The following is a 50,255-nucleotide window of genomic DNA, read 5'->3' as shown; positions in this document are numbered from 1 at the left end:
GTGGGGGCGGTGGGCGTCCAGTCCGTCCCGGGCACGAAGACCTCGCGCTCCAGCTCCGGCAGCGAGTCCGGCTCCGGCGCGGGCCCCGGTGCGGGCTCCAGGGGCTTCGTGCTGTGGGCGTAGACGGTGGCCCGGCGGTAGTCGGGGCGCGGCGGGAGTGCCTGGTTCGCCACCTTCTTCGCCGGGTCGTCACTGCCGAGCTTCCCCGCGTACAGGTGCTCCATCAGCCCGCCGACGAACGGCGTCGTGGGGAACGCGATGTCGAGCCCCTTCGGCACGAAGGACGCGTCGTCGACGTAGTAGCCCGGGAGCGTCGCCTCGCCCGGGAGCAGCGGGTCGAACTCGCCGCGCAGGAGGACGCGGTTGCCCGCGGGGGTGGTGATGGGAATGCCCGCCCCGACCAGCGCCTCCGTGAGCAGCGTCCCCACGGCCTGCGCGCGCCGCGCCGCCAGGGGCGTGTTGAAGCCATCCGAGCCGAGGTCGTTGGTCCGGCCCACGATGAGGAACCGCACGTTGGCGTCGTACGCATGCCAGGGCCGCGCGAAGTCGGCGAGCGCGCTCCGGAACGCAGTGGGCGAGCCCCGGGCGCCCCCCTCCAGGAACAGGGGCGCTTCGCCCCCATGCGCCATGAAGAGGCTGAAGGTGGCGTCCGTGGGGCGCTCGACCGGGGAGGTGGGGGGCGGCTCGCTCCCGGGCGCGGGCGCCGTGAGGCCCGTCTTCACGGTGACGAGCGCGACCGTGTCGGACCGTGCGTCCACGGTGCCGCCCACCCCGAGCTGCGCCACGCCTTCCGCCGGCTGGATGGCGTGCACCGAGTGCCAGCTGCTCAGCGAGTGCGCCGGTTCGACGGAGAGCGCCTTCAGCCGGGTGCCGTCGCGCAGGAAGACGCCGGCCTCGCAGCCGATGACGAGCTCGCCGCGCTCGAGCAGTTGGATGAGGACACGCCGCTGGTGGCCGTCCGTGCGGGCCCTGAGCAGGTGGGGGCCCAGGGTCGCCCGGGCGATGGGGCCGGGGAGCTGCCCGCTCGCGCCGAGGGTGAAGGTGGAGCCCGTGAAGGTGGCGCGCTCGCCCGACAAATCCCAGCGCCATTGCGTGCGGCTGTCGTCGCTGGCGCTGAACACCAGGCCCGCCAGCTGCGCCGCGGTGCCGCTCACGTGGAGGACGTTGAGCACGCGCCTCCCGGGGCCGAGGAGCAGGTCGATGCGGGGGCCCTGCTGGGGCCTGCTGTCGACGAAGACGAAGCGGGTCATGCCCAGGCCCAGCGGCTTGCCGTCCTCGTCGGGAAGCCGGGCATTGAGCCGCAGCTCCTGGCCGGGCAGCGCGACGAGGTCCGGCGAAGTCAGCCCCTGGGCGATGCTTCCATCGGGGAGGATCCAGCTCACCTCCAGGCCCTGGGGCGGCTGGGGCAGGTGGGCGCGCACGCGCGGCGGCGCGTCTCCGGGCACGGCGACGCTGAAGCGGCGCGTGTCGATTTTGGTGAGGGGCAGCGGGGTGGGGTTGCCCTCCACGAAGAGCTGGACCTTGCCGGCGAGCGGATCCGTGTGGGCGGCGAGGTCGCGGCCCAGCTCCGCGTTCACCTCGAGCTGGAGGCCGAAGGGGCTGCCGAGCAGGAGGTCCTTGATGCCCAGCGACGCGCGGCCGAGGACGGGCGTGTTGCCCGGGAAGTAGAACGTGGCCTCGTCGATGGCGATGCCCTGCCAGGAGGCGCTCTGGCCGCGGGCGAGCACGGCGTCGGGGGTGACGGCGCTGGAGCTGTCGATGGTGACCTTGCGGACCGTGACGCCGACGTTGCCCATGACGAAGTGGGGCGGCTCGAACCCGCATTGGAAGACGGCGCCCGCGGGCGCGTCCGGGTCGAAGGGGTCGGGGCTGTCCACGAACCCGGTGTCGAAGCCGCCGTCGGGGCGCAGCTCGAAGCGGTAGACGCCGCTGGCGACCAGCCGGACCTTGCGGCCGGTGATGTCCTTGACGAGGTGGGCGGGGTGGACGCCCTCCGCCGGCACCAACTGGGCGGCGGTGAAGGGCATGGGGACCGACACCCGGTTGAGCAGCAGGTCGAGCGTGAAGCCCGTGGGCGCGGGCTCCACGGTCTGCCCGGCGCCGAGCGTGGCGCGCCGGAAGGCGAGCTGGAACGGCACGCCGTAGCGAAGGTCGGACGTGTCGACCTCGCGTCCATTCGTGGGGGGCAGGGTGCCCAGCGGGGAGCGCAGGGTGCCCTGATGGATGAAGGCGCTCGGGCTCTCCAACGTCCGGAGGTCGAGCACCGCCAGCTGTTCCAGCACCCGGGCGACGTCGGCGGGCACCATGGCGAGCGAGTCCGGAGGCGCCCACCCGATGAGGTCGAGAATGCTGATACCCCTGCGCAGGTCCGCCATGCCCAACCCCCAGGGGCCGGCATGGTGGAGGCCTCAGGTACCCGCTGCCATGTGCCCCCGGTGAGGTGCCTGTGTTGAGGACCGTGCCTTTGCCCAGGGTGTGACTGCGCGTGCGAGAACACCGGAGTACATGACTGGACGCACCCCGCAGACCCCGGAGTCACCCATGCACAAGGTACGGACGCAGTGGAATGTCGGGCTGGCCGCGCTGCTCGCGGTGGCGGTCCTTGCTGTTCCAGGCGCGGTCATGGCGAAGGGCCCGCACGGCTCCATCGCCGAGGCGCGCCAGCAGCCGCAAGGCAGCACGGTGACGGTGGTGGGCGTGGCGACGTCGTTCACCGGGGGCTTCTTCCCCAATGACAACGGCTTCGCCATCCAGGAGAAGAAGGTCGGCATCTACATCCTCGACTCGCTCGACGCGGACATCCAGGTCGGCCAGGTGGTCCGGGTGACGGGCACGCTGACCCAGTCCTACGGAGGGGTGCTCAGCGTCGCTCCGACCTCCATCGAGGTGCTGGGCACGGCGAACGAGCCCCGGCCCCACCCGGTGAAGACGGGCGATGTGAGCGAGGAGACCGAGGGCCGCCTCGTCCGCATCAAGGGCACCATCGTCAGCGACATCGAGGACGACTTCCCCTATGGGTTCAAGTTCGAGGTGGATGACGGCACCGGCCACACCACCGTGTTCGTCAATGCCGGCACGGGCATCGACGTGAGCGGGCTGGAGCAGGGCCAGCGCGTCGTCATCCAGGGCTTCAGTGGAGAGTTCCTCGGGGAGTACGAAGTGGACCCCGTGTTCCCGGAGGACCTCCGCGTCCTCCCCTGAGGACGAGGGCTCCGCGAGACGACACGCAACCGCTCACCGTCCTCATCACCGACGGCCCCACGCGGGGCCGCCAGGGCGCCCGCGCCGCCAGTCAGGTGGTGCGCCTGCTGCGCGAGCCCCGCGCGGAAGCGTCCCCCGCGAACTTGAGCGCGAAGACCCCGAGAACCGCGACGGCCTGGCCCACGACGAGCGCGACGCCGACGCCCGACATCCGGGGTGCGTACGCCACGAGGAGCGCTCCGCTGCCGAGCACCCACGAACCGTCGACCGCGAGGTGTACCCGCGAAGCGCGCAAGGGGACTGCCGGCTGGGCGGACACCCACGCATTGAAACCGGCCCAGGGCACCAGGAACAGCCCCACGCCGAGCAGGAAGGCCGGGGGCAGCGGCCAGCCGGCGAGCGTGGTGAGCGGCGTGGCCCAGGCCAGCAACACGGCGCCCATGAAGAGGGCGGCAAAGGCATCCAGGCGGTAGACGAGGCGGTCATTCATGAGGGGCACTTCCGGTATGCGGGTGAGCCCCGAAGACTCCCTGTGCCCGGAGCGCCCCGCAATGACCTGTGAGGGAAGTGCGGCGTCGGTCATCATCGGTCACCACGAGGAGGAGCCCCCGATGCGTGACGTTGGTGACAAGGACGCCCGGCGCGCCACTGCGCGACGGAAGGTCGCAGCAGACGCCGTCAGCGAGCTGGGCGCGCTGTTGAAGCAATGGCGCGCGTTGCGGGGCAAGAGCCAGCTCACCCTGGCGCTCGACGCCGAGGTCTCTGCCCGCCACCTGGCATTCATCGAATCGGGCCGGACGGCGCCCAGCCAGGACATGGTGCTGCGGCTGGCGGACGCGCTGCTGCTCGGGTTGCGAGAGCGCAACGTCCTGCTCGTGGCGGCCGGCTACGCGCCGCAGTTCGGCGAAGGCGCCTGGGACAGCGAAGAGCTGAAGGAGCTTCGTCAGGCGGCGACGATGATTCTCGCAGCGCACGACCCTCACCCCGCCCTGGTGCTCAACGCGGCATCGACGGTGCTCGACGCGAACGTCGGTGCGCTCACGCTGATGGGGGAGGGGCGAGATGCGCTCGGGCGAATCAACCTGATGGACCTGGTCTTCTCGCCCGGACGGGTCCGTTCGGCCATCGGGAACTGGCAGGAGGTGGCGGGCTTCCTGCTCTACCGGCTGCGGGAGAACGCCCGGCTGCGCGGCCCCCACTCCGAGGTCGCGCGCGTGCTGGCGCGCGTGCTCGCCTTCCCCGACGCGCGTCACCTCCCGCCAATGCCCGGCGGCTCAGGCTCCGTGCTGGTGCCGTTGACCTTCACCGTCAACGGCGTCACCTCGCACTGGTTCACCACGGTCACCACCTTCGGGGCGCCTCTTCATGCGCTGGCCGAGGAGATCACCATCGAGCAGTTTCACCCGCGCTGATCCGCCTCGCCCTCGGGTCCATCCATGGCGGCCATGCCGGGCACGGTGCCGCTCAGGCTGATGCAGACCTGGGCCGCAGCTCAGTAGAACTGTTGCACGCCCTGCGGCACCACGAAGTGTGGGGCGCGCTGTATGGCGGCTCCTTGAGCGTTGTAGCCCCCGGGGTGCTTTTGAACCGCGAAGTGCCAGTGTTGGTTGCCGTCCCGCCACCCCGCGATGAACGCGATGCCTGGGTTGGGTACGAGCGCGGGGTTGTCTCCGTAGCAGTACCGACCATGAAGTGCGGGGAGCGGACCCCCATTAGGGAGGATGGGAGTGGCCGCAATCGGCGGCACGCCGGCGACACCGGTCAGCGGATCCGGGCGCAAGGCCACCGACCGCACGAAGGTGCCCGGGCCCATGCGCGCCGTGTAGAAGGCGCGCTCCGCGCTGAGCCTCCGAGCATCGAAGGTGCCGCCAGCGAGCGCACCGCCTCCCCAGGCGGGCGGTGCGGCGACTCCGGCATCCCAGGCGATGTGGGTCACCCAGACGTTGGCGGCACCTCCAGCCCCCGCGGGTGTGGCCACGCTGAACGTGCAACCGCTGAACATGGCAGTGAAGAAGAAGTTGACGTTCGGATCATTGAGATGGAGTTCACGCACTCCGCTATTGGTCCAGGGGAGCCAATAGGCGGTGTACTTGTTCGTCATCCATCCCACCGGATTCCCGACACGGGCGAGCCCGACCTTCATCACCTGAAGTGCTGCGTATTTGGTGAGCGGGTTGTTGAAGTCCAGGCCCGTCGGGACCGCCGGCCCCAGCGCTTGATCGAAAGACTGTCCGGCAGGGATGTTGCCGCCGAAGGCTCCCCCGATGAGGTCGAACGTGAGCACCATCGGATCCGGACGAGCATAGACGTTGTTACCGTCCCAACGCCCTTGCCCCAGGTCCATCACGCAATGGCAGGTCGGGCACGGTTGGCTCGGGAGCGTGACCAACAGCAGGCGCTTCAGGAATGCGACCGGGTCCGCGTTGAATTTCTTGTTGAGCCCATGCATGGAGGGAGAATAGTAGGAATTGCATTAAAATCAACAAAACCTGTATTCCTGGAGCCGGTGCTCGGAGCGGCAAGGGGCTCGTGGCAAATCCAGTTCAATTTGAACGCAGGCCGTGGCCTTCTGTCATGGCCCGGGGGCCCGGACGTACTTCCAGAACGTGTAGCCCGGGACGCGCAGCCACGGCTCGGGTTCACGGTGGAACTTCACCCCGTGCAGCTCGCGCTCCAGCGGCGCCGGTGGGCTCTCTCCCTCCGTGGGCTGGACCCAGACCAGGTCCCGCGCCGCCTTCATCGTGGGGATGAAGAAGGGCGTGCGCTGGTACTCCTCCGGCGAGGGAAGGGGCAGCAGCTGCGAGGCCAGCGGTTGCAATCCCGCCAGCTGGTAGACATCCCAGTAGCCCCCCATCATCAGCCGCCCCGGCGCCACCTGCGCCACCGCCAGCGCCGCGTCCCTCGCGCGCGCAGAGTCTGGCTTCACCTCCGACGGGCCCCGCCAGATCAACGCCGCCACGGCGAGCGCCGCCACGGCGAGCGCGCCCGCCGTCCGCAGCACGCCCTCCGACACGCGCGCCGCCAGCCACGCCAGCACCAGCACCCCCAACGCCACCAGGGCCAGCGCGTGCGCGGGCGCGAGGTAGCGCAATGAGTAGGCATTGAGCCGCACGTGCGACACGGCCACCAGCAAGGGCAGCTGCGCCAGCGCCGCCAGTCCACACCCGAGCGCCAGCCAGCCCGGCTCGGACAGGGACGCCCACGCGGACCACCCCCGCCGCCCGTGGCGCACGGCCCACGTCGCGGCGATGCCCAGCAGCACGAGCAGGACGCCCGCCAGCGGCACGGGGCCCGTCCACAGCAGCGCCGTCACCTGTCGCAGGTTCTCCCAGAGGTGCCCCCGGTCCAGCGCTACCGTCGTGCGGAAATCATGGCCGTGGTTCCGTTTCGCGAACCGGTGATACAGCCGCCGCAACTGCCGCTCGAACGTCCCGCCCACCACGAGAGGGATTGTCGCCGCCGCGAACCGGTGCCAGCCCGTGAGGCCCCGCGCCCGGGCCCGCAGCACCTCGACGCCCAGGAACACGACGAGCGAAGGCAGGCTCGAAGTCGATATCCAGACGGTCAGCGCGGCGGCCAGCGTCGTCGCCATGCCCCAACCCCAGACACCCGGGCGCGTGCGCGCCTCCATCAAGCCCCGCAGCCCCATCCAGGTCCACGCCAGCATCGCGAACTGCCAGCCGTAGGGCTGGGAGATGTCCAGCAGGTACGGGCGCACCTCCTCCGGAAGCGCCAGCACGAGCGGCACCAGCACGCACAGGCCCACCGCCACCACGCCCTGCCGCGAAAGCCACGCCAGCGGGAAGATGGACGTCCACGTCGCCGCGATGAGGACCGCCGCGAGCCCCTCGGCCGCCCAGTCCCGGCCACCTATCAGCCGCGCGAGCAGGAAGGGCCACGCGCCGAAGCGGTCCTGCCCCAGGTAGTACGCGAAGTAGAGGTCGACGCGGGGGGCGCGGGCCATCACCAGCGGGATGGCGCCGTCGGACGAGAAGGTCGGTCCCCACGGGCTGCCCGGCAGCAGCCACGTCACCGCGAGCCACAGCGACAGGGCCCAGCACCCGAGCCCCATGGCCCACGCGAAGCCCCGCTTCAGGCCACGTCCTCCCGAGGGCTCAGGGGGGCTCGGCGGGCTCTGGCGGTGCACGTCGGGGGAAGGGGGCGCGGGCATCGGAGGCATTCGCGCGGGAGGATGCGCCAGGAGCCCGCCCAGGGCCAGCACTCAAGCCCGCGCGCTCAGGACTTCAGCGCCCGGCCGAACAGCTCCTGGAGCCTGCGCCAGTGCGTCTCGGCGGCTTCCGCGTGGTACTGCGGCCAACGGTCCACCGCGTAGCCGTGGCTCGCGCCGGGGTAGAGCTCGGACACGTACCGGACGCCGGAGTCCTTCAGCGCCGTCTCCAGCGTCTCGATGGCATGGGCGGGCATCGAGCTGTCCTTGTCCGCGTGGCCGAAATACAGCTCGCCCTTCACGTGGCCCACCAGCCGGTGGGGGCTGTCGGGCGCGTCCGTGACCAGGTGCCCGCCATGGGACGAGGCCGCCGCGCCAATGCGGTCCGGGAAGTACGCGGCCATGCGCACCGCGAGGCCGCCGCTGAAGCAATACCCCGCCACGCCCATCCGGGTCCCCTTCACCGAGGGCTGCCGGGCGAGGAAGTCGAGCTCGGCGGCGGCGTCCAGCTTCTGCCGCTCGGGCGTCAGGCTTCCGATGAGGCCGTAGATGCGCTTGCGGAAGACCTCGTCCGCGAAGGTGCCCTTGAGGTCGAGCCGGGAGGCATGGCCCTCCCGGTAGAAGAGGTTGGGCAGCAGGACGACGTAGCCCGCCGTCGCGAGGCGCTGCGCCATGGACTCGAAGGCCGGCCGGACCCCAAAGGCATCCATCAGCATGATGACGGCGGGCCACGGGCCGGCGCCTTCAGGCTGGAACAGCTTCGCGTCCATCACTCCATCCGCGGTCTTGATGTCGACGTCTTGCATGGGGCACGTCTATAGCAGGGATGCCGCGCCTCCCCCCGGGGCGCGGCATCCCTGTCTCTACTACTCAACGCCCGTCAGGCGGGGCGCTCAGGGCAGGACGACGTTGACGCGGGAGGAGCCGAAGCCCTCCATCTTCCAGACGCCGTTGTCCAGGCCGCGCACGTACGGGGTCCCCTGGAACACGGTGAGATCGAAGGCGCGGATGCCGCCGGGGTGCTCGGCCCAGGTGCTGCCACCCGTCGAGGACCAGAGGCCGTCATTGGCCCCGATGCCCCACAGCTTGCCGGAGGTGCCGTCCACCGCCAGCCGCTTGAGCGTGGTGGTGGCGGGCAGCTGCACGAACGAGGAGCCGTTGTGCTTCCAGACGCGGTCATCCATACCGATGATGTACGCGATGCCCTGGGCGACCGCGATGTCCTTGCCCGTCGAGGAGGTCGGGGAGTTGGCGCTCCACACGAGGGTGGAGGGGTTGAAGGCGTAGACCTTGTCGTCCAGGCCAATGGCCCACACCTTGCCGGTGGACTCATCCACCGTGATGCGCCTGGCCGTCTGCGTCGTCTGGACCCAGCCCGCGCTGGTGCCCCGGTAGACGAAGTCGTTCGTCCCAATCACATACGGAGTCGTGGCGGTGACGGCGATGGCCTTCGCGGCGCCGCCCGGGTTCACGTCCAGGTAGACGCCGGTGTCGACGGGGATGCTCAGGCGGTCGTTCGTGGTGAGGACCGCGTCGTTGTTGCGCACGACCCACAGCTGGCCGTTGGTGCCCAGCGCGAAGTCGTTGACCACGGCGTTGCTCAGCACCCGGGGCGGGCTCGCCGAGGGCCAGATGAGGGAGTTGATGTGATGGGGCGCCGCGCCGCTGGGGATGCCCACGCCGTCCATCGGGGACCAGGGCGCCAGGTGCTCCATGCCGAACCACGGGGTCAGCGCCGCCTGGTCGATGGCGTAGGCGCCGTCGAGCGGCAGGGGGCGCAGCGGGCCTCCGCACTGGGGGGACCACAGCGTCGAGGACTTGTTCGACGCAATGGCGCCGATGTGGAGGTGCGGCTTCGAGGAGCTGCCCGAGTTGCCCAGCAGGCCCAGGAAGTCGCCCACGCGGACCACCGCGCCCACCGTCGTCAGGCTCGGGTTGAGCGAGCCGGCCTGCATGTGGGCGTACCCGACCACATACGTGCCGTTGTCGATGATGAAGCTGTTGCCGCCGCCGTGCGACGCCGGGTTGACGGAGCCCACCGGGAAGTTGGTCGGGTCGGTGTTGACGAAGGACTTCACCGTGCCCGCGGTGGCGGAGTAGATGGGCTTGCCCCACTGCCGGTAGTGCTCGTTCTGCGAACCGTCGGTGCCGGGGAGCAGGTCGGACCAGCCGGAGCCCGTCCAACCATAGATGCCCACGTCATGGGCGAAGAGCTGGCAGCCCTGGACGCTGGTGCCGTGCACCGCGCCCATGCCCTGCCAGTACTCGTGGGGGCGCAGGTCGCCCACGCGGCCCCAGAAGTGGTTGCTGCCGGAAGGCGTGGGGGCCTGGTAGGCGGCGAGCGTGAACGTCTCCATCAGCGGGGTCGGGTAGCCCGTGAAGAACAGCCGCATGCGGATGATGGAAGGCGCCGGGTTCGGCAGGATGATGTTCTGGGGGGTGCTGAACGACCAGTTGCGGACCGCGTTCGCGGGCACGACGACGCTGGTGCTCATGGCCGTGAGCAGCGTCGTGCCGGGAAAGTCGATCAGCACCGAGGTCAACGTCACGGACGTCGCCTGGTTGTTGCGCAGCGCCAGCGCGAGCGACACCTGATGGCTGGGGCTCCCCCCGAGCGTGGGGGCCGCCATGGTGAGGTAGCGGATGGCCCCTCCCTCCATGGGTTCGTAATAGGTGGTGACGTCCGGCGTCTGGGCGAGCGCGAGCGGCGCCCACAGGAGACAGGGCAACAACAACAGCAGGGTGCGAAGCTTCATCATGGTCTCTGGGAGTCCTTGTGTCGGGAGCAGGCCCTCCCCAGAGCAACACGGGTGCCAACGCGCGTGACGGGCGCGCTCCCCCGGAAGCGACCTCCAGGACGGCAAGCGTTGCCGTGTTCGGGGCCGGGAGGGCCGGCAAGGTCAGCCACTTCCGGCCGCAATTGCCGGGTGGAAAGAAAGGGGTGAGGAATCCAGGGGCCTGGCTTCGTTGGGGCGGGGGAGATGGGCCCGCTCCGGGCCGTCTGCCCAGAAGGAGCCCCCCATGAGACTTCGTTCCTGCCGCCACCTGGCGCTCACCGGCCTCGTGTTGCTGGCCACGGGCTGTATGACGGGCCCGCTCAACGGCACCACCACCGAGGCCCAACCCCAGGGGAAGAAGTTCGTCTTCCAGGGCTACCACAACCAGCCCGCCATCCCCGTCCAGGTGCAGGTGCTCAAGGACGCGGAGCTGGATCCGTCCGTGGCGGCCCACTGGGTCGTCATCGCCAACACCGTCACCAGCACCACGGAGACCCACTACAACAGCCCGGATCCGCTCTTCGCCTGGAGCGTCGAAGCCACGCCCGTGACAGGGCTCGCCAACGCGGCGCGCTGGCCCGTGGGCGGGGTGCTGCGGGTGCGCGCCGTGGCCAAGGATCCGGACGGGGACCGGCTGCTCACCACCTTCGATGACGTGACGTTCTCCGACTGCCTGGGCGAGCACGCGGGCGAGGCGTGGGACCAGGTGGGCGCCGCCTGCGAGGGCATGGGCATCAGCACCGCCTCGGTGGTGTCCACGCTGCTCAGCCCCGTGGACTCCGCCAACCCGCCGGACTACCTGGGCCGCAAGAACTCCATCTCCGTGGCGGAGACGAACGAGTACTACGCGCAGACCCAGGCCCCCGCGACCCTGGCCCTCTTCCTCACCAAGTTTGGCTTTGATGGGACCGAGGACACGGCCACGTACTTCAACGACGGGGACCTGGGCATTGGCCGGGAGATGCACTGCAAGCCCATCAGCAGCGGCCGGGGCACGGCGTGCTACGTGAAGAACTACGCCGCGCGGGACGCCAACAACAAGCCCATCTTCGGCGGTGACTCCAACGTCGCGCTGGCGGATGCGGTGGCCCACACGAACGCGTTCGCCACCGTGGCCATGGTGTACATGCCGCCCCGGGAGGCGCCCAACAGCGTGAAGTTCATGGTCTACGACGGCGCGGGCAACCTGTCGCCCACGGCGGCGTTGGACAACCAGGGCGAGCGCGTGTCCGTCCCCAACAACTGCCTGAGCTGCCACGGCGTGAACGCGAACTACAACCCGGCCACGAACTCCGTGTCGGGCGCGAGCTTCCTGCCCTTCGATGTCTTCAGCTTCCGCTACTCCTCCGCCCCGGGCTTCAGCTTCGCGGCCCAGGCGGATGCCCTGCGCCGGCTCAACGCGCGCATCCTGCTCACGCGGCCCGCGCCGGCCATCGTCGACTTCGTCGAGGGCACCTATGCCCCCAAGCTGGTGACGGACCCCACGGCGGTGGCCAACAACACCTATGTGCCCGCGGGCTGGACGACCACCCGCAAGCACGGGGTGGGGCTCTACAACGGCGTCGTGAAGCAGTACTGCCGCACGTGTCACATGTCGGCGAATCACGCGGGCGATGATGCCTTCCTGGAGCGCTACGACTTCCTGGAGTCCACCGACTTCGACTTCTTCAGGCTCGCCATCAAGGCGGACGTCTGCGACTCCACGCACTCGATGCCGCAGGCCGAGCACGTGATGAAGAAGATGTGGAAGAGCGGGGCCCGCGGCTACCTCGTCACGGGGTTGAACCTCACCACCTCCTGCAAGCCGTAGCGGCGGGAGGCGAAGGCCTCCTTCCGGGGTCCGTTCTGGCAGGATGCGGCGCGGACCCCCCGAGGAGGCCTTGGTGAACCTGCACCCGAGTCGTGCGAGCGTCGTTGGAGTCCTGGGCCTCTTGGGGGCGCTCGTCGCGGGCGCCGCCGGGGCCGAGGTGACGCGGGCGGAGTTCCTCGTCCCCGTGGAGCCGGGCCTCGAAGTGTCCGTGCGCGAGGTGAAGGACACCGGGATGCAGGTGGCGGGGCTGGCTCCGCTCATCCTCCTGCACGGCGCGCGCGTCCCGGGGCGGGCGTCCTTCGACCTGCCCGTGGAAGGGGGCTCGCTCGCGGCCGACCTCGCGCGCGCGGGGCACTCCGTCTACGTGATGGACGCGCGGGGGTACGGCGGCTCCACCCGGCCGCTGGCCATGGGCGTGCCCGCGAAGGGCCGGCCCCTGGTGGGTTCGCACGAGGTCGTCCAGGACGTGCACGCGGTGGTGGGCTGGGTGCGGGCGCGCACGGGCCGGGACCGCGTCGGGCTGCTGGGCTGGGCCACCGGCGGGCACTGGGCGGGGATGTACGCCAGCCTCCATCCGGAGCGCGTGAGCCACCTCGTGATGCTCAACGCGCTGTACGCGGGCAGCGCGCAGCACGCGATGCTGGGGCGGGGCACGGACTTCGAGGATCCGAAGCGTCCGGGGCACTTCAACGCCGAGGCGCTGGGCGCGTACCGGTGGAACACGGCGGCCTCGGTGGTCGCTGTCTGGGACAGCACCATCACCGTGGAGGACAAGACGCAGTGGAGGGACCCGGAGGTGGCCGCGGCCTTCCAGCGCGAGGCGCTCGCGAGCGACCCGCTGGGGCCCACGCGCAGGCCAGCGGCCTTCCGGGCCCCGTCCGGGGCGCTGGAGGACAGCTTCTACCTGGCCACGGGACGGCAGCTCTGGGACGCGGCCTCCATCACCGCCCGCGTCCTCATCCTCCGCTCGGAGAACGACTTCTGGAGCCGGCCCGAGGACGTCACCCGCCTGCAGGAGCACCTGGTGCACGCGGCCAGCGTGAAGGCCGTGGTGTTCCCGCAGGCGACGCACTTCGTCCACCTGGACCGCCCGGAGCGGGGGCGCCGCGTCCTGGTGGACGAGGTCACCCGCTTCACCGGCGCCCGGGTGGGCCCGCCGGCGCGGCCCGTGAAGTAGGGCCGCGCCTTCAGGCGGTCAGCGGTTCTCCAGGGCCCGGCGCAGGCCGTCCTGGATGACGGACTGGAGATCCTCGGCCGTCAGGTCCGGGTTCTTCTTCAGCTGCTCCTTGGCGTAGTTGGACCACTCGCGGATCTCCCGGTCCGTGGGCTGGCGCGGCTTGTCCGCGGGCTGGTTCATGTAGAGCTCGAACACCCACGCGAACGCCTGCTTCACGAACTTGTCGAGCGGCGCGGACTCCGCCGGCCCGCCCACGCCGCGCATGTCGGCGCGCACGGCGTCCATGATGGCGGCGGACAGCTGCGAGGGCGTCATGGTCGGCTTCTTCGCCAGCTCCGCCTTGGCGAAGTCGGTCCACTTCTTGATCTCCGCGGGCGTCGCGGCGCGCTCGCCGCCCCCGTAGACCTTGGACGACCAGCTCACCGCCTCTTCGATCATCTTCTGGAAGTTGGGCTGTCCACCCGGGCCGGACGTCGCGCCGGTGACTTCATCGCGCACGGCGTCCTGGATGGCGGCCTGGAGCTGCGAGGCCGTGTAGGTCGGGTGCTCCGCCATCGTCTTGTCGGCGAAGGCCGTCCACTTCTTGATCTCCGCGGGCGTCGCGGTGCGCTCGGTGCCCCCGTAGACCTTGGCCGCCCAGCTCACCGCGTCCTTGATGAACTTCTCCACGTTGGGCTTTCCGCCCGGGCCTGACGACATGCCCGTCATGTCATCGCGCACGGCGTCCATGATGGCGGAGGACAGCTCCGAGGGCGTGAAGTCCGGGTTCTCCTCCATCCACTTGTCGGCGAAGGCCTTCCACTTCTGCTGCTCGGCCGGCGTCGCGGCGCGCTCACCACTCCCGTAGACCTTGGACGACCAGCTCACCGCTTCGTCGATGAGCTTGCTCACGTTGACCTTGCCGCTTGAGCCAGACGTCACGCCCGTGGCCTTGTTGCGCACGGCGTCCATGATGGCGGAGGAGAGCTGATCCGGCGTCATCTCCGGATGCTCCGCCATCGTCTTGTTGGCCCAGGCCGTCCACTCGGACATCTCCGCGGGCGTCGCGGTGCGCGAGGCGCCCTCGTAGCAGGTGGCGGTCCAGCTGACGGCCTCCTCCACGAACTTCTGGATCTTCGCCGGGGTGACGGTGTCCCCGCCGTTGCGGCGCTTGCGCAGCTCCGCGACGAGGCTCTCGCGCAGGTCCACCGCCGTCATCTCCGGGTTCTCCGCGCGGAGCTTCTTCGCGAAGTCCATCAACTCCGCGTGCTCAGCGCGGGAGGGGACCTTCGTGCCCTGGTAGACCGCGTTGTAGGCCTTGTCGATGCACTCGGTCATCTTGTCATCGCGCAGGGGGCCCAGGAGGCTGGGCAGCACCTCCGTGGTCACCGCCGCCGGCTGGGCCAGCGCCACCTTCGCCGCGGGGGCGGCCGACATCGTCTGCTTCACGGTCGTCGCCACCACCGGCTTCGCCGCCGGGGCGGCCGAGGACTTCACCATGCCAAACAGGTTCGCGAGCTGCCGGGCCACACCGCTCTTCGCCGCGGCCGTCTCCGTCTTGGACTGTTGCTTGGGCGCCGTAACTCCAGGCTTGCCGTCACCGATTTTCGACATGATGTGTCCCCCTTGGGTGTGAATGCCCGTTAACGGGATTATCGCCCGAGCCCTTGAATTGGTGCTTGGGCTGTCATTGGGATCAAAAGGCCCGTTTTTTACAGAGCCAAGGTGGTTTTTGCGCTGTGGCTGGAGCGTGGGTGGGTCGCTAGGATGCCAGGGATGATTTCCATCCGGAGAATCGACCAGGCGACCCCCGCCGAGCGCGAGGGGCTGGTGGGGCTGCTCATCGACACGGTGGACAGCGGCGCGTCGGTGGGCTTCCTGGCGCCGCTCGCGCCCCAGGCCGCGGCGGAGTACTGGCGGGACACCCTGGCGTCCCTGGGGCCGGGGAAGGTGTTGTGGGTCGCGGAGCAGGAGGGGCGCATCGTCGGCTCCGTGCAGCTCGCGCCCAGCCTGCGGGAGAACTCGCCGCACCGCGCGGAGCTCCAGAAGTTGTTCGTGCACTCGAGCGCCCGGGGGCAGGGCCTGGGGTCGCGGCTGCTGGACGAGGTGGAGCGGTTCGCCCGGAGCCGGGGCATCACCCTGCTGGTGCTCGACACGCTGGCGGGTTCGAAGGCAGAGGCTGTCTACCTTCACCTCCAATGGCAGCGCGTGGGCGAGGTCCCCGGCTGGGCGAAGGACAACGACGGCGTCCTGCGCCCCACCGTGTATTTCTTCAAGACCCTGAGTCCGTGAGCCTCCCCGTCTCCGGCCCAGTCCGCTGACACCGCGAGCCGGGTGTCCGTGCCCGGAAGGCGCCACGTGGCATAGCCAAACACGCCCGGCTCCGCGAGGAAGGCCTCCAGCGCCGGGTCGTTCGCGAAGCGCGGCTCCTGACGCATCCGGTCGTCCAGGAAGACGAGGTCCACGTGCTCGCGCCGCAGATACCTTGAGAGGGATTCACCCGCTCGCAGGGTCCAGACAGGGATGCGCCGGAAGGGGGCCCCCAGGTACACCGGCAGGCCTCCCTGCGTGTCCAGCACCCCGATGGAGCTTCCGGCCGCGACGCGCGCGCCCATGCCCAGGGTTTGAAGGGTGCACACCCGCTGGAGGACCTGGCGCTCCGGTGGGGAGCCCCGGCCCTGGCGGTGCACGAGGTCGGGGACGGCCAGCACCACCACCGCCGCCAGGAGCGCGGACAGGGCCAGGCCGCGCCGGCTCGTGCCCACGGGGGCGTCGGGCCCGCGCACCGCGGTGGTCAGCGTGACGAGGACGGCCACCCCCATCACGCCCTGCAACACGAGGTAGTGGTGACGGGGCTGGAGCAGGACCGAGGACAGCAGCCCGGGCAGGAGCACCACGCCCACCGCCAGCAGCGCTCCCACCACGCGAGGCTGCCTCAGGGCTCCGGGGAGCCTCCGCCAGCGCCACGCGAGCACCGCCACGGGGAGCCCCAGGAGGGCGATGAGGAGCACGTGCCCCACGTGCTCGCGCGTCCAGGGGCCCGCGCCTGGCAGCAGCGGCCGTCCGTTGTAGCCAGAGGCGAAGACCTTGCGGGACTCGCGGGGATGGTTCTCCACGTTCCAGCGCAGGTGCGCGAAGAACTCCGACGGGTTGGCGCGCAGGGCGGCGCCGAGCGTGTCCGCGTCACCGAAGACGGGGCGGAGCACCTCGTTGCATTGCGCCCAGGGATTGACCTCCACGCGGCCCGTGCGCTTGCTGTAGCCGTCCGCGAAGTGCTGACAGAACGCGTAGAAGCGCCGGTTGCTGGTGTTGCCGAAAGGGTTTCCCATCCGGATCCGGCAGCCCGCTCGTGGGCAGCATCAACGCCCGGTGGAGGTAGTCCGCTTCATCCCAGAGCGCCAGGTCGAGGACGGCCTCCACGCCCTGGCCCAGCTTCAGGCACGCCAGCACGAGCGCCGCGAGGCACAGTCCTTCCGCGAGGAGCGTGGGAAACCGCTGGCGCGGCGGCGTGGAAGGGGAGGCAAGGGACACGGTGTGTCGGGGTTGGCGGCGTGAGGAGCGCTCCTGGGTAGCAGTGCCTGGGATTGAGATCCAAGGCGCCGCCGACCTCTGACGACCAGCCGACAGCGACGTAGGACGCCGGGCCAATGTCTGGCGGCGTCGTGCTCCCTTGCTCGAGAGTCTGGAGGTTGGCCCGGCGCTTCATGTCAGAGGTGGGTCGGGAGCTGGGGCTCGACCTCCTGCATGACGAGGTGGACACCGTGAGCGGGCTCGTGCTCGCGAAGCTGGGCAGGCCTCCTCGCGTGGGGGATAAGGTCGAACACGCGGAGGCCCTCTTCGAGGTGACGGCCGTGGAGGGGCATGGCGTGAAGGAGTGCCGCACCCGGCACCCGCAGCCCTCCACCGTCACCCTGCCCGAGGAGGGTGTCGCCCAGCCGGCTTGAGGAAAACGCCATGTCCCAGTTCACCTCCCGCTTCATTGACTCCACGCCGGGCGACCCGCTCTCGGACACGCGGTCGCGCCAGGTGCATGGGGCCCTCTGGTCCCGCGTCCAGCCCACGCCCGTCTCCGCCCCCCGGCTCGTCGCCCTCTCTCCGGAGGTGGCGCGGCTCCTGGGGCTGGAAGAGGAGGCGCTGCGCTCCGACGCGTGGGTGCGCGTGCTCTCCGGCAATGCGCTGGAGCCGGGCATGGTGCCGTACGCGGCCAACTACGGCGGCCATCAGTTCGGCCAGTGGGCGGGACAGCTGGGGGATGGCCGGGCCATTGGCCTGGGGGAGCTGCGGGCCCCCGACGGGAAGCTCTACGAGCTGCAGCTCAAGGGCGCGGGCCGCACGCCCTACTCACGCCGCGCGGACGGGCGCGCGGTGCTGCGCTCCTCCATCCGCGAGTTCCTGTGCAGCGAGGCCATGCACCACCTGGGCGTGCCGACGACGCGCGCGCTGTCGCTCGTCGCCACCGGGGACGCGGTCGTCCGGGACATGTTCTACGACGGGCACCCCGAGGAAGAGCCCGGCGCCATCGTCTGCCGCGTCGCTCCGACCTTCCTGCGCTTCGGCAACTTCGAGCTGTGCACGAGCCGGGGGGACGTGGCGCTGCTCAAGCAGCTGGCGGACTACACGCTGACGCAGTTCTTCCCGGAGCTGGGGGCGCCGTCGAAGGACACCTACGCCGCCTTCTTCAGCGAGGTGGCGCGGCGCACCGCGAAGCTCATCGCGCAATGGCAGGCGGTGGGCTTCGTGCACGGCGTGATGAACACCGACAACATGTCCATCCTGGGCCTCACCATCGACTACGGGCCCTACGGCTGGGTGGACGACTTCGACCCCAACTGGACGCCGAACACCACGGACGCCGAACACGGCCGCTACCGGTTCGGCAACCAGCCCGCCATCGGCATGTGGAACATCGAGCGGCTGGGCGTCGCGCTGATGCCGCTCTTCGAAGGCGACGAGGGCCTGTTCCAGGCGGGGCTCGTTGAATACCAGCGCACGCTGAACGCGGAGATGATGGCGCGCTACGCGGCGAAGCTGGGGCTGTCCACCCTGGTGGACGACGCGGACGTCGCGCGGGTGAACGCGTGTCTGGCGTGGCTGGCGGAGGAGGAGACGGACATGACGCTCTTCTTCCGGGGCCTGTCGCGCGTGGCGGCCGCCCCCACCGCGCCCACCGTCTTCCCGGACGTGCTGCGCGAGGCCTTCTACGGGCCGGTGCCCGAGCCCCACCTGGCCCAGGGCCTTCAATGGCTGACGTCGTGGTGGGAGCGCACGCGGCGCGAGGGCGTGGACCCCGTGGAAGTCGCGCGCCGGATGGACGCGGTGAACCCGAAGTATGTCCTGCGCAACTACCTGGCCCAGGAGGCCATCGACGCGGCCCACGCGGGGGACGACTCGAAGGTGCACGCGCTGCTGGACGTGATGCGCCACCCCTTCGACGGACAACCGGGCCGCGAAACGTACGCAGCCCGGCGGCCTGACTGGGCGAGGTCCAAGCCCGGCTGCTCCGCGCTCTCCTGCAGCTCCTGACTCCTGGAAGCGCAGCGAGCTGAAGCTGCCCTCGGGGAAGCCGTGGTCCAGAGTCGATGTACGCCTGACGCCCGGCATAGAGCCCGACGCCCTCTCCGCCATCGTCGCCGACGCCTGGGCGGAGGACGCGAACAGGCCCGCGACCAGCCAGAGCAGGGGTCAGACGCGCAGGGCGCTGGGTGTCCCATCCGTGCGGTGGTGGGAAGCGCTTGGGGGCCGGCGAGAGCGGGCCGCTGTGTCTCCGCGTGCTCTCAGGGGTGGTACGGGTAGCGCGCCAGGACCTTTCCCTCAGGCGATACTGCGTACAGCTCGAACCAGTGTGGAGAGGGATTGAAGCCGGGTGCCGCCCAACCGCATTTTTCTACACGCCGGTTGATTTCAACAAAGTACAGCCCGCCGTGCTGTCCAACGACGACCTCCATGGCCTTGGCGGAGTACGAGCAGTCCTTCGCATACTCCTTCGGGAAGCTGGCGAGCAGCCTTTGCAGCGCGGCATGCGCCGCGAGGATGGCCGGGCCATCCAACGTGGCCAATGGGCGCACGTCATCAGGCCATTCAATCCCCTCCGCGATGATGGGGGCACGCGCAGGGCCTCCCCCATCGGCCCTCGCGGCGCTGGCTCCCGCATCCCTGGTAGTCGTTCCCGTGGGAGGGGTGCTCACGCCTCCATCCAGCAGGAGTGTCATGAGAAGGAGGTAGTACGGAGGCTTCATCATGGGGCCGTGCTCCAAGGCGCTTCTACCACTTCAGCTCGGGTGAGCATTGGGGCAGGAGGGTTCTGGGGCTGCGCATCCCGGACGCCTCCCGGGGATGACAAGTGGCTTGAAACTCCCAATGGTGCTTGTCCTCATTCCATTGGAAGACCTCACCCGCTGGATTCCATTTGTAGAAGCGGGGCGCATCCTTGTGCCCGGTGGCGAGCCACGCCCACGCAGGAATCAGCTGGTTCCGCGAGTCCCGCGCCAGCCGGCCGCTGGGGCTCGCGGCATAGGAAACCATGGTCCACAATCCGCTCTCCATCTTCAGCGCGGGAAACTGTTTCAGGTCCTGGCTGCTCATCCGCGTCCCGCAGGGGTGATTGTGGGCGAAGCCAATGACAGGGACATCCCGGCCGAAGGACTCGTCATCCACCCCACCGAAAGGGGGCTGACAGGCGTTCTGCTCCTTCAGCAGGTTGCGGATGGGCCACGAGACGCGCCAGTCCTGCGGTGTTCTGTAGAGGGCGACACAATATTCGGCGGCATCCGGGCGTGGGCTCCCCGTGTTGGCATCGCAGGCATCCGAGGCACCCGGTAGGGCCATCAAGCTCCTGAGCGTTGGCAGCACCAGGTCATCCGGAACACTGGCCGCGTCCGAGACCACGATGGGGACGTTCTCGTGCACCCAGGGACCGGGCGCCACGGCGAGGTCGAACCGCCCCTCCAGGATGGGCAGCTCGGACCGCAGGAAGTAGCGCCGGGGGCTCGCACATGCCAGGGCGAGCATGAGCACGGGGAAGAAGGAGGGGCGCAAGGTGCCGGCCTACCGGGAGGGCCAGTAGAAGCGCTGGAGCGGCACAAGGGCGCGCGTCGGCGAATCAAGCTGTTCGTAGCGGTCGAGGAGCAGCTCGCGCAGGCGGGGCAGTGCGATGAGCGTGAGCGCGACAGAGGAGCGCTCTGCCTCGTAATGGGCGTCCTTGGTGAAGCCGCCGGTGCTCACGTACAGGCACTTGTCGCGCTCCTTGCGGCCCCCGAGGAAAGAGCGGATCTCCTTGGTGCCCATGGGAGTGCCGGGCCGGTGCTTCACCTCAACGAAAATGCGCGGTTCCTGGAGGCCCAGGCCGTCTGGCGACGCAAAGATGTCCACACCGCGGTCCGGGCCTTCCTCGGACACCTGGGTCCGGTAGCCCATCGAGCGCAGGATGCCAGCGACCAAGTGCTGCATCTGCTGCCAGTCGAGACGACTGATTGCGTCCTCGACGAATGCGCCAGCCTTGTCGAACATCTCCGCGCTCAGTTCCGCGTCCGAGCGGGGCTTGCCCTCGATGGGAGGCGACATTGGAGCAGGGGGAGGGGCAGCGGACTCAATAGGGGCATCGAGGGGCACGGTCAGTTCGCGCATCTCGGTCACCACGTCCGGGCCCAGCTTGAACAAGCTCTGGATGGCTCCGAGCGAATTGCGTGCCGCTGCGCTCAGCCCGTCGCGGGATACACGGCCGGCCCACGTTACGCGGCGCATGTGGGGCTTGGATTCGATGAGCTGAGGCGCCCACTCGTAGTCCGAGGTGAGGGAGCCGACGAAGTAGAGGCGGCGCTCGCTGTCGTAGGTGATGACTCCGTCGCCGGCCTTCATCTCGCTGACGAAACGGGCTGACTGGCTGGCCCAGGTGGCGCGCGTGCCCTCGCTCTCCTCGGGGTACTTCTCCGCGTAGAGGCGCAGCAGGTCCGCCTTGGTCTGGGAGGGTGATAGCTTGCCCAGTCGCGCGTCACCCATGGCGACAATGCCGAGCCGCAGGAACTCCTCAATGTTCTCGCTGCCACGTCCGGCGCGGACCATCCAGGTCGTTTTCATGCCTGGTTCCCTGGGTCATTGGTGTGGCTTGTTGCCTTGCTGGAGCGTCGCTGTTTCGGAGTGGATGCGGCGGCCTCGCGTTCGGCGCGGATGCGTTCCAGGAGCACGGAGGCAGGTTCGTCGTTCGGATCCTGTGGGACGAGGTCGCCGCAGAATGCTCTCGCTAGAGCGGCACGCTCGAATCTAGCAATCTGTCCCCGCAGGTTAGTCACTGTCTGATTAATCGTCTCGGTTTTTAAAAGAACTTCGTCCAGCAGATTGACAATCTCGATTTGTTCCTTTTGTGGTGCAATCGCAATTGGTATCTTGTTTAAGTTGTTTTGCGTGAGTTTAGGTTGAGCGGAGCCAGTGATGAAATGGCTCAAGTCTATGCTGTTGAGGTAGTGGGCGAGGTATTTGAGGGGGATTATGTTTTCGGGTGTCTGTACTACGTGGGCGTGGTTGTTGACCCAAAACTGCCCAGAGGCCAGGAAGGCAATTGGAGTGGAGCGACTAAGCAGGTTTGCGCCATCTTCTGCGACGAGCAAGAATTCTCCGTCAAATATGTGGCTGTCGATAGAGTCTATGATGCCCGATGCCCCATAGTATGGGTGCTCCCCTTGTCTGGATTTTCGCTCTTCAGATTTTATGGGTACGCGATCTCCGTCGAAGTTCAATGTGACTTCATCAAAGGATGCCCAGCACCAGCCACGTGGAAGGGGTGGCAGAGAAATCCCTTCAAGCCCCAGTGGAGGTTCGTAGCGAGCTTTCCATGAATCGTTTTTCGGAAGCTTCCCGGCGCACTGCATCTTTTTGATCTGCCGCTCTTCCCAGGAACGGCGCCGTGCAGCACGTATGTGTTCGAGTAGTTTGTTTGCGGGTTCTGCTTCTGGCTGTCCGGAACGCCAGCTTTTCGTGATGTCGCCGCAGAAGGCAAAGTCTAACGTAGACTGGCGTAAGCGCTCCAACAGGGATGGGATGGCGTCCAGTGCTTCCCTGGCGTGGCGATTCCGGGCCAGCAGGGCTTCGAGTTTCGCTACAATACGCTGCTGCTCGGCAAGAGGTGGAAGCGGAACAGGAAGTGCTCGGACCGTTGGGCCGTTGATTTTGGGCATGTTCCCGGCAGTGCCGGTTGCGCGAGCCCGAAAGTGTTCTTTGGCCTGCTGTGAGTTGATATAACGCCAAACGAAACGGCGTGTGATTGGATTGGATATGCGTACTCGCATCATGAGGTCTGGATAGATGTAATGGTTTTCCGGACCGTCATAGATGGCTGCTGCTCCAACGTATTCAAGAGTATTCGAGCGCTGGATTAGGAGATCGCCATTCCTGAGCCAATAGTTCGAGTCGCTTGGTATGGTCTCGTGGATGCGCTTCGTGGTGTCCGGGTTGAGAATCATCTCTCCGGTTGTTGTTGATGATAATTTTAGCGTGGCTGTCCCAGTGGCAGAGGCGCTGCTTACGGGAGAGTAGCCGTTCGTCGGGCCGTCAATGATGATTTCGGCGAGTTCCGCCTGTTGCCAGTTAATGGGCAGCGCTTCTGCGCTCGGAGGGGCTGACATTTGATTATGATGCATCGCTAAGGATTGTGCCGAGTGCGTCAATTTCTGAAAGGGCGATCTTGAGCTGCTCGCGGACCTGTTCGGCAATAATTAAAGGACTGGTCGTTTCGTTGCCTCGGTCGCTGCTTTCGTCTCTAAGCCAAGTGATGTCCAAGTTGTCGCCACGTGCCTTGATGTCAGCGCGGGTGAATCTCCGGAACCGGCTCTCGGGGCCCTCGTCCTTTCGCGAACCATTGCCATTCGGGTCATTGCCAAACGCGAACTCGAACGGTTTGAAGTGCTCGTGCGTCAGCGGCGTGCGCTTGCCAAAGGAAGGCATGTTGGCCCGCAGGTCGTAGATCCACACCGCCCGCGTGTTGCCCTTGTCCGTCTTTCCACGCGTGAAGAACAGCACGTTCGTCTTCACGCCTTGCGCGTAAAAGATTCCAGTGGGTAGCCGGAGGATGGTGTGAAGGTTGCACTTGTCCATCAGGTCCGCCCTGATTTCCGCGCCCACGTTGTCCTCGAATAGCACGTTGTCCGGCACTACCACCGCCGCGCGGCCCCCCGGCTTCAGGCTCCTGTAGATGTGTTCGACGAACGCGAGTTGCTTGTTGCTCGTGGGGAACGTGAAGTCGTCACGCGTAGGCCTTCCTCCGCCCTTCTTTGTGCCGAACGGCGGATTCGTCAGGATGACATCCGCCTTGTCCAGTCCCGCGCCGAGCGGCGACAAGGTGTCCCCGAGCAGCAGATCACCCTCGATGTTGTGGAGCATCAGGTTCATCAACGCCAGTCGCCGCGTGTCCGCCACCAGTTCCACGCCGTAGAACGCTTGATACTTCTGGAACTCCTGCTGCTTGGTCTCTAGTTCAAAGTAGTCGGTCGTCTGTGAACGAACATAGCGATCCGCCGCGATGAGAAAACCCGCCGTTCCCGCTGCTGGGTCCTGCACTCGCTCACCGGCCCGGGGCTTCACCACCTCCACCATGCACTCCACCAGGGGACGGGGCGTGAAGTACTGACCCGCGCCGCTCTTCACCTCGGTGGCGTTCTTCTCCAGCAGCCCCTCGTAGAGATCGCCGATGTGCTCTCGGTCTGCGCTGTACCACTGCAGGTCATCAATGGCCTTCACCAGTGCAGTGAGGATCTTGGGCTGGCGCAGCGTGGTCCCTGCGTCGGTGTAGATCTCCCGAACGCGGTTGGCACCCTTCGTGCTCAGGTCCAGCAGCAGTCGCTTGTAGAACTCAAGCTGCTCCGTGCCGTCCTTCTTCGCGAGGTCGTCCCAGCAATAGTGCTTGGGCAGGACATCCTCGCGCCCCGTCTCCTTGAGCATCTTGAGGAACAGCAGGTAGGTCAGCTCGGTCACGTACTGGTGGTACGTGACGCCGTCTTCGCGCAAAAGCGAGCACAGGTTCCAAAGCTTCTGGACAATGTCGTTCGTGATGTTGCCGTTGCCCATTCCGTCAGCCCGCGTTCTTCCAGAGTGAGTCCGTCAGCTCCCCGAGCACCTGCTCGAGTCGCCCCTCGAACACTTTATCGATGGCGGTATACCCGCCCTTGTCCTTGAAGACGCCCGCCTCGAACGACTGCCGGTCCAGCACCTCGTTGGCCACGAGCTGCTTGCCGATGCGCGTCAGCCACTCCCGCTGCGGGTGCGTCCACGCGCGGCTCGATAGCACCTGCTTCACGGCCCGGTCCACGCGCTCCGAGTAGGGCCGCAGCGGGTCCCCCACCGCCCGCTGCCGGATGAAGCCGATGATGGATGCCGCGATGTCCTCGTTCGTCGTCTCCCTCCATGCCAACCGCAGGGACGCATCCGTGAATCCCGCCGCATCCAGCTCCAGCTTCAGTGCCTTGAGCGCTTCCCGCGTCAGCTCTCTCGGGCGCTGTGCCACCACCGCCAGTGCCGGCAATCGGTTCAGGTTCTCCCGGACGAACCGCTCGAAGGCGTCCAGGTAGTCCTGGGGCCGCTGTCGCCCGGGGCCGTACCCCTGCGTGAGACCCAATAGCGCGTCTTCGTGAGCAGACACGTACACCTTCGGGCCCAGGCCGCTCACCCGGTCCAGCAGCTCCGTGACTCGAGGGTGCGCCGCGAACCAAGCTGCGGCTTCCGCCGTCGTGCACCCCTTCAGTCGGGTCACCGCTCTGGCCGCGGGCTCTCCCGCAGCCGCCTCGAAGGGCTCCGCATTCTTCCCAACGAGCGCATTCTTCTTGCGCTGGAGCTTCGCCAAGAGCTGTTCGAGCACCACCTGCCGAGCCTCGCCATCCGGCAGCGCCTGCAGCTCCTGCACGAGCTGCGAGAAGGGGATGAGCGGGTCCTTCACCACCGGCTTCATCGACGTGACGGGCTCCAGCAGCTTGTAGAGGTCCACCGCGTCGAAGATGCGGAAGAGCTCCTTCACCGTGCCATCACGGTAGGTGCACAGGCGCGTGGCCCGGCCGAGCATCTGCTCGTAGAGGATGCGGCTTTTTACCCGCCGCAGGAACACGAGGTTCGCGATGGGCGGTACGTCGATGCCCGTCGTCAGCAGGTCCACCGTCACCACCACGCTGGGCAGGCGCTCATTACGGAAGTGCCGGATGCAATCCAGCCGGCGGTCCACGCTGCCCGTGATCTTCATCACCGTGTCGTCGTGCAACTCGCCGTACCGCACGTCGAACGCCTTCTTGAGCAGGTCCACCACCATGTCCGCATGGTTGTCCGTGGCGCAGAAGACGAGCGTCTTGCCCTCCAGCGTCGGGTCGATCTCCTTGGCCAGGGCCCCGGCCACCTCGCGGTTGAAACTCTCTGTGAGGACGCGGGTGTTGAAGGCGTCCACGTCGAATCTCAGCTCGTCCGGCAGGGTGATGAGGTCCAGTTGCTGCGTGGACGTGTCAAGTGTGGACACCTTCTCTCCGGCCCCCCACTTGATGCCCTGGGTGCTCAGCTCTGTATCGATGCGGGTGGGCGGGCCGTGGTCCACCAGCCACCCGTCGATGACGGCCTCTCGGTAGCTGTACTGGTATACCGGCGCGCCGAAGATCTGGGTGGTGTGCAGCGCGGGCGTGGCCGTGAGGCCAATCTTCACCGCGTCGAAGTAGTCGAGCACGCGGCGGTACGCGCTGAGGTATTCGTCCTCACTTCGGAAGGATAGCTCCGCGTCGGACATGTCCTTGTCCAGCGTGTATCCGCGGTGGCACTCGTCCACGACGATGCAGTCGTAGTCGGAAACGGCAGGCCGCTCCGCGTCGGACGGCGTCTCGAGGACGCGGCGCACCATGCCCTGAACCGTGGAGACGTGCAGCTTCGTCTCCGGTTCGGGCTTCAGGTCTCCCAGTTCCTTGATGTCGTAGATGTCCTCGAACGTCTTCATGCCATCCACGCGGCTCGACTTGAAAGCGTCCGTCGCCTGTACGCCAAGGGCGGTGCGGTCCACCAGGAAGAGGACGCGGCGGAAGCGGCCCGCCTTCACCAGCCGGTAGATGAGCCCGATGAGTGTGCGCGTCTTGCCCGTGCCCGTGGCCATGGCCAGCAGGCAGTGGCGCCGGCCATCCTCCAGCGCGGACTCCACGGCGCGGATAGCATTGACCTGGTAGTCGCGCAGGCCTGGCAGGTCTACGGGCTCGGTGCGAAGGGCCTTCTGTGCCGCGTCCACGTCCTGCCGCAGGAGATCGCGCAACCCCTCTGGGGTGTGCCAGCCCACCAGCGCGCGCGGATGATTCGTAGGGCGGCGCACGTCCTGGAACCAGATACCGCTCTTCGTCTTCAGCTGCTCCAGGTACGCCCTCCCATTGGTGGCGAAGAGGAAGGGCACGCGGTACTCGTTCCAGGGGCCGCCCGGAAGCGTCTCGTCGCCACGCACGGTGAAGCCACGGCTGTAGCGCTTTGCCTGGGTGATGGCGCCGGGCACGTCCTTGCTCTGGCGCTTGGCCTCCACCACACCAATGGCCTCCAGCCCGACGAAGAGAACGTAGTCGGCACGGCCGTCGGTCGTGGGCCACTCGGCGATGGCCCGGTGCTTTCCCGGCTGCGGTCGGGCGCCGCGCTCGTAGGTGAGCGCTTGCGAATCCACCTCCCATCCCGCCGCGCGAAGCTGCGCGTCAATGAGGTGACGCGTGTCCGCCTCGTCCAGCTCCAGCTTGTCTCCGGCCCGCAGGGCCTGGGTGGCAAGCAACTGGAGCTGCGCGGCCGGTTGGGCCTCTGCCCTGGCACGCAGGGCGGCGAGTTCCCCCGCGAGCTTGCGCTCCGCGTCTTCGGCCAGCTCCTGCCACACGGCACGCTCGCTCGCGTCGAGGGCCGCGCGCTCCTCGGCAGCCAGCCGCGCCCGCTCAGCCTCCTTCGCCGCAGCCTGGGTCGCTTCGTGGGAGAGGTGCGCATCTTCCAGCGCCTGCCGCAGTCGTTCCAGCTCGGCCTTCAGCGCCGCGCTCTCCTTGGTCGGATCCGGTGGAGGAATGAACGGGCCCGGTTCGAAGTCCTTCCGTCCGAACGCGCGGTGGAACCAGATGGCGATGTTCCGGGCCATCTTGAGCTGGTGGAGCGCCTCGCTGTGGGTGCCCTGCGCCTCGTGGGTGGCACGGTTTCCCGTTTCCCGCAGGCCATGGAAGAGGCGCTGCAGGTCTGGTGTGAGGATTCCGCGCGGTGGCGTCGCGAGCTGCTCGATGAGCTGAAACTGGGGCGTCCGGTCCTTCACGGTAACGCCCATGCTGGCCGCAGCGTGCTGGGCCAACACTTCGCCCCACTGACGCAGCTTCATCAGGCAGGTGACAGGGTCGTCAGCGAAGAGTCGCTCGGCCTGTGCGCCCAGCGCGACCAGGAGCGGGTCATGGGCCAGCAGAAACTGGAAGTTCGGAGATGTCGGGGAGGCCATCGCGCATCAGGATAACCCGTTGCCGCGCTGACGGTGTTCCGGGCCTGCCCCCGGCAGCACGAAAAGAAACCGGCGCGGCCGCCTGGGTATGGCGACCGCGCCGGTGGGAGGGGACAGCAAGCCCGTGGATTACTGGCCGGAGCTGACCTTGAAGGTCGTGCCGGAGTAGGCCGTGTAGCCCTTGATCAGCACGTAGTACGTGCCCTGCTTCGCCGGGCTGAGGGTGCAGGACTCGTCGCTGGTGGCGCCCGCCGAGCGGCAGTCGTAGCTCGTGGTGGTGGGCGCGCTGCCGAACTTCACGTACAGGTCCGCGTCACCCGTGCCGCCGGAGAGCTCGAACTTCATCGCCGCCGCGCCCGCCGGCGTGACGTAGCTGAGGTTCGTGTTGCTGTTGCGGCTGCCACCCACGTTGCTCAGCGTGGTGATGACGGTCCACGTCGGCGGGGCGGCGACACCCACCGCGGTCCACGCCTCGTTGACGGACGCGGCGGCGCTGGCCCCGTACAGGTCCGTCGCGGCCTGCGCCGTGGCGTTGCGCGCGTCGGAGAAGGTGCTGCCCGGCGTCAGGTAGACGGTGTTCGCGCGGTAGAAGATGGCCGCGCCCTTCATGATGCTGTTGTAGCGGCTGACCGGGTCCAGCGCCGTCACGACAGTGGTCGTCTTGCCGCGCGGGTGCGTTCCGCCGGAGACCATCAGGTGGAAGGCCAGGTTCGCGATGCCGGAGTTCCAGTGCACGCCGCCGCTGTCGGAGGTGCCCGTGTAGCGCGTGGGGTAGAAGTCGTAGTCCCCCGCGATGGCCGGGTCGTTCATGTAACGAAGGGCGTCGCCAGCCGTGCCGGGCGTCCAGCACTCCTCGCCCACCTTCCAGGTGTTGGCGCTGACGGCGCCATCCCGGTAGGCCTCGATGGCCGCGCCGAAGACGTCGGACATGGCCTCGTTGAGCGCGCCCGACTCGTTGGCGTAGATGAGCTCCGACGACGTGTCGGTGACGGCGTGCGTGAGCTCATGGCCCACGATGTCCAGCACGGTCAGCGCGGTGGACTGCACGCCGTCGCCGTCGCCGTAGACCATCTGCGTCCCGTTCCAGAACGCGTTCACGTAGTTCTTGCTGTAGTGCACCGTCGAGATGAGGTTCGTCCCCAGCCCGTCGTAGCTGTCACGCCCGAACACGTTGGCGTAGAAGTCATACGTGAAGCCCGCGTTGTCGTGGGCCTGGTTCGCGATGGCGTCGCTCGAGGGCGCCTGGCCCTCGCCGCGCACCAGCGTGCCAGGGAGCGTCGTGCGGTTGTTCGCCGTGTACGTCTTCCGGTTGCGGCTCGTCTGGAGGTTGTCGAACTGCTGGACGGCGTCGCCCGAGTGCGCGTCGATGAAGAGGTTCGGCAGCGAGGGCTCGCCGTCCGCCTTCACCGTCTCCAGTTGCACCCGCCACGTCAGGCGCGTGTGCTGGCTGTCCGCGAGGATCTGCAGGTCCGCCCGGGGCGCACCCACCACCGTGCTGCCGGACTCCAGCGCGGCAATGGCAAGCTTCACGGCCTCGTCCACCTTGAGGCGGGGCGTGGTGTCCACCTTGAGGTCGCGGACCAGCCGGTCCGTCACGCTGGCGACGGCGCCGTCCTGGCCCAGGTGGATGATGGCCGCGGCGCCAAAGACGGGGACGCCCTTGAAGCTCTGCGACACGCGCTCATGCGCCTTGCCCTGCGAGTCCATCAGCACCCGGCGGGAGGACACCTCGCCCGCGCCACGGAAGAACTCGGGACGCTGCGCCTGCAGCCGACGCAGGCCCTCTCCCGCGGCAGGCTTCGCCGCCAGTGCGCTGTCCTGCACTCCCGGCGTGGCCGGCAGCGTGTCGTCAATGACTTCGGTACCGCAGGCACTTCCCAGCAGCAGGAGGGGGACGAGCGAAACGAATCGGCGAATGCGCATGGAGGGGCTCCGGTGCGCCCAGGTGTAAAATTACAACCCAGGCTTCTTTGTAGACCCGGCAACCCCTGCATCGGCCACAAGGGTCCTCAGCGAAGGCTTCCCTCCATTCCCGGCGGTCCTACTTCTTCCCCGGATAGGGCGTTCCATCACGGTGGGTGTATCCGGGCTCGCTTCGGATGGAGAGCAGGTCGATGTCCGGATACTCGCAGCGATCCTCCGGGGCGGAGTTGCCGACCTCGAGCACCTTCGCCGGGCGTCCGGACTTGTTGATGAGGTGGTGGCCATCCGGGTCGCCGCGCTTGAAGGCAACACAGTCACCCGCGCGCAGCACCTCTTCGCCGGCGTTGGTGACCAGCGTCAGTGCGCCCTCCATCACCCAGACGAACTCGTCGTCGTGGCTGTGCCAGTGACGCTGGCTGGACCAGGCCCCGGGTTCGATGACGGTGAGGTTGACGCCGAACGCGGTCAGCCCCGCGTGGCGTGCCAGCCGCTGGGTGGATTGGGCGTTGCAGGGCGCGTCGAAGGGCGGCGGATAGCTGCTGCCCGCCTGGGAGGGGATGGCGGAGAGGTCGAGCTTCTTCATGGTGCGGGGCACCCTAGACCACCCTCGCTAACCGGAGAGGGTCTCCCGCAGCGCCGCCCGTTCGAGCCAGTCCGCCGCCTCGTCCCAGGCCGCGCGGGGCATCGTCGGGCGGAACCAGCCGAAGTGGCCGATGCGCTTCACTCCCAGCTCAGCGGGGGTGCGGTGCAGGTGCTCGCGCGGGGCCTGGGGATAGGAAGCGAGCAGGCCTTGCACCGCGGCCTCCGGCGCGTAGGTGTCGTCCGTGAAGCTGTAGAGCCTCAGCGGCGCTCGGAGGCGTTCATTGTAGGGCCTCAGGGGTTCGCCCCGGTCGTCGGACACGTAGTGGGGATTGCGGCACCAGCGGGCCCATTGGCTTGCAATGCCCGGCGGCAGGTTCCCCATGCCGACGAGCTTCCCCGGGAAGTAACCCAGCAGCGCCACCGACACGGGCGTCACCACGTTCCAGATGAGCGCCAGCAGCAACGCGTCGCGACCCCTCCAGTACCTCCACCAGCCGTGCTGCGAGGCAATCAACAGCACCGCGTGGAGCCGCGGCGCGGTGTCCGCGAGCCCCAGCATCTGTCCTCCCGCGGAGTGCCCCACCACCGCGAGCCGGTGCGACGCAAAGCGCGCGGTGAGCCAGTCCGTGACCCCGGGCGCGTCCTGCTCGCCCCAGTCCTGGAAGCGGGCCTTGCGGAGCGCCGCTGGCTCCATCCGCGAGTCCCCCATGCCCCGGTAGTCGTAGGTGATGACGTCAAAGCCCCGGTCCGCGAGGTGGCGCGCGAAGGCGTCGTAGTACCTGCGCGGAATGGCCGTCCCCGCGTTGATCTGCACGGCGACGCCGTTGCTGCGGCTCCCCTGGTACAGCGTCGCGGCCAGGGGCTGGCCATCCCTGGCGGGAATCTGGACGTCCTCGACCCGCACACCGGACGGGGAGGGTGCTTCGGTGCCGACGCTCATGACGACCTTCCGGAGGGTGACTCGGGCCGCAGGCTCTTCCAGGCGGCGTCGGCCAGGACCTTCTCGATGCCTGTCTTCAGCTCCGCCCGGCCGCTGGCCCAGGAGCGCAGCAATTCCTGCGCGGGCCCCATCAACAGGGGCATGTACGCCGTCGTCGGGAGGCGGAGGAGCTGTCCCTCCTTCACGAATTCCTTCAGCCGTGCGTAGCCGTCGCGCGCGAAGTCTCCCGTGGCCTCCTGGACCTCCGGCTCCGCCGCCGAGACGGCTTCGTCCCGCCGCATCTGGATGAGGTAGCGCGCGGCCTCCGGATGGGCGCGCGACCAGGTGATGTGATGCACCACCACCGCGCGCACGAAGGCTTCCGCGTCGTGCTCCCGCTCCAGTCGCCCGCGCAGCGCCTCCTGATACTGGCGCAGGCAGTCGATGTAGAGGGCCACTGCGATGCCCTCCTTGGCTCCGAAGTGGTGGTAGACGCTGCCCACGCTGGCCCCGCTCACCTTGCGGATGTCCTCGATGGTCGTCGCCGCCCACCCCAGGCGCGTGAAGCACTCGAGCGCCGCATCCAGGATGGCGCGCCGGCTGCGCTCTCCCACGGTGCTTCGACGTTCCTTCTCCATGACTGGAATATGATTCTAGAATCTCGTTCCAGTCAACGCGGTTTCAATCGGGGGCCGGATGGCCGAAGAAGTAGCTCCGGCCGGGCTCGAACGTTCCAGGGCGAGAAGCGACGGCGTCCACCTGCCGGTTCACCAGGGCCGAGTATTCCGCGATGTCCCGCAGTCCATCGAAGTCGCCCAGCGCTCCTGGCTCCGCCTCCAATAGGACCGACAGCATCTGCACGAGGGCCGGAGCGTTGACGAACTCAGCGAGCTTCGCGAGCGTTTCCAGCAGCGTCGGCACCACCGATGACCGTCATCGCCTCACGTGGCAGACTCATCTTTCATGGGAACGTGGCTGAACGTGGCTTTCATCCAGTGTGCGGATACAGCCCGGGTAAAGAGAGAGCTCTCACGCTTGTTGGTGGAAGGGGGGCGGCGCTTGACAACACCCAAGCCGCGCACCCGGGAACGGCACGACCGCATGCAGTACGGGCTCGGTGACGAGGTGCAGCGTTGGGGCCTGGCGGGTTTTCACGGAGCCCCCGGGTGGACCGTCCTGCGCACCGCACCGTTTGAACTCCTGATGCAGGGAACCCCGCCGCTGCTCGCACGCCTCTCCTCGCGCCTGGGCGTGCCCGCCTTTCAGTACAACATCTATGACAGCACCCCAGAGTTCCTGATGGAGGTGGATGCCGGTGGGCGCGTCGAACTCTCGGGGTTCGTTGGTCAGGATGTAACACGCTATTGGAACAGCGAACCGCCGATGGATCGTTTGGAGACACGATTTCGAATCATCGATCCATCAGCAGTGGCCGCCTGGGCAGAGTCGGCCATGCCGGAGGCGCGTGTTACCGGATGGCTCTATCCCTCCCGTGCCAACTCCTCCCTGACGGACTTCGACAAGCTTCTTGAGTCACAGCGGGCGGATCTCGTGCGATGGCTCGGCCAAATCGGCAGCCGGATCGACCCCGAGAGCCATGAGTGGCGGGTACATCCCGCGCACATCATTCGCAGGCTTGCTCAAGCTGGCAGCGCGTTTCTTCCCGCTGAAGAGTGCGTGGAGCCGGCCATCAAGACCGTATTGGGCGGGCCGAACGCCAGGCACTGCGACAATCTCTTTCTCGTGGAGACGCTCGTCCCCCATGCACCCATGCCCGTCGATGGGTTCGTGTTGTACGCGGAAGCGAGCCGCAAGTAGGCGTGGGCGCTTCATGACCGCTGGTGCGCTCCGGGCCATGCTGCCGCGCCTCGGTGCGTTCATGGTATCCATGGTATTCGTGGATGCTGGCATACTCCACATGCGGCCAGGATTTCCCCGCAGCTCGCTGGCTCGCCTGAAAGGACGTGACCATGCGACTCCGCGCCTATGCCGCACTCCTACTCTTCCTCTCGGCTTGCGCCACGTCGGCACCGAGCCCAGCAGAGCGCGCGTCCCGGAACCCGAGGATCGCCAATCTCCAGCGTGCGGCGGTGCTGCCATGGACTGACGGGGGACGGTGCGTCGTCCGTGAGGCTTCCCAGCCTTGGCCCTTGCTGGTGGAGAAGTGCTATCGGACCCTCGACCATGACCGGATCGAGTTCCACGACACCACGGGAAGATGCACAGTCGCCTCCGCTGACGCCGCTGCCGTGGGACTCGGATTCTGCGTGCTGGCGGCTCCCGAGATTGCCGTGGGCGCGGTGGTCGTCCTGGGCGTGGTGGTGGTCGGCGTCGCCATCAAGGAGGCGCTGGACGCGTATGAGCTGCGGCACGCCTCCCCCGAGGAAGCAGGGACTTCACGAGGAACGAAGGTGGCATCCCGGGAAGCTGAAGCGCAACGCAAGCCCAAGTTGAAGCCCGAGCCAGCGGGGCAGGACTGGCAGCCCCCTGTGCCACCTGTGCCCGTGGACCGAACGGGGCGCGCCAGTTGCGAACCTGTTCCGGTGCCCCACGCGGGCGAGGATGTCCCGCATAACGAGTGCGCCGATAAGTTCCCGCCGAACCGCTACCCCGGCATGGACGTGCTCGTGAACGGAATACGGTTCGATGCGCTGCAAGTCGGCGTGCGCGTGTTGTGGGAGATCAAGACCCATCGCTTTGACACATATAATGGCTTTATCCGGGAGCAGGAAATTGAGAAGGAAATTGTGCAATTGGCTAAGGAGCGCGACGCTGCGCTGGCCTGTGGATATGACTTCGTTGTAGGCGTAAGCACCGACGCGCACAGACTCGCGCTGCTCAAACAGGAGCCCACCTTCAAGATCGTCGTAACGGGATGCAAACGATGACCATTCGAAGCCCCCTCATTCTCAACGTCTATGCACCTGCGCTTGTGGGTGACGGCAACCGCACACTCGCTGCCGTCCATGGGATGGAAAAGGCGCTCCCCGGCTTGCGCCTGGAGTGGAGAGTCACCGACAGGCGACGGCTTGCCGCGTTGCCACAGCGCGATGCGTGGTTGACTGAGGAGGCCACGCGTGGCGAGTTTCCGATGATATGCAACAACGATGAGCGTTCCCCCGTGATGATTTCCGGGCGCCACCGATCCGCGTATGTGAGCCCAGGCGGCCGACCCCAGCTCCAAGTCCATGCGAAGTTGCCGCTAGATGCGGGGGTTATCGCAGCAGCGGTGGATGTGCTTGAAGCAGTGGCAGAGGGCGCACGCGCGTTCTGGGGGCATGCGACGCCGGACGGCGCTTCAGGGGACATCGCGGAGCAGATAGCTCCCACGCTGGAAGGGCCGCCGTCCCCTCCCCGGGGCCTGCCAGCCCTCCAGCTCTTCGAGCACATCCGCTCGCCCGAGATTCCCTATTACCTCGGGTGGCTGAACTACTGGTCCGCCGCTGCCGCGCAAGCCATCGGATTCCCGGACCCGGCCCGCGACTCTGAGTTGCTTTCACGGGCGCGGCGCACAGCATCGGGCGGCTGGGTCGTGCAGCTCACCGATGCGCCGCTCAACCTGGACGACCCCGCCCACCTGGACACGCTCAAGCGGACCTACGAGCGCTTTCCGGAGATCGGCGGACGCGCAGCGCCTTGACGCTTATTCCAGTCAATGCCGCCTGCCCACTGCTGCCCGGCGCTCTGGCTTCTCCGCGCTACGGCGTGACGGTCGTCGACAGCGATACGCCCGAGAAGTTCGCGAAGCCGTGCAGCATGACGTACAGGGGGCCCGCGGCTGGCGAGTTGAGGGTGCAGGTCTCCGCGTTGCCAGTCAGGTAGGGCGCGCAGTCATAGACGCTGAGCGAGGGCAGCGCGCCGGCCCGCACGTAGAGGTCCACGTCACCCGTTCCGCCGCTGGTGGTGAAGGTGACCCGCGTGGTGCCCGTCGGCACGTCGAGCCGGAAGAAGCGCAGGTCGCCCAGCCGGTTGGGGATGCCGCTGACCGGGGTGCCTCCCCTCAGCCGCGAGCCGATGAATCCCGTGTACAGCAGGCGGTCCGGCGTCGGAGCCGTGGGCGTGGGGGTGAGCGCACCGGTGGTGGCATGGCTCGTGAGCATCGATGACACCGCGGCGGGCGTGGCCGTGGGGAACACCTCCAGCCAGAGCGCGGCGGCCCCGGTCGCGACAGCCGCGCCCACTCCGCCGCCGATGGTGTTGGTCGCGGTGTCGCTGTTGAACCAGCCGCCCGTGATGCCATCTCCTGGCGCGAACAGGTCCACGCAGCCGCCGAAGTTGGAGAAGGACGCCACCGCGTCGGTGTTCCTGGAGAATCCCACGGTGATGAGCTCGGGCATGCGCGCGGGCGACGTGGTGCAGGCGTCCACGGACCGGATGCCGGCGGTGCCCACGTAGGTGACGCCCTGGGCGATGGAGTTGCGGACCACCGCCTCCAACGTGGCGTTGACCGACGTCATGTTGAGGTTGAGCAGGGCCACGGCCGGCTTGATGTGATTGAAGGTGACCCAGTCCACGCCGGCGAGGATGTTGGAGATGGTGCCGCTGCCACCGCAGTCCAGCACGCGCACCGAGTGCAGCCGCGTGCCCTTGGCGACGCCGTAGGTGTTGCCTCCGATGACGGTGGCCCAGTGGGTGCCCACGCCGTTGCAGTCGGTGTGGCCCATCCCGTCCGGGACGTTGTTGAAGTCCGCCGTGGCCCGGCCGCCCAGGTCGGTGTGGGTGGTGCGGATGCCGGTGCTGATGAGGTAGGCGTGAACGCCCGCCCCGGTACCGAAGTACGTGTACTGGTTGTCGAGCGGCAGCGTGCGCTGGTCGATGCGGTCCAGTCCCCAGTTGCTCGGCGAGGACTGCACGAGGGAGTCGCGCACCACCGCATCCTCTTCAATGGAGGCCACCGCCGGGTGCCGGGCCAGCTCCAGCGCCTGGGCCTCCGTCATGCGCACCGAGAAGCCCCGCAGGGCCTTCTGGTACACGTGGAGCACCTGTCCACCGTGCTTCGACGCCAGCGCCTCCGCCAGCGCGGGCACGTCCTCCGGCTCGCCCAGGGCCGGGGGCGCGAGCACCACCACGTACTGCCCGGGGACGGGGACCTCCGCTCGCAACAGGCGGGACGTCTGGCCTGTCGCCTCGGCGGGCGCCTCTGCCGTGGAGGGCTCCGACTCCGGATGGCAGGCGGACAATATCAACCACGGGAGCAGCATCAGGGGACGTCGAACGTTGCGCATGGGCGGGTGCTCCGGGTGACAGGGGGCACTGGGAGTAGCGCCGTGCTCCTCTCTCAGTCAAGCCGCTAGGGCTGGAATAACGGTGATGCAGGAATTCATGGCGAGGCGGAGCGAGCCGCCTGGAGACGGCGGTTCTCCGCTTCCAGCTGCGCGATGCGGTTCTCCAGCCGCTGGAGCGACTGGGCCACCTCGGAGGCATCGAGCTTCTGCGGAATGTGCTTCGGGCAGTTCACATCCCAGGCGCTCACCGTGATGAGGATGACCTGCTCGGGGCGCGCGCGGGACCCGGTGGTAACGAACCGGGACAGCAGCTCGTCCGTCGCGGGGACGGCGCGCGCCGTGCCCCAGACCTTGACGCGGCGCTGGCGCGCGTAGTCGATGAGGAAGAGGCAGACCCGCTCGTTCTCGGACAGGTTGCCCGTCGAGACGTACTGACGGTTGCCCACGAAGTCGACGAACCCGAGCGTGTGGTCGTCGAGCCCCTGGATGAAACCTCGGGGACCACCGCGATGCTGGATGTAGGGCTGCCCCTCCGCGCTCGCGGTGGCCAGGAACCCCGTGTCCACCTGCGCGAGGAACGCGCGCAGGCTCTCCGTCACCTCGGTCTCGAAGCCCCCGTCGCGCTCCATCCGGGCATACGCGGCCCTGGAGCCACGCTCGCCCTGCACCTGCTTCACCGCTGGGGAGAAGGCCACATCGCTCGAAGAGGGTTTCATGAGCCCAAGGTACGGGCCTCCCACTTCGTCAACAATGACGCGTCCGTGGTAACAGTATTCCAGGAGGTGGAACAATGGATCGAGTCGGGGAGTGGCGCCTCTTCGTGTCCGTCGCGAGCCTGGGGAGCTTCATCGAGGCAGCCCGGACCCACTCCTGCTCCCCCCAGAGCGTCACCCGCGCCGTCGCCGCGCTGGAGCAGCGGCTGGGCACGCGCCTGCTGAACCGGACCACCCGGTCTGTTTCGCTCACGGGGGAGGGGGAGCACTACCTCGAGCGCAGCCGCCGGGCGCTGGCGGAGTTCGAGCTCCTCGAAGCGCCCTCCGACGCGCGGACCGAGTTGCACGGCACGCTGTCCGTGACGGCGTCGGTGCTGTTCGGCCAGCTGCACCTCGTGCCCGTGGTGGCGGAGTTCCTGGGAGCCCATCCCCAGCTGGACCTGCGGCTCACCCTCCTTGATCGCGTGGTGTCGCTGGCCGAGGAGGGCGTGGACGTGGGCGTGCGGATCGGGGCGCTCGCCGACTCGGCGCTGCGGGCCCGAGGGGTCGGCCACGTGCGCTCGGTCATCTGCGCGAGCCCGGCGTACTTGAAGCGCGCGGGCGTGCCGAAGGACCCGGAGGCGCTGGCCCACCACGAGTGCATCGCGTTCACGACCACGACCCCCATCGCGGACCGGTGGTCCTTCCCGAGCGGCGGAAGGCGGGAGCGAGGTGTCGCCGTGCGCCCACGGCTGATCATCAACACGGCCCAGGCGGCCATCGACGCCGCGCTGGCCGGCCTGGGACTCGTGCGGGTCCTCTCCTATCAAGTGGACTCGCTGCTCGCGGATAGGCGGCTGCGCGTGGTGCTCGAACCGTTCGAGCCAGCGCCCGTTCCGGTGCAGCTCGTCCACCTGCCGGGCCCCCAACGCCGGGCGGCGACGGCCTTCCTGGACTTCGCGGCCGAGCGGCTGCGCAAGCGCATCGGCTCGCGGGCCTAGAGGTTCAGGACCCGCTCGAACCCTGACCACGCCGCGGGTTCGATGAAGGAGAGGAAGTCAAAGGCGGGGCCCACCTCGCACAGGCCGTGGGCAAGCTCCGGTGCTCCAGAATCGCCCGCCCGCCGGGGCCCGTGCAGGCGGCCCCGGCGGTGGGATTCGACTCTTCAGCAACGGGAGGCGGACTTACGGGGCGCGGTCCGGATCCCCGGAAAGGCAGGGCTCCATCTCCTCGGGGGCAACGAGGAAGCGCTCCTCGCGATCCAGATGCCGGGGCATGCCCGGCGTGGCGAAGCCAATCTGGCCGCCGTCATAGATCACGGCCGCCCAGTCGTTCTGCGACGCAGGGAACACATCCGTCGCGTCGCCGTCGCGGTTGAAGTCCAGCGCATAGGGGTTGAAGTCGTATTGGCGGTTGTTGTTGAAGTCGACGAAGTCGGTTGCAGAGAACATAGACACCTGGGCGTCGTTGAAGCGCAGCCCGTAGTACTTGCCCAGTTCCGTCTCGGTGGTCGGGGCGACGGGCGCGAACGCGGTGAGATCGTAGACGGCCGCCTCGCTGATGGAAGCCACCTGCACACGCGAGTAGTCGAGCGCGCCGACCTTGCCGCCAAGTTCGAATCCATGGAACTGGTATTCGTAGTTCATGATGCTCAGGTAGTTGGGCTTGTAGTTGGAGTCGTCATTGCCACCGTGGCGCAGGCCCAGGTTGTGCCCCAGTTCGTGCATGAGGGTGCCGGCCTGCTGTTGCTCGGTGCCATTGAAAGAGCCCAACGTCAACAGGAAGTCCTGCGCGGGGATGCCGAAAGAAATGCCGCTGGAGAAATTCCCGTCGTATTGGTTCGCGAACACCGTGTAGTGAAAGTAGGGCGCGCGGGCGGCGGCGAAGTACTTCGTCTTGATGGCGTTGAATTCCGGCCACACGGGGTTCAGGTCCATGTCCGCGTCCGCAGCGGCGATCTGCTGATCCACCACCAGGTGCAGCGTGATGCCTGTGGACCCATTCGGATTGCTCACCGGCGCGCTGGCGAAAGCCGTGATGACCTTGTCCAGCGTGGCCTGGCTGGGCCTGAGGTTGGGATAGTAGTCGACCTCCACGAAGACGTCCTTCTTGCGCGGGTTGGCGCCGAGGGCACTCAGATCCAGGCCGCCGAAGCCGAACGTCTCCACGTAGTCGCTGAGGCTGTCCCCATCCGTGTCAGCCTTGTTGGGATCGGTGCCCAACACAAGCTCCACGACGTTACAGATGCCGTCACCGTCTGTATCCAGTGAGGTCAGGAGGCAGCCGGCAGGGATCGGGAGAGGCACAGCCTCTGCCACCATCTCATCCTGGCGGGTGCTGCGCTGTGCCGCGTCCGGAGAGGTCACGTCGCCACAGGCGCTCAAACCAAGGAAGGCCAGGGAGGCTGTCAGCAGACACTTGTGAAGCTGTGGCATAATTATCCTTCACATCGAAGATTGGCATTGCGCCAATCGTCGCCATCATCACTGGATGTGCATGGAATTGGAACAAGCATTGGGCTGATGGGGACGATTTCGGAAGTCCTGCTCATGTCCGGCCAGAAACACTGGAAAAAGACACGAAGACCCGCTTTGCCTCGTCGAGCGGCTGCTGGAAGTGGCTCCAGCCGTCGTAGTGCCCCGGCGTCCTCATGAGCTCGGGCCGCTCGCGTCCGTGAGCGGGTTGCCCCTGTGGGGCCGCATGTGCCCCCAGCGTGCCCCTCAAGCGGGGATGAGAACGGGACAAGACGGGGGAAGACGGGATGGGGCGGCACTACGAACCGACGAGAGATCAAGGCGATAGTGGGTAACAGCGCGTCCTGCTTCGGGTTTCCTATCGCCTCGTCGCTGGGGTCGATTCCCGCTGCCTCCCTGCAGGGTGACTTGCCTAATGCGGTGGCGGCTGAAGCCCCAGCAGGGCCTTGCCGAGGAAGTCGCGGATCACCGCCGGAGACCAGGCCATCAGCGGGCCGCTCATGGCATCGCGCAGGTAGCGTTCAATGGGATGGCTGCGCATGTAGCCCGATCCTCCAGCGAGCTCCATGGCCGCGGTGGTGATGACCGCGCGCGCATGGCCAGCGCCCGCGCCGCCTCCAGACGGAGGCCTAACTCCGCCACCGAGAACTGCACCCACTGCATCTCCGCGGTGGCCCGGTTCTCCGGAGGCAGCTTGTGCTCCCTGGCGTATGGGATGGCGAAGGCCAGCGCCGCCTCGGGGATGCCGATGGAGATCCACGGCAGGCTCAGGGCGATGAGGTTGGGCTGGGAGGGATCCAGCGGCAGCCTCCGGGACTCCGGCAGCAGCGTGTCCTGGAAGTGTAGGAGCTGGCAGCGCGTGGCCCGCATGCCCAGGGTGGCCCCAGACATCCTCCACCTGGATGGAGTCGTTCTTGTCGATGAGGAAGAAGGCGGGCTGGCCATCACATGCGGCATTGGTGATCAGGTCGCTGGCCTGCTCTCTGGCCGACACGAAGCGTTTGGCCCCAGACAGGCGCCAGCCGCCCTCAGCGCGCGGGCCCGTCCTGCAATCGATGGTGGGCCTTGATGCTCTCCATGAATGTCGATCCGAGACATAGCTTCCCGCCCAATAGGATGGCGCTGGGCCAGCCGACCCTCTCCTCCCACAGCTCGGCGAGCCAAGTATGGAGTCGGGCATGGGCGCGCCAACGGCTTTCCCAGACCTCGGCGGTCGCCGACTGCCCTCCACGGGCCCACGCCACGAGTTGCCCTGCGTCTTCGTCTTGGCAGAGTTCCTGCTCGGCCTCTTTACTGGGGGCGGCCTTCGTCACCGCCGCGCCCAGCACGGCGAGCAGTGCCCGCTCAAGACGATGCCCTTCTTGTTCCAGGAGCCGGGCGGTGTCTGCATGTGCGCCCACCATCCCGAGTACCAGCATGGCTCGCCCTGCGGAGAAGGCGTTGGCGCTCATGGCCTCCTGCGCGATGGGGAGAACCGAGACGCCCGCGCAATGCCCTGGCCAACGGTGCAGGTGCAGAATGAGGGCCTGCAGGAGAAGCGAGCGGATGCGAACGGCGGACGAGCGCTTCTCGCCTGCGACGACGCCGATGGCGGATGAAACCGTGGCGGCGACGCGAGGGTCATCGTGGGCGATGAGGAGCCTCAAGACCTCCTCGTGGACATTCGGGTCCGTGTTTGCAGCCAGCCCGTCGGTCACGAAACGCAGGAGCGCGTCGACCGCCGCCGGAGGATGGGGCTTCCATTGGGCGAGGGCCTTGGCAGCAGCTCTGGCAATGCCATGCACGACGTGCTCCTCCACGCCCGGCCCGTGGTCGTGCACGTCTCGAAGCAACGCGGCCAGCGGCTCTCGCCCGGCATCCCATCGCTCACGCACAATCACCTCAACGCAGGCAGTCCGGACATAAGAACTTTCATCGAGTGCAAGATTGAGGATGGATTGCTGTTCTTCCGAAGATGCCCCAGTGCCGAGGGCGTGGACCGCTGCAACCCGAACGCTGGCATCGACATCGGATAGTGCTCGGAGAAGAAGAGCACGTGCGGCTGGTGAGGCATCTAACGAGAGTGCCTGGATGGCCGTCTTGCGTACCTCGAAGTTCTCTTGCTCCAGGGCATATTCGGATTCCAGGAGCACGGACTCTCCCGCCGTGGCCAGGGTGAGCAGGCTGGCCTTCCTGACCTGCTCTTCAGGCTGCTGCGCCCATCGTCGCAGCAGCTCGCGGTCTTCATGCGAGAGCCGGGCAACGACTTCGGGCCCGCTCTTGCCCGCTAGCGTGCGCGCGCAGAGTTCCACGAGATGAGCAAGGGGTTCTCCTATGGCCGCACCCACCTCGTCACGGTAGGGCTTCTTCTCATCGCTGGACCATTCCTCGAGTCCCAGGGCGACCAGGGCGACGAGGGCTCTCCGTTCCTCGCTCCATCCTGGGCTGCGATCGCGTAGGGCAGCCCCCAGTGCTGGAGCGGAGATGAGCCGTGACAGAGTTTCAAGACAAGGCTCGATGCTTTCCAGCGAGGTTGTACTGAGCGCTTCCACCATACGCGGGGCAAAGCCCGTGAATTGTCGCTCCGCGATGATGCGCCAAGCCATTAGGGGAGAGGTGTCATCCCCTGCATTCAGGAATGATTCGATCTCCTCCTCGCTTGGGGAAGGAACCCCCTCAAGGATGGCCTCACCCCAGCTTGAGTACAGGCGTTCTTTGTGCGGGTGTGTGAGGATCCACGAATAGCCCTCTCTCTTCCGCCGAACAGCCATCCAGCCATCCAGCGCGGTGGAGGCGGCTTCCTCGGGGGTGGGGGGGCCATCACGGGTAAGGAGGTAGTCGGCATACGCATCGTCCAGGATGCCCTGTCTGGCCTTCAACAGCAGCGCGCTGGGCTCTTCATCTTGTTGGAGTTGATTTGAAGCCAGAAAAATCCGGTCCAGCAGCTCCTCGTATGCAGGTGCCATTCCGCCGAGCGCGCCCCGGGCGAGGTCTCCGACAGCACAGCCGCCGGAGTCGAGCGCCTCTTCGAGGCTCTTCCGATACACCTGACTCAGGTCCCATTCGAATCGGGAAGTCCATTCCGCGAACCCGTTCTCATGCAGCCCGAGGTTGGCCGTGGTCGGCCATAGCCGGATGTACCTTTCCAGGACCTGCCGGGATTCAGCGGATGCCTGGACGAGGTGATAGGTCGACGGCTGCCAGTCTGGAGGCGCCCAGTTGGTGATCTCCCACCAGCCATCATCTCCCCGTTTGGACGGACTAATGAGGGCGACAATGAGGAGCGCGAGTGGGCTGCCCTCCGGCATCCAACGCTGCGCGGCATGCAGCAACCCCCCGAAGTTCGCGGGCTCGGTCCGCAGAAGTTCCTCCAGGAAGTGCTGCTGGATGGTTGCCGCGACGGCCTGGGGGACAGAGGCACGTCTCGCGTCCGGCAGGCGGTCAGCGAGTTCATACGCCGCCTGTACTTCGTTCGCAGCGCACATGTGTTCCAACAGCTCGCCCACGAGGTGATCGGCCTCATCCGGCAGGAAGTCTAAAAGCCGCTCCAGACCGGTGACCGTCGTGGGGTGGGCATTCAGGCGCCTTTCGTTCCGCCGGAGCCAGCCTGCTTCGACCATCCAATCCACGAGCTTCTGGAAGGGGAGCGGCTTCTGCGCCTGCCGCTGAAGGCGTTGTGCGCGCATCCGTGCGAGGTCGATGTCACAGGCCGCGCTCACACAGAGCTGGGTCCACAGGAACATGGCTGGAAGACGGGCCCAGTCCATCCCCAGGAGTTCGCGCTGGAGTGTTCCGGACAGCTCCTCCACCTCGGCGTCATGCAAGAGCTTCGCGAGGTCCAGGTGCGAGTCCGGCGGCGCCGCGCCCACCGAGGAGACGAAGTGATCAATGGAGAGGGGAACCTTCAATGTCTCAACGATCTCCTCGCGGTGCTGTCGGACGAACTGCCGCCGCGCCACTGCCTGGAGGGCCCTCCTCTTTCGCTCAAGGATTCGGAGCCGGGCCGCACTGTCGTAGCTCTCGGGGTCGAGCGTCTCGCTTGCGCTGGTCACTTCTTTCGGGACGCTCTGCGCATACACGTCACCCAGCAACCCCATCCGGGTAGTGACGAGGATCTTGTGGGCCGAGCCCGCAGGCCCCGAGACCTGTCGGAACAGATTCGGCAATTGCTGGGCCCAGCCCTTCTCGGGGATTCGTGAATCCTGGCCCCAGGGGTCATCCACACGGAACAAGAACGGGCCCTCTTGCTGAAGCCGTTGCCGGATCTCCCCTGGCGAACCCGCGTGGACGACCTCGAAAGGCGTTCTGGCTGTCCGCAGCTCGTGCGCGAGCATGTCGGCGACCAGGGTCTTGCCCACTCCCGGCGGGCCCTTCAGCAGCAGCCGGTTCTCCCGGTGAAGCCGCTGCACGAGCTGGTCGTAGCCCCGGGGAGGCTCGAAGTCATCCATGTCCGAGGTTCGTGCCGGTGCGCCACCCAGGCCGCGCAGGCGCTTGATGATCTCCTCTCGTGTCCACGTCAATGGACGGTCGCCTACAAGGCGTGCGTGCACGTCCTGCTTCAGGAGCATCAGGGCCTCGTCGAGGCGTGTCGCCGGGACGAACAGCGCGACCTCGGGGCTGGCAAACAGCCCGCGCACACGGGCCGCAAGCTCGCTGCGCGTGAGTAGCTCCATGGCGCCGATGCGGGAGGAAATCTCATCCGCAGAGACTCCCTCCGGGACGGTGAGGTGCGCTCCCGGTACGTTCCTTGGAAGATGCTCCAGGCCTGAGATGACGAACTCCCGGGCGTTCGAGACGAACTGGCCGTTGGTGATCAACACGTAGTGCAGCGAGGAATCTGCAGCGAGCTGCTCCACCGGGGCGAGGGTCCTCCTGCGGCTGCGCATCGCACCCGGCTCCGGGGCCGGGGCCGCCTCAATGATTTTCCGGAAGAGGGACGGTGCTGACCACGCACTTCCCCGGTACTTGATCTGGAACAGGAAGCGCGTGGGCTCGTGGCGAACCACCGAGGAAGCCTCCTCGGCGGGAGTTGCTTCGAGATCCGCGTGTGGCGCGGGCTCAATGATGACATGGGGCGCCCGACGCTCGAAGATGAGGTGAAGCGCGAGCCAGACGGTTGCCTCCTCCTGGTAGTCGTAACCCCTCAGGGCGGCCAGGCCGCCAGTCTCTTTGGGCGTATCCGTTTTCATGGCTCGTCGTGGGCGGCCTCGATAGACGGGCCGCGGACCGTGCGGAGTTCACCTCTTATCGGGGGGGCGTGCAACGGCCACTTCCTGGGGCAGCTGAACGAATGTGAGAGCCCCCGCCCGCTCATCCCGGGACCTGGCGCCACCCAAGGGCCGTGACGGTGCCGCTACCAGTCCTCCTTCTTCCTCGGGAAGTCCTTGTCCGAGATGCGATGCAACAGAGAAAAGTCCGTGAGCCGTCCCGTGACCAGAGATTGCTTCTTCGCGTCGTAGAACTCCTGCTCACCGCAGCCTAAGCACACCACCACGTCCACCCTCAGCTCCAGGCGGCCCCTTGCAGCATCGCCTTCAGCCACAGCTAGAGCGCGCGTCCGGGAACCCGAGGCTCGCCAACCTCAGCAGAGAAGCGCTGGATGCATACGAATTTCGCTACGCCTACCCCGAGGAAGCAGGAGCCTCATGAGGAACGAGGGTGGCATCCCGGGAAGCTGAATCCTAGCGCAAGCCCAAGCTGAAGCCCCAGCCAGCGGGGCAGGACTGGCAGCTCCCAGCGCCTCCTGTGCCCGTGGACCGAACGAGTCGCGCCAGTTGCGAGCCTGCTCCAGCGCATCTCCCACGGCTTTCCGAAGCCCCAGGCCCTTCCGAACGCCGTCTGGATCAACAACCCCGCGCCGCTCCCGACCTCACAGAGGGCTGCGCACTAATCTCTCACTTTCACTGTCTCATTCACGTTGACAGGTTCCAGTGGACGCAGCCCGCCTTGAGCTGGTCCGCGAGCGCGTCAGCCGCATCACGCCGCTGGGCCGCGCGTGCGGCCCGGGCCGAGGTGATGCCGAATCGCTCTTCCAGGACCTGGAGCGTGGGCCCCGTCGTGCGCGGCACCTGCTCGTCCACCCCGAGGGCTGTGGCGTGGAGGGCACCATCCTCGTCCGTCACCTCGACATAGGCGTCCCGGGCACGCCGGGCACTCGCGACGCTCCGCACGCGGTACAACCCCGGCGCCGTCACCCGCACCGTGGCCGTGCCGCTGCCCTGGCGGTTGAGGTCCGCCGCCCCACGCAGCCACCGCACGCGCCACTCAGCGCCCGCGGGCTGGAGCTCAGCGACGCCGCCCCGCCGCTCGTGGACGAATACCTCCACCGTCAGCTCCCGCCGGCCATCGGCCTCCTCCTCCACATCCTGCGTCAGCCGCATCCGCATGGAGGGCCTCCTCCGACAGCAGTAGGTGTCGGGCGCGCGGGCGGGGCAATCCCCCAGGGGAGGTAGGTCAGCGGTGGACTGCGGGCGAGGAACGGTCGCTTCCCGAGGCGCTGCGAGCCTTCGTGGCGCACTACACAGAGCAGACTCACCAACCCTTACACCAGCCGGGCCTCGCAGTAGGTGGTCGGTATGCGCGGGCGCATCTACCCGACACCGAGCGACAATCGCTATTCGTCGCTCGACAGGTCTTCCTTGAGGTCCTTCAGTCGCTCCACCCCGTTCTTCAGAGTCTCAAGGATCTTATCCACGTCGTCAGGTGTCGGAACAGCGGCGTGCTTGAGGGCCTCCGACATACTCACAAGCGGGTTGATCATGTCATTGAGCACGCGCAGTCGCTTGCCATCCTCCGGAGAGTGGGCGAGCCCTTGCGCACGCTGCTCTCTCACCCGCCTCGCCACTTCACTATGCTCGCGCAGCAACTCGTGCACGGCCTCGCTGACAAGCACCTTCAGATTCTTCTGGCTCATGAAGACAGCATAGCACCGCATGAAGGACTCCGACTTCCCTACCGAAATAGGCTCTAAGGGGCACAGGCCCGCCACGCGCCTGATGCGAGCGCGGCCTGAGCAGGCGTGTGCCCCAAGGGGCTGCGTAGCCTCTGCACCGGCCGGGAGCATCACTTGGTCGGCCCCTATCAGCGGCCCTCCTCGGCCACTCTGCCCCCTCACGTCCCCACAACATGGCCCCCATCTATACGTCGCCCTGTACGTATACGCTCATGCCCTCTGGTTGCTGAACGCAGACCGTAGTCGTGATCCAGAAAAGATGGGTCATCTACGACCTTCTTGCTCCTGCAGGCTGCGACAAGCCGACTCTTTGCCGTGCGTTCACTCCATGCGAAGCTTCTGATTGCTCAAGTGGCGAGCAGTTGGTGCCAATGCGCATGCTTAAATATGAGGGCTAGTAATGTACATTTCTGGAGCAGACGCTGAGCCATGTGCAACACCAAGCTTGCGGCACGATTTCGCGACCAAGCGCATCTCAAGGTGCGTTGCGGCGCCTTTTAGAAGTGCGCACATCCGCCTAAGTATGAAAGGAGTGACGTGATGACCGGCGGTCGCAGCCCAGGAAGATACAATCTTCACCGGCTAGGTTGGACTGCATTCGAAGACCTATGCATGCAGATCATGCGAGTCGTTCTTGGAGAAGTCGCAACGCGATTTCGCCCGGGACCTGATGGGGGGCGTGACGGATGGTTCCAGGGAGTCGCAACTGGGCGACTGGTGACCGAGTCTACTCTGAGTGGTGCCTTTGTTGTTCAGTGCAAGCATACATCATCAACGCATGAGCCACTTGACGTTTCAGACTTAAGAAAAGAATTCGAGAAGGTCAAAAAGATCGCTTTGGCCTCGCCCTGTCATTACGTCTTGATGACAAACCGCCAAGTGTCTGCACAGGCTGAAGCGCGGATACGCCAATTTTTTGAGTCACTGCCTGGTGTTGGGAGGTGCCTCGTCCTGTCTGAGACGTGGATAGAAGATACCATAGACGCACATCCGCGATTGCTGCGCCTCGTTCCGCGTCTCTACGGTATTGGCGATCTCTCACAGATTGTTGCGTTCGTCATGCAGGAGCAGACAAGGGCAGTGCTGGATGACTTGGCTGCGCCACTGCGAACCTTTGTGCCCACGGATTCGTATCGAAGAGCGGAAAAAGCACTTCATGACCATGGGTTCGTTGTGCTTGTTGGTCCGCCGGCATCTGGAAAGTCGGCAATCGCCGCAAACTTATGTATGGTAAGTATTGCGCAAGACGCAAATGTTCGCGTCCTTCGTATCGAGCACGCAGAGCAATTCAAGAGCACATGGTCTCCCTCAGATTCTAATACGATATATTGGGTGGACGATGTGTTTGGGGAGACCACATTGGATGAAGAGCGATTGCGTGAGTGGTCTGCAGCAATCGAGAAGGTTGAGGCTGCTCGGCGCCGCAAGGCCCGGATTCTATTTTGCACGCGCGACTACATATTGGCGTCGGCGGAGCGCAAGCTAAAGCGGTCCAAGCTGGAGATTATCAATGACGCACGCGTCCGCGTAGATGTCGCGAAGCTCTCGGAAATGGAGCGAGACGCCATTCTGTACAATCACATCAAAGAGGGAGATATTGCAAGGGAACAAAAAAGAGCACTTAAGAAGCATCTTTCTGCTCTGGCACGACTCCGGTCATTCTCCCCTGAGTTGGCTAGACGCCTTGGAAACAAGCGATTCCACAGTGGACTTCGGCACGAGCTCAAGGAACTTGAGGCCTTCTTTGAACGTCCCGTTCAGCATTTCCGTGACGTCATTCACGGGCTTTCAAGAAGCGAAACCGCAGCGTTGGCTGTTTGCCTACATAGCGGTAACGCGCTTCCCGATCCTGTTTCCGAGGGCGAAGCTATAGATGCGGTTCTGGAAGCCTATGGCGTTTCTATTCACGAGATCCGGGAGTCATTGGAGGCACTTGAAGGAAGCCTTGTGAAGCGTGCCAGACAGGCGACGAGCCAGACATGGCAACTCCATCACCCGTCGATGTTGGAGGCGCTCCAAGAGGAGTTGGCTGCTAGGTCTGCGAAGTTGACCTTGTACCTACAAAGCGCGGATCTTCACACGGTACTGCGGGACACGACCACTTTGCCACCCTCTCCCGAAAGCCGAATGGTTTTTGTGCCAGACGCGGCATACGACCATCTGGTGCTTCGGCTCCACCGCGCCAGCGCCCGCAGCATCGAAGGCATTGCTGGGTATCTCGCAGATAAAGCATCGTCTGCATTTCTACGAGCGGTAGATGCGGTTGGGGCATCGCTCATTGATCGAGCTCTCGCGGTAGTTCCATATCCAGAGGGGACAGATGTTGCTGCGTCACTAGCTGCTCGACTCAGCTTAGAAGAGGGTCTTTTCCACGGGCATCGACAAAGTATTGTGAGAAGCACCCTGCAAGAAGCCGCGAGTGATACAGGGTGGTGCGGATTTCTTGATGAAGACGAATTACGGGAGGCTCTCCCTGGTTTTAATGAGGAGTTTATTGCGGAGGAGGCTGAGAGCGGGTTTGCTTCCATTGAGCGAATTTATGAGTGGTACCGTGAAGGCGCCTCGACTGTGGGACATGTTGACAATGCGGTCGATGCAATCGAAAGTCATTGCAGGAGGCTTCGCAATGAGATCTCGAAATCAGCGTTTCCGCCCAACCGAGTCGATCAACTACAGGCGGACGTGAACGCGCTCAGGGACAACATGAGTCAGCGGCTCGCAGAGCGGCGGTTTGAGATCGAAGAGAACGATGAGCGTCGTGCGGAGTACAATGCGGACGAGTGGAAAGAGCGGTATTACGAAGAGCGTTACGAGCTTGAACAGAGCATTTTCGCTGATGTTGATGAGTGAGGTGATGTGAGCTTGCCCAGGGTAGGTACGGGCTTGGCCCCGGCGCAAGGGACGACTCCAGGCCACTGGGTATTGAGGCTCAAGACAGCTAAGAGCCTATTTCGGTAGGAGCGAGTGGAACCAAGTGATGATGCCCAGCGCGAAGTGCAGCATCGCCACGTAGGTGTCCTCTCGCTTCTCCCAGCGCACCAGCAGACGTCGGAAGCGGTTGAGCCAGGAGTGGGTTCGCTCGACGACCCATTGTGGCGAAGGGCGTCGACGCCGTGCGCACTTGGGACTCACCTGGGAGCGTCGGGGCGGCGGCCATCTCCACCTTCGCGGCACGTGCCGCGCGGAAAGCCTCGCCCAACACACCGATGTCCGGGGCCGCGCGCGCCTGGCCGTCCAGCCAATAGCGGCTCTCCGTCTCCGCGCGCAGGTGGCTCTGCACCCAGCCGGCGAGCATTGGCATCTGCTCCTCGACATTGGAGCGTGGCAGCTTTGCGCCGCGCGCCAGCATCACACTGAGGAAGCCATGAACGGCACTCGCGCGGACAGCGCGCGCGTAGGCGAGCTGCTTCTCGCTGACGGCCTGGAGTGGCGGCACCTCCGGCCCTTTCACTGTGAGGACTACGTGCGGCAGGATGACGTGGACGCAGCGGAACCTGTCAATGTGAATGTGACAGCGAAACTGAGAGATTAGTGCGCAGCCCCCTGTGAGGTGGGGAGCGGCGCGGGGTTGTTGATCCAGACGGCGTTCGGAAGGGCCTGGGGCTTCGGAGGGCCGTGGGAGAAGCGCTCGGGGTGCGCGGCGAAGGCGGCCTCAAGGACGGTGGCCCAGGCTCACCGGTACCAGTAGCCGAGAACACCGATTCCTGACAGATGCGCGGAGAGTCTTCCTTCCGGGCGGTTACGAGGTACGGGCGCGATTCCGCTGGGAGTTTCGCACCGCCCGGCGTGGCTTCGATTCCCGCGGCCTCCCTGGAGGGCAACCCGCCTAACACTACTGCGTCAGGGGCCCGATGGATGAACGGGGAGAGCGAGCAGTCTTCGCGGGGAGCGTCGGAGGTTGGCGCGGTGGCAGGTGGGGCACCGAGGCAGCCAGGTGGCAATCCCTTGCGCCATGGC

At 66.8% G+C, this 50,255-nt stretch carries 40 protein-coding genes and 1 pseudogene; 12 read left to right on the top strand and 29 right to left on the bottom strand.

What is annotated here, in order from left to right:
• Positions 1–2,375, bottom strand: a 2,375-nt coding sequence (locus D7X12_RS07595) for a hypothetical protein (protein WP_208718869.1), incomplete at its 3' end; no start/stop codon positions are given.
• Positions 2,376–2,541: 166 nt separating this feature from the next.
• Between D7X12_RS07595 and D7X12_RS07590 the strand changes: the two genes are divergently transcribed.
• Positions 2,542–3,201 (top strand): single stranded DNA-binding domain-containing protein, encoded by a 660-nt coding sequence (locus D7X12_RS07590; RefSeq protein ID WP_120624587.1) that lies wholly within the window; start codon positions 2,542–2,544, stop codon positions 3,199–3,201.
• A gap of 91 nt (positions 3,202–3,292) precedes the next feature.
• Here the strand turns inward: D7X12_RS07590 and D7X12_RS07585 are convergent, their stop codons facing one another.
• Positions 3,293–3,691 carry a hypothetical protein gene (locus D7X12_RS07585; protein ID WP_120624586.1) on the bottom strand — a complete coding sequence of 133 codons (399 nt, stop codon included), beginning with the start codon at positions 3,689–3,691 and terminating at the stop codon, positions 3,293–3,295.
• 121 nt (positions 3,692–3,812) lie between these two features.
• Between D7X12_RS07585 and D7X12_RS07580 the strand changes: the two genes are divergently transcribed.
• A complete protein-coding gene (locus D7X12_RS07580) occupies positions 3,813–4,613 on the top strand; it encodes a helix-turn-helix domain-containing protein (protein WP_120624591.1) in 801 nt (266 codons plus the stop codon).
• A gap of 80 nt (positions 4,614–4,693) precedes the next feature.
• Here D7X12_RS07580 and D7X12_RS07575 read toward each other — a convergent pair whose 3' ends face one another.
• The 4 genes from D7X12_RS07575 to D7X12_RS07560 all read right to left on the bottom strand — a co-directional run bounded on the left by D7X12_RS07575 (position 4,694) and on the right by D7X12_RS07560 (position 10,128).
• Positions 4,694–5,650, bottom strand: coding sequence for a hypothetical protein (locus D7X12_RS07575; RefSeq protein WP_147443563.1), 957 nt, complete (start codon positions 5,648–5,650; stop codon positions 4,694–4,696).
• A 123-nt stretch (positions 5,651–5,773) separates the two neighbouring features.
• Positions 5,774–7,372, bottom strand: a complete 1,599-nt coding sequence (locus tag D7X12_RS07570; protein WP_147443562.1) for a hypothetical protein — start codon at positions 7,370–7,372, stop codon at positions 5,774–5,776.
• 65 nt (positions 7,373–7,437) lie between these two features.
• Positions 7,438–8,175 (bottom strand): dienelactone hydrolase family protein, encoded by a 738-nt coding sequence (locus tag D7X12_RS07565; RefSeq protein ID WP_120624583.1) that lies wholly within the window; start codon positions 8,173–8,175, stop codon positions 7,438–7,440.
• Positions 8,176–8,262: 87 nt separating this feature from the next.
• On the bottom strand, positions 8,263–10,128 hold the full coding sequence (locus D7X12_RS07560) for a peptidoglycan DD-metalloendopeptidase family protein (RefSeq protein ID WP_120624582.1): 1,866 nt from the start codon (positions 10,126–10,128) through the stop codon (positions 8,263–8,265).
• A 262-nt stretch (positions 10,129–10,390) separates the two neighbouring features.
• On the opposite strand from D7X12_RS07560, the gene D7X12_RS07555 reads away from it, so the two are divergent.
• Positions 10,391–11,956 carry a hypothetical protein gene (locus D7X12_RS07555; protein WP_120624581.1) on the top strand — a complete coding sequence of 522 codons (1,566 nt, stop codon included), beginning with the start codon at positions 10,391–10,393 and terminating at the stop codon, positions 11,954–11,956.
• 73 nt (positions 11,957–12,029) lie between these two features.
• A complete protein-coding gene (locus D7X12_RS07550) occupies positions 12,030–13,133 on the top strand; it encodes an alpha/beta fold hydrolase (protein ID WP_244224420.1) in 1,104 nt (367 codons plus the stop codon).
• Between the two features lie 18 nt (positions 13,134–13,151).
• Here D7X12_RS07550 and D7X12_RS07545 read toward each other — a convergent pair whose 3' ends face one another.
• Positions 13,152–14,726 carry a hypothetical protein gene (locus tag D7X12_RS07545; protein WP_147443561.1) on the bottom strand — a complete coding sequence of 525 codons (1,575 nt, stop codon included), beginning with the start codon at positions 14,724–14,726 and terminating at the stop codon, positions 13,152–13,154.
• Positions 14,727–14,888: 162 nt separating this feature from the next.
• On the opposite strand from D7X12_RS07545, the gene D7X12_RS07535 reads away from it, so the two are divergent.
• Positions 14,889–15,404, top strand: a complete 516-nt coding sequence (locus tag D7X12_RS07535; protein WP_120624577.1) for a GNAT family N-acetyltransferase — start codon at positions 14,889–14,891, stop codon at positions 15,402–15,404.
• On the opposite strand, the gene D7X12_RS07530 is transcribed toward D7X12_RS07535, so the two are convergent.
• Positions 15,302–16,441 (bottom strand): hypothetical protein, encoded by a 1,140-nt coding sequence (locus D7X12_RS07530; protein ID WP_120624576.1) that lies wholly within the window; start codon positions 16,439–16,441, stop codon positions 15,302–15,304. The two genes, D7X12_RS07535 and D7X12_RS07530, sit on opposite strands and share 103 nt — an antisense overlap.
• A 375-nt stretch (positions 16,442–16,816) precedes the next feature.
• On the opposite strand from D7X12_RS07530, the gene D7X12_RS07525 reads away from it, so the two are divergent.
• Both D7X12_RS07525 and D7X12_RS07520 read left to right on the top strand, forming a co-directional pair.
• The gene (locus D7X12_RS07525) at positions 16,817–17,056 is read left to right on the top strand and encodes an HlyC/CorC family transporter associated domain-containing protein (protein ID WP_208718867.1); all 240 of its coding nucleotides are present in this window, start codon (positions 16,817–16,819) and stop codon (positions 17,054–17,056) included.
• 10 nt (positions 17,057–17,066) lie between these two features.
• The gene (locus D7X12_RS07520; RefSeq protein ID WP_120624574.1) at positions 17,067–18,635 is read left to right on the top strand and encodes a protein adenylyltransferase SelO; all 1,569 of its coding nucleotides are present in this window, start codon (positions 17,067–17,069) and stop codon (positions 18,633–18,635) included.
• Positions 18,636–18,886: 251 nt separating this feature from the next.
• On the opposite strand, the gene D7X12_RS07515 is transcribed toward D7X12_RS07520, so the two are convergent.
• The 11 genes from D7X12_RS07515 to D7X12_RS07465 all read right to left on the bottom strand — a co-directional run bounded on the left by D7X12_RS07515 (position 18,887) and on the right by D7X12_RS07465 (position 31,897).
• Positions 18,887–19,177, bottom strand: a complete 291-nt coding sequence (locus D7X12_RS07515) for a hypothetical protein (protein WP_244224419.1) — start codon at positions 19,175–19,177, stop codon at positions 18,887–18,889.
• Positions 19,178–19,373: 196 nt separating this feature from the next.
• A complete protein-coding gene (locus D7X12_RS07510) occupies positions 19,374–20,147 on the bottom strand; it encodes a hypothetical protein (protein ID WP_244224418.1) in 774 nt (257 codons plus the stop codon).
• Positions 20,148–20,156: 9 nt separating this feature from the next.
• Positions 20,157–21,185 (bottom strand): restriction endonuclease, encoded by a 1,029-nt coding sequence (locus D7X12_RS07505; RefSeq protein ID WP_120624573.1) that lies wholly within the window; start codon positions 21,183–21,185, stop codon positions 20,157–20,159.
• A complete protein-coding gene (locus D7X12_RS07500; RefSeq protein WP_158619992.1) occupies positions 21,182–22,726 on the bottom strand; it encodes a restriction endonuclease subunit S in 1,545 nt (514 codons plus the stop codon). The genes D7X12_RS07505 and D7X12_RS07500 overlap by 4 nt, the downstream gene beginning before the upstream one ends.
• A 4-nt stretch (positions 22,727–22,730) precedes the next feature.
• A complete protein-coding gene (locus D7X12_RS07495) occupies positions 22,731–24,164 on the bottom strand; it encodes a class I SAM-dependent DNA methyltransferase (RefSeq protein WP_120624571.1) in 1,434 nt (477 codons plus the stop codon).
• Between the two features lie 4 nt (positions 24,165–24,168).
• Positions 24,169–27,552, bottom strand: a complete 3,384-nt coding sequence (gene hsdR / locus D7X12_RS07490; protein ID WP_120624570.1) for a type I restriction-modification system endonuclease — start codon at positions 27,550–27,552, stop codon at positions 24,169–24,171.
• Between the two features lie 129 nt (positions 27,553–27,681).
• The gene (locus D7X12_RS07485; protein WP_120624569.1) at positions 27,682–29,475 is read right to left on the bottom strand and encodes a M4 family metallopeptidase; all 1,794 of its coding nucleotides are present in this window, start codon (positions 29,473–29,475) and stop codon (positions 27,682–27,684) included.
• Positions 29,476–29,593: 118 nt separating this feature from the next.
• The gene (locus D7X12_RS07480; RefSeq protein WP_120624588.1) at positions 29,594–30,058 is read right to left on the bottom strand and encodes a cupin domain-containing protein; all 465 of its coding nucleotides are present in this window, start codon (positions 30,056–30,058) and stop codon (positions 29,594–29,596) included.
• A 27-nt stretch (positions 30,059–30,085) separates the two neighbouring features.
• Positions 30,086–30,997: an alpha/beta hydrolase family protein gene (locus D7X12_RS07475; RefSeq protein WP_120624568.1), complete on the bottom strand. Its 912-nt coding sequence runs from the start codon at positions 30,995–30,997 to the stop codon at positions 30,086–30,088.
• Positions 30,994–31,614: a TetR/AcrR family transcriptional regulator gene (locus D7X12_RS07470; protein WP_120624567.1), complete on the bottom strand. Its 621-nt coding sequence runs from the start codon at positions 31,612–31,614 to the stop codon at positions 30,994–30,996. Before D7X12_RS07470 ends, D7X12_RS07475 begins: the two co-directional genes overlap by 4 nt.
• Positions 31,615–31,657: 43 nt before the next feature.
• Complete coding sequence (locus D7X12_RS07465) at positions 31,658–31,897, bottom strand: hypothetical protein (protein ID WP_147443560.1); 240 nt, start codon at positions 31,895–31,897, stop codon at positions 31,658–31,660.
• Between the two features lie 138 nt (positions 31,898–32,035).
• Here D7X12_RS07465 and D7X12_RS07460 point away from each other — a divergent pair, with 138 nt between their 5' ends.
• The 3 genes from D7X12_RS07460 to D7X12_RS07450 all read left to right on the top strand — a co-directional run bounded on the left by D7X12_RS07460 (position 32,036) and on the right by D7X12_RS07450 (position 34,616).
• Positions 32,036–32,794, top strand: a complete 759-nt coding sequence (locus tag D7X12_RS07460) for a hypothetical protein (RefSeq protein ID WP_147443559.1) — start codon at positions 32,036–32,038, stop codon at positions 32,792–32,794.
• 152 nt (positions 32,795–32,946) lie between these two features.
• Positions 32,947–33,864, top strand: a complete 918-nt coding sequence (locus tag D7X12_RS07455; RefSeq protein ID WP_120624564.1) for a DUF6310 domain-containing protein — start codon at positions 32,947–32,949, stop codon at positions 33,862–33,864.
• Positions 33,861–34,616, top strand: a complete 756-nt coding sequence (locus tag D7X12_RS07450) for a DUF5953 family protein (protein ID WP_120624563.1) — start codon at positions 33,861–33,863, stop codon at positions 34,614–34,616. Before D7X12_RS07455 ends, D7X12_RS07450 begins: the two co-directional genes overlap by 4 nt.
• Positions 34,617–34,674: 58 nt before the next feature.
• On the opposite strand, the gene D7X12_RS07445 is transcribed toward D7X12_RS07450, so the two are convergent.
• Together D7X12_RS07445 and D7X12_RS07440 are read right to left on the bottom strand one after the other, a co-directional pair.
• Positions 34,675–36,201, bottom strand: a complete 1,527-nt coding sequence (locus D7X12_RS07445) for a S8 family peptidase (protein ID WP_120624562.1) — start codon at positions 36,199–36,201, stop codon at positions 34,675–34,677.
• A 95-nt stretch (positions 36,202–36,296) separates the two neighbouring features.
• On the bottom strand, positions 36,297–36,917 hold the full coding sequence (locus D7X12_RS07440) for a pyridoxamine 5'-phosphate oxidase family protein (RefSeq protein ID WP_120624561.1): 621 nt from the start codon (positions 36,915–36,917) through the stop codon (positions 36,297–36,299).
• Positions 36,918–36,991: 74 nt separating this feature from the next.
• Here D7X12_RS07440 and D7X12_RS07435 point away from each other — a divergent pair, with 74 nt between their 5' ends.
• Positions 36,992–37,894: a LysR family transcriptional regulator gene (locus tag D7X12_RS07435; RefSeq protein ID WP_120624560.1), complete on the top strand. Its 903-nt coding sequence runs from the start codon at positions 36,992–36,994 to the stop codon at positions 37,892–37,894.
• Positions 37,895–38,077: 183 nt separating this feature from the next.
• Here D7X12_RS07435 and D7X12_RS07430 read toward each other — a convergent pair whose 3' ends face one another.
• From D7X12_RS07430 to D7X12_RS07405, 7 genes are all read right to left on the bottom strand, one after another.
• On the bottom strand, positions 38,078–39,328 hold the full coding sequence (locus D7X12_RS07430; protein WP_120624559.1) for a hypothetical protein: 1,251 nt from the start codon (positions 39,326–39,328) through the stop codon (positions 38,078–38,080).
• 451 nt (positions 39,329–39,779) lie between these two features.
• Positions 39,780–39,908, bottom strand: a complete 129-nt coding sequence (locus D7X12_RS44150; RefSeq protein ID WP_244224417.1) for a hypothetical protein — start codon at positions 39,906–39,908, stop codon at positions 39,780–39,782.
• The gene (locus tag D7X12_RS44145) at positions 39,866–40,258 is read right to left on the bottom strand and encodes an acyl-CoA dehydrogenase family protein (protein WP_244224416.1); all 393 of its coding nucleotides are present in this window, start codon (positions 40,256–40,258) and stop codon (positions 39,866–39,868) included. Before D7X12_RS44145 ends, D7X12_RS44150 begins: the two co-directional genes overlap by 43 nt.
• 137 nt (positions 40,259–40,395) lie before the next feature.
• Positions 40,396–44,535, bottom strand: a complete 4,140-nt coding sequence (locus D7X12_RS07420) for an nSTAND3 domain-containing NTPase (RefSeq protein ID WP_120624558.1) — start codon at positions 44,533–44,535, stop codon at positions 40,396–40,398.
• A 164-nt stretch (positions 44,536–44,699) separates the two neighbouring features.
• Positions 44,700–44,846 carry a hypothetical protein gene (locus D7X12_RS42835; RefSeq protein WP_158619991.1) on the bottom strand — a complete coding sequence of 49 codons (147 nt, stop codon included), beginning with the start codon at positions 44,844–44,846 and terminating at the stop codon, positions 44,700–44,702.
• Between the two features lie 412 nt (positions 44,847–45,258).
• Complete coding sequence (locus D7X12_RS44140; protein WP_244224415.1) at positions 45,259–45,732, bottom strand: hypothetical protein; 474 nt, start codon at positions 45,730–45,732, stop codon at positions 45,259–45,261.
• 227 nt (positions 45,733–45,959) lie between these two features.
• On the bottom strand, positions 45,960–46,259 hold the full coding sequence (locus tag D7X12_RS07405; protein ID WP_147443558.1) for a hypothetical protein: 300 nt from the start codon (positions 46,257–46,259) through the stop codon (positions 45,960–45,962).
• A gap of 579 nt (positions 46,260–46,838) precedes the next feature.
• Here D7X12_RS07405 and D7X12_RS07400 point away from each other — a divergent pair.
• Entirely contained in the window at positions 46,839–49,148 is a 2,310-nt protein-coding gene (locus D7X12_RS07400; protein WP_120624556.1) for an nSTAND3 domain-containing NTPase, read from the top strand.
• A 96-nt stretch (positions 49,149–49,244) separates the two neighbouring features.
• Here D7X12_RS07400 and D7X12_RS07395 read toward each other — a convergent pair.
• Positions 49,245–49,391: pseudogene (locus D7X12_RS07395) on the bottom strand (IS5/IS1182 family transposase); the annotation flags it as partial.
• Positions 49,392–50,255 lie beyond the last annotated feature (864 nt).

It is taken from the genome of Corallococcus sicarius, from assembly GCF_003611735.1.
Classification (GTDB): Bacteria; Myxococcota; Myxococcia; order Myxococcales; family Myxococcaceae; genus Corallococcus; species Corallococcus sicarius.
The sequence above is the reverse complement of the archived record's forward strand: the minus strand, read 5'-3'. Positions and strand labels throughout refer to the sequence as shown.

Coding starts and splice junctions, on each gene's coding strand:
- D7X12_RS07445 (WP_120624562.1), bottom strand. CDS start 36,201: ATGCGCAACGTTCGACGTCCCCTGATGCTGCTCCCGTGGTTGATATTG.
- D7X12_RS07405 (WP_147443558.1), bottom strand. CDS start 46,259: ATGAGCCAGAAGAATCTGAAGGTGCTTGTCAGCGAGGCCGTGCACGAG.
- D7X12_RS07400 (WP_120624556.1), top strand. CDS start 46,839: ATGACCGGCGGTCGCAGCCCAGGAAGATACAATCTTCACCGGCTAGGT.
- D7X12_RS07590 (WP_120624587.1), top strand. CDS start 2,542: ATGCACAAGGTACGGACGCAGTGGAATGTCGGGCTGGCCGCGCTGCTC.
- D7X12_RS07435 (WP_120624560.1), top strand. CDS start 36,992: ATGGATCGAGTCGGGGAGTGGCGCCTCTTCGTGTCCGTCGCGAGCCTG.
- hsdR (WP_120624570.1), bottom strand. CDS start 27,552: ATGGCCTCCCCGACATCTCCGAACTTCCAGTTTCTGCTGGCCCATGAC.
- D7X12_RS07450 (WP_120624563.1), top strand. CDS start 33,861: ATGACCATTCGAAGCCCCCTCATTCTCAACGTCTATGCACCTGCGCTT.
- D7X12_RS07485 (WP_120624569.1), bottom strand. CDS start 29,475: ATGCGCATTCGCCGATTCGTTTCGCTCGTCCCCCTCCTGCTGCTGGGA.
- D7X12_RS07565 (WP_120624583.1), bottom strand. CDS start 8,175: ATGCAAGACGTCGACATCAAGACCGCGGATGGAGTGATGGACGCGAAG.
- D7X12_RS07455 (WP_120624564.1), top strand. CDS start 32,947: ATGCGACTCCGCGCCTATGCCGCACTCCTACTCTTCCTCTCGGCTTGC.
- D7X12_RS07535 (WP_120624577.1), top strand. CDS start 14,889: ATGATTTCCATCCGGAGAATCGACCAGGCGACCCCCGCCGAGCGCGAG.
- D7X12_RS44150 (WP_244224417.1), bottom strand. CDS start 39,908: ATGCGCAGCCATCCCATTGAACGCTACCTGCGCGATGCCATGAGCGGC.
- D7X12_RS44145 (WP_244224416.1), bottom strand. CDS start 40,258: ATGTCTGGGGCCACCCTGGGCATGCGGGCCACGCGCTGCCAGCTCCTA.
- D7X12_RS07440 (WP_120624561.1), bottom strand. CDS start 36,917: ATGAAACCCTCTTCGAGCGATGTGGCCTTCTCCCCAGCGGTGAAGCAG.
- D7X12_RS07580 (WP_120624591.1), top strand. CDS start 3,813: ATGCGTGACGTTGGTGACAAGGACGCCCGGCGCGCCACTGCGCGACGG.
- D7X12_RS07420 (WP_120624558.1), bottom strand. CDS start 44,535: ATGAAAACGGATACGCCCAAAGAGACTGGCGGCCTGGCCGCCCTGAGG.
- D7X12_RS07525 (WP_208718867.1), top strand. CDS start 16,817: ATGTCAGAGGTGGGTCGGGAGCTGGGGCTCGACCTCCTGCATGACGAG.
- D7X12_RS07530 (WP_120624576.1), bottom strand. CDS start 16,441: ATGGGAAACCCTTTCGGCAACACCAGCAACCGGCGCTTCTACGCGTTC.
- D7X12_RS07585 (WP_120624586.1), bottom strand. CDS start 3,691: ATGAATGACCGCCTCGTCTACCGCCTGGATGCCTTTGCCGCCCTCTTC.
- D7X12_RS07505 (WP_120624573.1), bottom strand. CDS start 21,185: ATGAAAACGACCTGGATGGTCCGCGCCGGACGTGGCAGCGAGAACATT.
- D7X12_RS07575 (WP_147443563.1), bottom strand. CDS start 5,650: ATGCATGGGCTCAACAAGAAATTCAACGCGGACCCGGTCGCATTCCTG.
- D7X12_RS07545 (WP_147443561.1), bottom strand. CDS start 14,726: ATGTCGAAAATCGGTGACGGCAAGCCTGGAGTTACGGCGCCCAAGCAA.
- D7X12_RS07430 (WP_120624559.1), bottom strand. CDS start 39,328: ATGCCACAGCTTCACAAGTGTCTGCTGACAGCCTCCCTGGCCTTCCTT.
- D7X12_RS44140 (WP_244224415.1), bottom strand. CDS start 45,732: ATGCGGATGCGGCTGACGCAGGATGTGGAGGAGGAGGCCGATGGCCGG.
- D7X12_RS07555 (WP_120624581.1), top strand. CDS start 10,391: ATGAGACTTCGTTCCTGCCGCCACCTGGCGCTCACCGGCCTCGTGTTG.
- D7X12_RS07495 (WP_120624571.1), bottom strand. CDS start 24,164: ATGGGCAACGGCAACATCACGAACGACATTGTCCAGAAGCTTTGGAAC.
- D7X12_RS07470 (WP_120624567.1), bottom strand. CDS start 31,614: ATGGAGAAGGAACGTCGAAGCACCGTGGGAGAGCGCAGCCGGCGCGCC.
- D7X12_RS07570 (WP_147443562.1), bottom strand. CDS start 7,372: ATGCCCGCGCCCCCTTCCCCCGACGTGCACCGCCAGAGCCCGCCGAGC.
- D7X12_RS07520 (WP_120624574.1), top strand. CDS start 17,067: ATGTCCCAGTTCACCTCCCGCTTCATTGACTCCACGCCGGGCGACCCG.
- D7X12_RS07480 (WP_120624588.1), bottom strand. CDS start 30,058: ATGAAGAAGCTCGACCTCTCCGCCATCCCCTCCCAGGCGGGCAGCAGC.
- D7X12_RS07560 (WP_120624582.1), bottom strand. CDS start 10,128: ATGATGAAGCTTCGCACCCTGCTGTTGTTGTTGCCCTGTCTCCTGTGG.
- D7X12_RS07475 (WP_120624568.1), bottom strand. CDS start 30,997: ATGAGCGTCGGCACCGAAGCACCCTCCCCGTCCGGTGTGCGGGTCGAG.
- D7X12_RS07500 (WP_158619992.1), bottom strand. CDS start 22,726: ATGTCAGCCCCTCCGAGCGCAGAAGCGCTGCCCATTAACTGGCAACAG.